This window comes from Leifsonia sp. 1010, assembly GCF_031455295.1.
In the GTDB taxonomy this organism is placed as follows: domain Bacteria; phylum Actinomycetota; class Actinomycetes; order Actinomycetales; family Microbacteriaceae; genus Leifsonia.
Map to the genome: position 1 here is coordinate 1,064,029 of NZ_JAVDSL010000001.1, position 56,037 is coordinate 1,120,065.

Annotated in this window: 55 protein-coding genes (2 of these 55 cut by a window edge); 26 read left to right on the top strand and 29 right to left on the bottom strand. The window is 70.6% G+C overall.

What is annotated here, in order from left to right; all coding sequences use genetic code 11:
- The 4 genes from J2Y42_RS05215 to J2Y42_RS05230 form a co-directional block, all read right to left on the bottom strand.
- On the bottom strand, positions 1-1,030 hold the 5' portion of the coding sequence (locus J2Y42_RS05215; RefSeq protein ID WP_309855637.1) for a PTS mannitol transporter subunit IICB. Its footprint begins 488 nt before the window's first position; the window shows 1,030 of its 1,518 coding nt (coding positions 1-1,030); the start codon lies at positions 1,028-1,030; its stop codon lies beyond the left edge, outside the window.
- Entirely contained in the window at positions 1,027-2,736 is a 1,710-nt protein-coding gene (gene ptsP, locus J2Y42_RS05220; protein ID WP_309855638.1) for a phosphoenolpyruvate--protein phosphotransferase, read from the bottom strand. Before ptsP ends, J2Y42_RS05215 begins: the two co-directional genes overlap by 4 nt.
- A gap of 16 nt (positions 2,737-2,752) precedes the next feature.
- Positions 2,753-3,019 (bottom strand): HPr family phosphocarrier protein, encoded by a 267-nt coding sequence (locus J2Y42_RS05225; RefSeq protein WP_018189132.1) that lies wholly within the window; start codon positions 3,017-3,019, stop codon positions 2,753-2,755.
- A 63-nt stretch (positions 3,020-3,082) separates the two neighbouring features.
- A complete protein-coding gene (locus tag J2Y42_RS05230; RefSeq protein ID WP_020076110.1) occupies positions 3,083-3,391 on the bottom strand; it encodes a PTS sugar transporter subunit IIB in 309 nt (102 codons plus the stop codon).
- A 165-nt stretch (positions 3,392-3,556) separates the two neighbouring features.
- Between J2Y42_RS05230 and J2Y42_RS05235 the strand changes: the two genes are divergently transcribed.
- Complete coding sequence (locus tag J2Y42_RS05235; RefSeq protein WP_309855641.1) at positions 3,557-5,461, top strand: PRD domain-containing protein; 1,905 nt, start codon at positions 3,557-3,559, stop codon at positions 5,459-5,461.
- A 90-nt stretch (positions 5,462-5,551) separates the two neighbouring features.
- Here J2Y42_RS05235 and J2Y42_RS05240 read toward each other — a convergent pair whose 3' ends face one another.
- The 4 genes from J2Y42_RS05240 to nucS form a co-directional block, all read right to left on the bottom strand.
- Complete coding sequence (locus J2Y42_RS05240; protein ID WP_309855643.1) at positions 5,552-5,989, bottom strand: hypothetical protein; 438 nt, start codon at positions 5,987-5,989, stop codon at positions 5,552-5,554.
- Positions 5,990-6,092: 103 nt separating this feature from the next.
- Positions 6,093-6,770, bottom strand: a complete 678-nt coding sequence (locus J2Y42_RS05245) for an HAD hydrolase-like protein (RefSeq protein ID WP_309855645.1) — start codon at positions 6,768-6,770, stop codon at positions 6,093-6,095.
- 37 nt (positions 6,771-6,807) lie between these two features.
- The gene (locus J2Y42_RS05250) at positions 6,808-7,227 is read right to left on the bottom strand and encodes an SseB family protein (protein ID WP_309855647.1); all 420 of its coding nucleotides are present in this window, start codon (positions 7,225-7,227) and stop codon (positions 6,808-6,810) included.
- Positions 7,227-7,922, bottom strand: coding sequence for an endonuclease NucS (gene nucS, locus J2Y42_RS05255; RefSeq protein WP_309855648.1), 696 nt, complete (start codon positions 7,920-7,922; stop codon positions 7,227-7,229). Before nucS ends, J2Y42_RS05250 begins: the two co-directional genes overlap by 1 nt.
- Positions 7,923-7,967: 45 nt before the next feature.
- On the opposite strand from nucS, the gene J2Y42_RS05260 reads away from it, so the two are divergent.
- Positions 7,968-9,014: a lactonase family protein gene (locus tag J2Y42_RS05260; protein WP_309855649.1), complete on the top strand. Its 1,047-nt coding sequence runs from the start codon at positions 7,968-7,970 to the stop codon at positions 9,012-9,014.
- A gap of 24 nt (positions 9,015-9,038) precedes the next feature.
- On the opposite strand, the gene J2Y42_RS05265 is transcribed toward J2Y42_RS05260, so the two are convergent.
- Positions 9,039-10,301, bottom strand: a complete 1,263-nt coding sequence (locus J2Y42_RS05265; protein ID WP_309855650.1) for an MFS transporter — start codon at positions 10,299-10,301, stop codon at positions 9,039-9,041.
- 69 nt (positions 10,302-10,370) lie between these two features.
- Here J2Y42_RS05265 and J2Y42_RS05270 point away from each other — a divergent pair, with 69 nt between their 5' ends.
- Together J2Y42_RS05270 and J2Y42_RS05275 are read left to right on the top strand one after the other, a co-directional pair.
- Positions 10,371-11,462 (top strand): LacI family DNA-binding transcriptional regulator, encoded by a 1,092-nt coding sequence (locus tag J2Y42_RS05270; protein WP_309855651.1) that lies wholly within the window; start codon positions 10,371-10,373, stop codon positions 11,460-11,462.
- Positions 11,463-11,466: 4 nt separating this feature from the next.
- Positions 11,467-12,675, top strand: coding sequence for an amidohydrolase (locus J2Y42_RS05275; protein WP_309855652.1), 1,209 nt, complete (start codon positions 11,467-11,469; stop codon positions 12,673-12,675).
- A gap of 75 nt (positions 12,676-12,750) precedes the next feature.
- Here J2Y42_RS05275 and J2Y42_RS05280 read toward each other — a convergent pair whose 3' ends face one another.
- Complete coding sequence (locus tag J2Y42_RS05280) at positions 12,751-14,091, bottom strand: MATE family efflux transporter (protein WP_309855653.1); 1,341 nt, start codon at positions 14,089-14,091, stop codon at positions 12,751-12,753.
- 69 nt (positions 14,092-14,160) lie between these two features.
- Between J2Y42_RS05280 and J2Y42_RS05285 the strand changes: the two genes are divergently transcribed.
- The 6 genes from J2Y42_RS05285 to J2Y42_RS05310 all read left to right on the top strand — a co-directional run bounded on the left by J2Y42_RS05285 (position 14,161) and on the right by J2Y42_RS05310 (position 19,551).
- Positions 14,161-14,796 carry a hypothetical protein gene (locus J2Y42_RS05285; RefSeq protein WP_309855655.1) on the top strand — a complete coding sequence of 212 codons (636 nt, stop codon included), beginning with the start codon at positions 14,161-14,163 and terminating at the stop codon, positions 14,794-14,796.
- 105 nt (positions 14,797-14,901) lie between these two features.
- The gene (locus J2Y42_RS05290; protein WP_309855657.1) at positions 14,902-15,915 is read left to right on the top strand and encodes a hypothetical protein; all 1,014 of its coding nucleotides are present in this window, start codon (positions 14,902-14,904) and stop codon (positions 15,913-15,915) included.
- 68 nt (positions 15,916-15,983) lie between these two features.
- Positions 15,984-16,919, top strand: coding sequence for an ABC transporter ATP-binding protein (locus J2Y42_RS05295; protein ID WP_309855659.1), 936 nt, complete (start codon positions 15,984-15,986; stop codon positions 16,917-16,919).
- Complete coding sequence (locus J2Y42_RS05300; RefSeq protein WP_309855661.1) at positions 16,916-18,607, top strand: ABC transporter permease subunit; 1,692 nt, start codon at positions 16,916-16,918, stop codon at positions 18,605-18,607. Before J2Y42_RS05295 ends, J2Y42_RS05300 begins: the two co-directional genes overlap by 4 nt.
- A gap of 14 nt (positions 18,608-18,621) precedes the next feature.
- Positions 18,622-19,095, top strand: a complete 474-nt coding sequence (locus J2Y42_RS05305; RefSeq protein ID WP_309855662.1) for a MarR family transcriptional regulator — start codon at positions 18,622-18,624, stop codon at positions 19,093-19,095.
- A 36-nt stretch (positions 19,096-19,131) separates the two neighbouring features.
- A complete protein-coding gene (locus tag J2Y42_RS05310) occupies positions 19,132-19,551 on the top strand; it encodes a hypothetical protein (protein ID WP_309855664.1) in 420 nt (139 codons plus the stop codon).
- A 24-nt stretch (positions 19,552-19,575) separates the two neighbouring features.
- Here J2Y42_RS05310 and J2Y42_RS05315 read toward each other — a convergent pair whose 3' ends face one another.
- The 3 genes from J2Y42_RS05315 to J2Y42_RS05325 all read right to left on the bottom strand — a co-directional run bounded on the left by J2Y42_RS05315 (position 19,576) and on the right by J2Y42_RS05325 (position 23,038).
- Positions 19,576-20,484, bottom strand: coding sequence for a serine hydrolase (locus J2Y42_RS05315; protein WP_309855665.1), 909 nt, complete (start codon positions 20,482-20,484; stop codon positions 19,576-19,578).
- A 159-nt stretch (positions 20,485-20,643) separates the two neighbouring features.
- Positions 20,644-22,620: a M13-type metalloendopeptidase gene (locus J2Y42_RS05320; RefSeq protein ID WP_309855667.1), complete on the bottom strand. Its 1,977-nt coding sequence runs from the start codon at positions 22,618-22,620 to the stop codon at positions 20,644-20,646.
- A 16-nt stretch (positions 22,621-22,636) separates the two neighbouring features.
- Complete coding sequence (locus J2Y42_RS05325; protein WP_309855669.1) at positions 22,637-23,038, bottom strand: hypothetical protein; 402 nt, start codon at positions 23,036-23,038, stop codon at positions 22,637-22,639.
- A gap of 121 nt (positions 23,039-23,159) precedes the next feature.
- On the opposite strand from J2Y42_RS05325, the gene J2Y42_RS05330 reads away from it, so the two are divergent.
- Positions 23,160-24,356 (top strand): PrsW family glutamic-type intramembrane protease, encoded by a 1,197-nt coding sequence (locus J2Y42_RS05330; RefSeq protein WP_309855671.1) that lies wholly within the window; start codon positions 23,160-23,162, stop codon positions 24,354-24,356.
- On the opposite strand, the gene J2Y42_RS05335 is transcribed toward J2Y42_RS05330, so the two are convergent.
- The 5 genes from J2Y42_RS05335 to J2Y42_RS05355 form a co-directional block, all read right to left on the bottom strand.
- Positions 24,320-25,378: an NAD-dependent epimerase/dehydratase family protein gene (locus tag J2Y42_RS05335; RefSeq protein ID WP_309855673.1), complete on the bottom strand. Its 1,059-nt coding sequence runs from the start codon at positions 25,376-25,378 to the stop codon at positions 24,320-24,322. The genes J2Y42_RS05330 and J2Y42_RS05335 overlap by 37 nt on opposite strands.
- A 45-nt stretch (positions 25,379-25,423) precedes the next feature.
- Positions 25,424-28,024, bottom strand: coding sequence for a DUF2156 domain-containing protein (locus J2Y42_RS05340; RefSeq protein ID WP_309855675.1), 2,601 nt, complete (start codon positions 28,022-28,024; stop codon positions 25,424-25,426).
- Positions 28,025-28,088: 64 nt separating this feature from the next.
- The gene (locus J2Y42_RS05345; RefSeq protein WP_018189158.1) at positions 28,089-29,477 is read right to left on the bottom strand and encodes a glycine--tRNA ligase; all 1,389 of its coding nucleotides are present in this window, start codon (positions 29,475-29,477) and stop codon (positions 28,089-28,091) included.
- A 63-nt stretch (positions 29,478-29,540) separates the two neighbouring features.
- The gene (locus tag J2Y42_RS05350) at positions 29,541-30,170 is read right to left on the bottom strand and encodes a GNAT family protein (RefSeq protein ID WP_309855678.1); all 630 of its coding nucleotides are present in this window, start codon (positions 30,168-30,170) and stop codon (positions 29,541-29,543) included.
- A gap of 40 nt (positions 30,171-30,210) precedes the next feature.
- Entirely contained in the window at positions 30,211-31,515 is a 1,305-nt protein-coding gene (locus J2Y42_RS05355; protein ID WP_309855679.1) for a glutamyl-tRNA reductase, read from the bottom strand.
- A 98-nt stretch (positions 31,516-31,613) separates the two neighbouring features.
- Between J2Y42_RS05355 and hemE the strand changes: the two genes are divergently transcribed.
- From hemE to hemL, 11 genes are all read left to right on the top strand, one after another.
- Positions 31,614-32,762, top strand: coding sequence for a uroporphyrinogen decarboxylase (gene hemE / locus J2Y42_RS05360; RefSeq protein WP_309855680.1), 1,149 nt, complete (start codon positions 31,614-31,616; stop codon positions 32,760-32,762).
- On the top strand, positions 32,747-34,408 hold the full coding sequence (gene hemG, locus J2Y42_RS05365; RefSeq protein WP_309855681.1) for a protoporphyrinogen oxidase: 1,662 nt from the start codon (positions 32,747-32,749) through the stop codon (positions 34,406-34,408). The genes hemE and hemG overlap by 16 nt, the downstream gene beginning before the upstream one ends.
- Positions 34,409-34,416: 8 nt before the next feature.
- A complete protein-coding gene (locus J2Y42_RS05370) occupies positions 34,417-34,737 on the top strand; it encodes a hypothetical protein (RefSeq protein WP_309855683.1) in 321 nt (106 codons plus the stop codon).
- 37 nt (positions 34,738-34,774) lie between these two features.
- A complete protein-coding gene (locus J2Y42_RS05375) occupies positions 34,775-35,260 on the top strand; it encodes a phage holin family protein (protein ID WP_309855685.1) in 486 nt (161 codons plus the stop codon).
- Positions 35,250-35,465 (top strand): DUF3618 domain-containing protein, encoded by a 216-nt coding sequence (locus J2Y42_RS05380; RefSeq protein ID WP_309855687.1) that lies wholly within the window; start codon positions 35,250-35,252, stop codon positions 35,463-35,465. The genes J2Y42_RS05375 and J2Y42_RS05380 overlap by 11 nt, the downstream gene beginning before the upstream one ends.
- Positions 35,466-35,514: 49 nt before the next feature.
- A complete protein-coding gene (gene hemQ, locus J2Y42_RS05385; RefSeq protein ID WP_309855689.1) occupies positions 35,515-36,246 on the top strand; it encodes a hydrogen peroxide-dependent heme synthase in 732 nt (243 codons plus the stop codon).
- Positions 36,243-37,424, top strand: a complete 1,182-nt coding sequence (locus J2Y42_RS05390; RefSeq protein ID WP_309855691.1) for a ferrochelatase — start codon at positions 36,243-36,245, stop codon at positions 37,422-37,424. Before hemQ ends, J2Y42_RS05390 begins: the two co-directional genes overlap by 4 nt.
- Positions 37,421-38,422 (top strand): hydroxymethylbilane synthase, encoded by a 1,002-nt coding sequence (hemC, locus tag J2Y42_RS05395; RefSeq protein ID WP_309855693.1) that lies wholly within the window; start codon positions 37,421-37,423, stop codon positions 38,420-38,422. Before J2Y42_RS05390 ends, hemC begins: the two co-directional genes overlap by 4 nt.
- A complete protein-coding gene (locus tag J2Y42_RS05400; RefSeq protein WP_309855695.1) occupies positions 38,419-39,219 on the top strand; it encodes a uroporphyrinogen-III synthase in 801 nt (266 codons plus the stop codon). The genes hemC and J2Y42_RS05400 overlap by 4 nt, the downstream gene beginning before the upstream one ends.
- Positions 39,220-39,364: 145 nt before the next feature.
- Positions 39,365-40,291 (top strand): porphobilinogen synthase, encoded by a 927-nt coding sequence (gene hemB, locus J2Y42_RS05405; protein ID WP_309858029.1) that lies wholly within the window; start codon positions 39,365-39,367, stop codon positions 40,289-40,291.
- On the top strand, positions 40,288-41,595 hold the full coding sequence (gene hemL, locus J2Y42_RS05410) for a glutamate-1-semialdehyde 2,1-aminomutase (protein WP_309858032.1): 1,308 nt from the start codon (positions 40,288-40,290) through the stop codon (positions 41,593-41,595). The genes hemB and hemL overlap by 4 nt, the downstream gene beginning before the upstream one ends.
- Before the next feature lie 124 nt (positions 41,596-41,719).
- On the opposite strand, the gene J2Y42_RS05415 is transcribed toward hemL, so the two are convergent.
- The 5 genes from J2Y42_RS05415 to J2Y42_RS05435 form a co-directional block, all read right to left on the bottom strand.
- The gene (locus J2Y42_RS05415; protein ID WP_309855697.1) at positions 41,720-41,956 is read right to left on the bottom strand and encodes a hypothetical protein; all 237 of its coding nucleotides are present in this window, start codon (positions 41,954-41,956) and stop codon (positions 41,720-41,722) included.
- 44 nt (positions 41,957-42,000) lie between these two features.
- Positions 42,001-43,254, bottom strand: coding sequence for an ABC transporter permease subunit (locus tag J2Y42_RS05420; RefSeq protein WP_309855699.1), 1,254 nt, complete (start codon positions 43,252-43,254; stop codon positions 42,001-42,003).
- Positions 43,251-44,081, bottom strand: coding sequence for an ATP-binding cassette domain-containing protein (locus tag J2Y42_RS05425; RefSeq protein WP_309858034.1), 831 nt, complete (start codon positions 44,079-44,081; stop codon positions 43,251-43,253). The genes J2Y42_RS05420 and J2Y42_RS05425 overlap by 4 nt, the downstream gene beginning before the upstream one ends.
- A 130-nt stretch (positions 44,082-44,211) precedes the next feature.
- Complete coding sequence (locus tag J2Y42_RS05430; protein WP_309855701.1) at positions 44,212-45,330, bottom strand: sugar ABC transporter substrate-binding protein; 1,119 nt, start codon at positions 45,328-45,330, stop codon at positions 44,212-44,214.
- Positions 45,331-45,468: 138 nt separating this feature from the next.
- A complete protein-coding gene (locus J2Y42_RS05435; protein ID WP_309855703.1) occupies positions 45,469-46,650 on the bottom strand; it encodes an ROK family transcriptional regulator in 1,182 nt (393 codons plus the stop codon).
- Positions 46,651-46,757: 107 nt separating this feature from the next.
- Here J2Y42_RS05435 and J2Y42_RS05440 point away from each other — a divergent pair, with 107 nt between their 5' ends.
- Positions 46,758-47,144, top strand: coding sequence for a hypothetical protein (locus J2Y42_RS05440; RefSeq protein ID WP_089879675.1), 387 nt, complete (start codon positions 46,758-46,760; stop codon positions 47,142-47,144).
- Positions 47,145-47,147: 3 nt separating this feature from the next.
- On the opposite strand, the gene J2Y42_RS05445 is transcribed toward J2Y42_RS05440, so the two are convergent.
- On the bottom strand, positions 47,148-47,537 hold the full coding sequence (locus tag J2Y42_RS05445) for a DUF1304 domain-containing protein (RefSeq protein WP_309855706.1): 390 nt from the start codon (positions 47,535-47,537) through the stop codon (positions 47,148-47,150).
- Between the two features lie 23 nt (positions 47,538-47,560).
- Between J2Y42_RS05445 and J2Y42_RS05450 the strand changes: the two genes are divergently transcribed.
- Entirely contained in the window at positions 47,561-48,832 is a 1,272-nt protein-coding gene (locus J2Y42_RS05450) for an FAD-dependent oxidoreductase (RefSeq protein ID WP_309855707.1), read from the top strand.
- Positions 48,833-48,835: 3 nt separating this feature from the next.
- Here the strand turns inward: J2Y42_RS05450 and J2Y42_RS05455 are convergent, their stop codons facing one another.
- The 3 genes from J2Y42_RS05455 to J2Y42_RS05465 all read right to left on the bottom strand — a co-directional run bounded on the left by J2Y42_RS05455 (position 48,836) and on the right by J2Y42_RS05465 (position 51,161).
- Positions 48,836-49,234, bottom strand: a complete 399-nt coding sequence (locus tag J2Y42_RS05455; RefSeq protein ID WP_309855709.1) for a DUF1304 domain-containing protein — start codon at positions 49,232-49,234, stop codon at positions 48,836-48,838.
- A gap of 86 nt (positions 49,235-49,320) precedes the next feature.
- Positions 49,321-50,343: an MDR family oxidoreductase gene (locus tag J2Y42_RS05460; RefSeq protein ID WP_309855710.1), complete on the bottom strand. Its 1,023-nt coding sequence runs from the start codon at positions 50,341-50,343 to the stop codon at positions 49,321-49,323.
- 41 nt (positions 50,344-50,384) lie between these two features.
- A complete protein-coding gene (locus tag J2Y42_RS05465) occupies positions 50,385-51,161 on the bottom strand; it encodes an isocitrate lyase/phosphoenolpyruvate mutase family protein (protein WP_309855712.1) in 777 nt (258 codons plus the stop codon).
- Between the two features lie 45 nt (positions 51,162-51,206).
- On the opposite strand from J2Y42_RS05465, the gene J2Y42_RS05470 reads away from it, so the two are divergent.
- On the top strand, positions 51,207-52,700 hold the full coding sequence (locus tag J2Y42_RS05470) for an LssY C-terminal domain-containing protein (protein ID WP_309855714.1): 1,494 nt from the start codon (positions 51,207-51,209) through the stop codon (positions 52,698-52,700).
- Here J2Y42_RS05470 and J2Y42_RS05475 read toward each other — a convergent pair.
- Both J2Y42_RS05475 and J2Y42_RS05480 read right to left on the bottom strand, forming a co-directional pair.
- Entirely contained in the window at positions 52,693-54,279 is a 1,587-nt protein-coding gene (locus J2Y42_RS05475) for a Na+/H+ antiporter (protein ID WP_309855716.1), read from the bottom strand. The two genes, J2Y42_RS05470 and J2Y42_RS05475, sit on opposite strands and share 8 nt — an antisense overlap.
- A 100-nt stretch (positions 54,280-54,379) precedes the next feature.
- Positions 54,380-55,267: a rhodanese-related sulfurtransferase gene (locus J2Y42_RS05480; protein ID WP_309855718.1), complete on the bottom strand. Its 888-nt coding sequence runs from the start codon at positions 55,265-55,267 to the stop codon at positions 54,380-54,382.
- A 153-nt stretch (positions 55,268-55,420) separates the two neighbouring features.
- Here J2Y42_RS05480 and J2Y42_RS05485 point away from each other — a divergent pair, with 153 nt between their 5' ends.
- A protein-coding gene (locus tag J2Y42_RS05485) for a polyprenol monophosphomannose synthase (protein WP_309858036.1) crosses the window boundary here: on the top strand, positions 55,421-56,037 show its 5' portion. It continues 160 nt past the right edge of the window; only the first 617 of its 777 coding nucleotides appear in the window; the start codon lies at positions 55,421-55,423; its stop codon lies beyond the right edge, outside the window.

Below are 56,037 nucleotides of genomic sequence, written 5' to 3' on the forward strand. Positions count from 1 at the left end.
AGGCGAACGAGACCGCGGCGGCGGAGATGATCGCCAACGCGATGCCGAGCATGTTCGAGACGGGCGCCTGCGCGAAGATCGCGAACACCGATCCTGGCGCCGCGGGCGCTCGAAGGCCGGTCTGGAAGGCCACGTTCACCGCGACACCGGTCATGCCGCCGAGGATCGCGCCGATGATCAGGATGGGCTTCATGAGCACGTACGGGAAGTAGATCTCGTGGATGCCGCCGAAGAACTGGATGATGAACGCGCCCGGAGCCGCCGCGCGGGCTGCACCGAGACCGAAGATCGCCCAGGCGAGCAGGATTCCGGCACCGGGGCCGGGGTTCGTCTCGATGAGGAACAGGATCGACTTGCCGGTCTGCTGCGACTCCAGTGTGCCGATCGGCGTGAACACGCCGTGGTTGATCGCGTTGTTGAGGAACAGCACCTTGCCCGGCTCGACCAGGATGCTGACCAGGGGGAGCAGGTGCACCGACACCAGCCAGTCCACACCGGCTTCGAGCGCCTTGCTCAGGCCCTGCACCAGTGGAGCGATGCCGAAGAACGCGCCGATCGCCAGAAGGAAACCGAGGATTCCGGCGGAGAAGTTGTTGACGAGCATCTCGAAGCCCGCCTTGATCTTGCCCTCCCAGATGCGGTCGACCTGCTTCATGAGGTAGCCGCCGAGCGGACCCATGATCATCGCTCCGATGAACATCGGGATGTCGGTGCCGACGATGACGCCCATGGCCGCGATGGTGCCCACCACGCCGCCGCGCACGCCGTAGACCAGGCGCCCGCCGGTGTTGGCGAGGAGGAGCGGGAGCAGGTAGGTGATCATCGGGCCGACGAGGCTCGCGATGTCCTTGTTGGGGAACGGGCCCTTGTCGATGAAGAGCGCCGTGACGATGCCCCAGGCGATGAATGCGGCGATGTTGGGCATCACCATGTTGGAGAGGAAGGTACCGAACCGCTGCACGTGGACGCGCGCGCTGTTGGGCTTCTTCGGGGCCGACGCCGTCGCCGACGTCTGTGTCGCCGATGTCATTGTGGTGCCTCGTTTCTGTTGTCGGGGGCTGGTGAGGTGAAACGGTCGGCGGCCTCACGGACCGCCGCCCGCGCTTCGGCCGCGCCATCGGCGGCCAGGGCGGTCTCGGCCAGCGAACGCGCCTGGCCGAGGGTGTAGCGCTTGAGCGAGAGCCGCACGTCGGCGATCGCCGCGGGCGACATCGAGAGCGTCGTCGCGCCGAGGCCGACGAGCACGACGGCGAGCAGGGGGTCCGCCGCCGCCTCTCCGCAGATGCCGACGGGCTTGCCCGAAGCCGCGCCTGCCGCGCCGACCTCGCCGATGAGGCGGAGGACAGCGGGATGCCACGGATCCTGGAAGCCGGCGACCGAACCGAGCAGGCGGTCGGCCGCGAGCGTGTACTGCGTGAGGTCGTTGGTGCCGATCGAGGCGAAGTCCGCGTTCTGGAGCACACGGTCGGCGAGAAGCGCCGCCGAGGGAACCTCGACCATGACGCCGACGGTCTTCAGACCGTACTCGCGGCCGAGCTCCGTGAAGTAGCGGGTCTCCTCGACGGTCGAGACCATCGGGGCCATGACCCAGAGGTCCGCGTCGGTCTGCGCATCGGCTTCGGCGAGGGCGGTGAGCTGCTCGCGGAGGATGTCCTCGTTGGCGCGCAGCGAGCGGAGCCCGCGCAGACCGAGTGCCGGATTGTCCTCGTGCGCGTCGTTGAGGAACTCGAGCGGCTTGTCGGCGCCGGCGTCGAGCACCCGAACGACCACCTTGCGGCCGCCGCCGAACGCGCTGAGCAGCTTGACGTACTGCTCGCGCTGCTGGGCGACATCGGGCGCGAGGCGCTGGTCGAGGAAGAGGAACTCCGTGCGGAACAGTCCGACGCCCTCGGCGCCGGCGGCCAGCGCGTCCTCCGCGCCCGCGGCCGAGCCGAGGTTGGCGAGCAGCGGGACGGCGGTGCCGTCCGCGAGCGCGCCCGGCTCGACACCGCCGGCGAGGGCGGCGGCGCGCTCCTCGATGCGACGGAGCGCGTCCGCACGCTGGGCCTCGGTCGGTGAGACGGTGACCGTGCCGGCCGCCGCATCCACCACGACCTCGTCGCCGTCGGCGAGGCTTCCGGCGCCGGCCGCGCCGACGACAGCGACGATGGACTTCTCGCGCGCGAGGATGGCGGTGTGCGAGGTGGGGCCGCCCTCGGTGGTCACGAGCCCGAGCACCTTGGTCAGGTCGAGCAGAGCGGTGTCGGCGGGGGCGAGGTCGTGCGCGACCAGGACGAACGGCGTCTCCGAGTGCGGGACGCCGGGCGCCGGCTTGCCCTCCAGGGCTGCGACGACGCGCTGCGAGACGTCGTCGAGGTCGCCGGCGCGCTCGCCCATGTAGCCGCCCAGCTCCTTGAGCATGTCGCGGAAGACGGCGAAGCCCTCGAACACGGCGCGCTCGGCGGTCTTCCCTCCGTCGATGCGGGAGGCGACGTCGTCGGCGAGGGTCGAGTCCTCCGCCATCATCGACTGCGCCTCGAGCACATCCGCCGCGGTGCCCTGGACGGTGGATGCGCGCTCGCGCAGGTCCGCCGCGACCGTGGCGACGGCCTGCTGCACGCGGGCCTTCTCCTCGTCGGGGGTGCGGGTGCTCGGCTGGTCAGACGGCTCGGGCAGCGGGGCCGACATCCGGAGGACCGGTCCGACCGCGACGCCCTGGCCGATGCCTGCGCCGGTGAGGATGTTCGTGTCGCTCATGATGCGTCCGCCGCGCTCAGGCGTCGTGGTCCGTGGCCAGGATCACCGCGAGGTCGTCGAGGACCGCCTCGCCGTTGTCCGCGTCGGTGGTGAGCACGATCTTGTCGCCGTGGTCGATGCCCAGCGAGATCACGCCGAGGATGCTGCCGGCGTCGACGGTCTTGCCGCCCTCCTTGGTCAGCTTCACCTTCGCGCCCGAGCTGTTGACCGCCTCCACGAAGAGCTTCGCCGGGCGGGCGTGCAGCCCGTGCGTCGATCCGACCGTGATGATCCGTTCAGCCATGGTTGTGGTCTCCTTCGTTCCGTGATGGCCTGGTGGCCGCCGCCATTCCGTATGCGGCTCTGCTCATAGTGCCGCCGCCTTGGCGTTGAGAGCCAGGTCCAGGGCGCGCTCGCCGTCGAGGGCGGCCGGGGAGACGGGGGGAAGCACGGCGACGGCGGTGCCGGTGGCGGCGGCCCGCTCACGGATCGCCGGGACGGCCGACTCGAGGTGTGCGCCGACGAGGACGACATCCACTCCGGCGAGGGACTCCAGCTGGCTCGCACTCCCCGGCTGGACCTCGATGATCGCCCCGCGCTCACGGGCGGCACTGCGCAGCTTGACGGCCACGAAGGTGCTGGACGCACCGGCGCCGCAGACGACCACGATCTTCATCGATCCTTGCCTTTCGTGCTGGGTGGAGCTCATGGAACGTCAGCAATGCTCGCTCGCTGTGCGCCCGCGCTCCAGCAGCGTTTCTTCCGGGGGTGCGGAAAATTGGCCGGAAGCGCACGGCGGCACCCTACGGGGTGGTTGACTCGTCGGGAAAGGTGGTCGCTGGTGGCGCTCTCGGCGAAGCAGACGAGGATGCTCGACATCCTCGCGCGTCGTGCTGCCTGGGTGACGGCTGCCGAGCTCGCGCACGACATCGGGGTGACGACCCGGAGCATCCGCAGCTACGCGGCAGCGCTCGGCGATGTCGTCGAGTCCGGATCGAACGGCTACCGCGTCAAGCCCGATGCGTACGCCGCCTACCTGGCGGGCGACGGCAGCTCGGAGACGGGAACGGCCGGCTCGCCGCAGGAACGGCTGGTCTTCCTCGCGCGGCGGCTGCTCGACGAGCCGGACGGAATCGATGTCTACGAGACGGCCGAGAGCCTGTTCGTCAGCGACTCCACGATCGAGTCGGACCTGACGAGGATGCGCGGGCTGCTCTCCGGCACGGAACTCGCCCTTGAACGTCACGGCGCCGTCGTGCAGCTCCTCGGGCCGGAGATCGCGCGGCGGAAGCTGCTCAGCCGGCTGTTCCGCGACGAGATGCGGCAGAGCGTCGTCGATGTGGCCCGCATCCAGGAGGCGTTCGGGTCGAGCGGTCTGGTCGACTTCAAGTCCGACCTCGTCGCGATGCTCGACGCGCGCGGCTTCTTCGTCAACGAGTACGGCATCAACGACGTCCTCCTGCACATGGCCGTCGCTCTCGACCGCGTCGCGAAGGATCGCGTGCTCCCCGCTGTCGAGGAGCCGGAGGCGAGCGAGACCATCCGCTCACTCGCGCACGACCTGGGCCAACTGATCGAGCGGCACTTCGGCACCGCGCTCGACACGACCGAGCTGCGCTACCTCGCCATCCTCATGCGCACGCGCGTGATCGCACCGGGCGCCGGGCGCGACACGGTCGAGGAGTTCGTCAGCCCGACCGACCTGGCGGTGGTCCGCGGCATCGTGGACCGCGCATCCACCGAGTACCTCGTCGACCTCCACGACGAGAACTTCATCGTCCGCCTCACCCTTCACGTGCAGAACCTGGTGGCCCGGGCGCACGAGAACACCTACTCGCGCAACCCGCTCACCCGGTCGATCAAGAGCTCGTACCCGATGATCTACGAGCTCGCGGTCTACATCGCCAGCCGGCTGCAGGCGGCCGAGGGCATCGAGGTCAACGACGACGAGATCGCCTACATCGCGATGCACGTCGGCGCCTACCTCGAGCAGCAGTCACGGCGGCGGGATGCGGTCACCTGCGCGGTGGTGTGCCCCAACTACTACGACATGCACATCCTGCTGCGCGACCGGCTGGAGAGCACGCTCGGCGACGAGCTCGACATCACCAGCGTCATCACGTCGACAGACGCCGACTGGGACGCCATCGACGCCGACCTGGTGCTGACCACCATCGACCCGCGGGGGCGGCGCGAGAACACGGTCATCGTGCAGCCGTTCCTCACCGAGACCGACGTCGAGCACATCCGTCAGGCCGCGTCCCGCATCCGCCGCCAGCGCCATCGCGCGCGGATCAAGAGCGAGCTGCTGGAGTACTTCGACGAGAGCCTGTTCCTGCGGAACTTCTACGCCCGCGACCCGATCACGATGATCCGCGCCCTCGGCGACCGGATGATCGCCGCCGGCGCGATCGACCAGGAGTACGTCGACCAGACGGTCGAGCGCGAGCAGATGTCGTCCACGGCGTTCACCGACTCCCTCGCGGTGCCGCACGCCATGACGATGAGCGCACACCGCACCGCGATCGCGATCGTCGTCAACGACACGGCGATCGACTGGGGCGACGCCCGGGTCAACGTGATCGCGTTCATCGCCTTCTCGGCGGCGGGTCGCGCATCCTTCCAGACGGTTTTCGACCAGTTCGTCGAGGTGTTCTCCGACCGCGAGACCGTGCTCGGTCTCATCCGCCGCTCGGACACGTTCACCGCCTTCATCGACGAGCTCGTCCGCATCATCGACGCCTGACCCCGACCCAAGCCAAGAGCTCCGGAGTTTTTCGGGTCGAATCGGTCGATTCGAGAGAAAAACTCCGGAGCTCTTCGATGGTGTGCGGTGTTACTGGTTGGCGGTGACGTTGTACGTCACGGAGACGCCAGGAGTCTTCACCGAGACCGTGTAGGTGGCGTTGGTGTAGACGGCGGACGTGTCGGTGGCGCCGGGCTGCTGCGTGAAGCCCTTGCCCTCGAGCGCGGACTTCGCGTCGGCGAAGCCGTTCTTGCCCGACGGCTGGACGGTGATCGACCAGCCGTTCTCCTTGTCGCCGCGGGCGACCACCACGGTGCCGTCGACGACGGGCACTTCGTCCTTCGGGAAGTCGGAGGGCAGTTCCTCGGACTTCGCGTCCTCGGACGAACCGGCGGCCGACGAGGACGACGACGCGGGCGTGTGCGAGGAGACGTAGTTGGTGTTGCCGCCGCTGGAGCAGGCCGCAAGCGAGCCGATGGTGAGGGCCGCCACGATGGCAGCCGGAACGAACGGATTACGTGTGCGCATATGGATTCCTAGTGCTGTATGAGGTGCGGTTTCGCAACACATCAGCCTACCCGTGAGCACACGGCGCCGCCTAGTCCGTGTCGGTGAACAGTGCCGGAAGCGGTCAGCCGAGCAGCAGGGCGCTCAGCTGGTCGGCGGAGTGGACGACCGCGATGGCCCCGGAGGCCTCGGCGGGCGAACCGTAGCCCCACTCGACGAGGATGGTCGGCAGGCCGTGCGCGCCGGCGCCCTCCACGTCGTACTGGCGGTCGCCCACCATGACGGTGTGCTCGAGGTCGACGCCGCGCTCGCCGAGACGGCGCAGGGCCTCTGCCACGACATCCGCCTTGGCGCTGCGGCTCTCGTCGTCGGTCGCGCCGGTGATGACGTCGAAGTACTCGGCCAGCCCGAAGTGCTCGAGGATGCGGGTCGCCTGCGCCTCCGGCTTGCTGGTCGCGATGGCCAGGGGGATCCCGGCCGCGTGCAAACGCTGCAGCAGGCCGCGCACTCCCGGGAAGACCGCGGAGTCGAACGCGCCGTGGGCGGCGTAGTCCTCGCGGTAGACGGCGAGGGCGTGCCGCGCGGCCGGCTCGGTCATGCCGCCCAGGCTCTGCAGCGAGTCGAGCAGCGGCGGACCGACGTACTCGAGGAGCTGGGCGGGGGAGGGCACCGGCTGACCGATCGTCGCGAACATGCGGGCGAGCGACGAGGTGATGCCGGGTGCGGAGTCGGTGAGGGTGCCGTCGAGGTCGAAGAGGACGCAGGTCCAGGTTCGGGTGACGGTGGGGGTCGGGTTGGTCATAGCGGTCCTATGGTATGTGACGTATCTGAGGCCCAGGTCAGCGCTCGCCGAGGGCGGATTCGATGTGAGAACGTGCGACGACCATGGTGTGCGCCGCTCCGGGGTCGAACTGGACGGCCACGAACTCGGCGGTGCGGATGAATCCCAGCGCCTCGAGCGCCGGCACGATGACCGCCTGCACGCGCGCTCCCTCGCCCTCCGCCGACTGGGCGACGGCCGCCCGGAGCGCATTCATCGACGTGAAGAGCGGCAGCACCGCCTCGCCGGTGGTGGAGCTGATGGTGCGCAGCCGGGTGTCCTGCGGAGTGGAGCCGGTCACATCCACGACCAGGCCGCCCTTCACCGCGGCGGCGAGCAGCGAATCCAGGTTCTCGAGGGTCGGCTCGGCGGCGAGGGTCGTCAGGGCCGTGCGGACCGGGACGTTCTCGTAGCTCTGGGGGAACCGCGGCTGCGCCATCAGAAGAGCCTGCTGTCGCTGTCGTCGAGGCCGCGCATGGCGTCGTAGTCGAGCACCAGGCAGCGGATGCCGCGGTCTTCCGCCAGCGTGCGCGCCTGCGGCTTGATCTCCTGGGCGGCGAAGACGCCGGTGACCGGGGCCAGGTGGGGGTCGCGGTTCATCAGCTCCAGGTAGCGCGTCAGCTGCTCGACGCCGTCGATGTCGCCCCGCCGCTTGAGTTCGACGGCGACCGCCGCCCCCGCGGAGTCGCGGGCGAGGATGTCGACAGGGCCGATCGCGGTCATGTACTCCCGGCGGACCAGCACGTGGCCGTCTCCGAGAAGGTGGATCTGCTCGGCGAGGAGCTTCTGGAGGTGCGCTTCCACGCCATCCTTCTGCAGCCCCGGGTCGATGCCGAGGTCGTGCGCGGTGTCGCTGACGATCTCGTGGATGGACACCACGAGCATGTCCGCGGTCTTCGCCTGGGTGACGCGCCAGACCTCGCTGATGCCGGCCGCGCGCTGCAGTTCGTCGGGCTCGTCGACGGTCAGCGTGCACGGCGGGCTCATCCAGTTGAGCGGCTTGTACGACCCGCCGTCGGAGTGGACGAGGAGGCTGCCGTCGGCCTTCAGCATCAGCAGCCGCGTCGCCAGCGGCAGGTGCGCGCTGAGCCGTCCTGCATAGTCGACGGAGCAGTTGGCAATGACGAGGCGCACCGCAACATCCTAAGTGCAGCGGGCGACGGTGGTTGGATGGTCGGCATGGCCCACGAGCTCCTCATCGGCACCTACACCGAACGCCTCCCGCATGTCGACGGTCACGCCGAGGGGGTGCTCAGCGCCCGGTTCGACGGGTCGGACGTGACCGATGTGACGGTCGCGGCGCGGGTGGCGAACCCGTCGTGGGTGACAGCCGCGCCCGGCGGTCAGCACGTGTACGCGGTGAGCGAGACGGAGCCCGACGGTGGCCTCGTCGCCTTCGCGCGCGCGGCCGACGGCTCGCTGACGGAGCTGGGCTCGGCGTCGAGCGGCGGGCCGTCCCCGGCCCACGCGGTCGTGCACCCGAGTGGGCGCTTCCTCATCGCGGGAACGTACGGCGGCGGCACCGTGTCGGTGTTCGCGCTCGCCGCCGACGGATCGCTCGGAGAGCGCACCGCGTTCGTGCGGCACGAGGGCCGCGGACCCGACCCGGAGCGGCAGGATGCGCCGCACGTGCACCAGCTGAGCGTCGACCCGGTGAGCGGCGATGTCGTCGTCGTCGATCTCGGCATCGGCGAGGTGCGCTGGTACGCGTTCTCGGATGACGGCGCGCTGACCCTCCGTCCGGAGGCGACCGTCGTACTCGGCTCGGCCGGCCCGCGGCACCTGGCGTTCCATCCCGACGGCCGTCACGTGGTGCTGGTGAACGAGCTCGATTCCAGCGCCGACGTGCTGCGGTGGGAGGGCGACCGCTTCGTGCGGGTGCAGAGCACGACGACCCGAGCAGACGGGGCCGACGGCGACAACCTGCCCGCCGCGGTGTGCATCAGCGACTCCGGGCGCACGGTGCTGGTGAGCAACCGAGGGGATGACACAGTCGCGGTCTTCGCCTTCGACGCCGAGGCGTCGCAGTTGCGGCTGGTCGACTCGGTCGCGGTCGGCGGACGCACGCCGCGCGACCTCGTCATCGCGCCAGGCGGCGATCGGGTGCTGGCGGCCTGCCAGGACAGCGACGAGGTCGCGGTGTTCGCTTTCGACGACGACGAGCGCACCCTCCGGCTGCTCGGCACATCGCCCGTCCCGACGCCGGTCAGCCTCCGCTTCGTCTAGCGGGGCGTCAGGTCTGGCGGCGGGTCAGGCCGGGTCGGGGGAGGCGGCGCGACGCTCGGCGGGCGCGTCGACGGGGCGCACGGCCGGTGCGGCCAGGAACGCGGCGATCAGCAGCGCGAGCACGAGGAACAGCGCGTTCAGGAGGCCGAAGTGCTGACCGAGGAAGCCGATCAGCGGGGGACCGGCCAGGAAGGCGCAGTACCCGATGATCGCGACCGCGGAGACGCGTGCGGCGGGGTTCGCGGCGCCGTCGGCGGCGGCCGACATGCCGAGCGGGAAGCCGAGCGAGACGCCGAAGCCCCAGAGCACGGTTCCGATGACGACGAGCCACATCGGGCCGCCCACGATGAACAGCACCAGGCCGACGGCGCCCATCCCGGCCGTGATCCGGATGGCGTTGACGCGGCCGATGCGGTCCACGATCGGGCCGCCGACCACCCGGCCGACGGTCATCGCGACCACGAAGAAGCCGAAGACGAGGGCGCCGACGGAGTTGGCCTGGCCGTGCCCATCGACGACGGCCAGCGAGATCCAGTCGTTCGCCGAGCCTTCGCCGAACGCCATGCCGAGCATGACGACGCCGATCAGGATGAGCCGCCAGTCGGCCCAGACGGCCAGCGACGTGCGCATGCGCTCGCCGAAGGGGATGCGCTCCTTCTCGGCCGCCTCGTCGCCCAGTTCGGCCTCGCGCGGGATGTAGCGGACAGCGACGATGGCGATCGCGACGATCACGACGGCCGTGCCGAGCAGGTGCCAGACGACCGCGACCCCGAGCGCGGCGGCCGCTGCGCCGATGCCGGCCCCGAGCACCGTTCCCAGGCTGAAGCAGGCGTGCATGAGCGGGAGCAGCGTCTTGCCGATCTCGCGCTCGACGGCGGTGGCCTCGACGTTCATCATCACGTCGACCATGCCGTTGCCGAAGCCGAGCAGGATGAGCCCGATGGCGACCGAGGGGATGGAATGGAACGTCGTCGCTCCGAAGCCGATGAACAGGATGCCGACGGCGACGATCACGAGTCCGCCGACCATCCCGCGGTGCGGACCGAAGCGGACCAGGATCGGGGAGGAGACGGTGAGGCCGAGGATGGCGCCCACCGACATCCCGAGGATGAGGAGGCCGACCGCCGACGGGTCCTTGCCGAGCCCCAGATCGTCGCGGATGCCCGGGATGCGGGCCACCCAGGTCGCGAGGGCGAGGCCGGAGAGGATGAAGATGACGAAGACCGCGTTGCGCCAGGCGGTGAGCTCCCGACGGGAGCGCGTGGTGGTCGAGATCGGCTGTGACATCGGGCGAATTCCTGTGGGTTCGTCTGCTCGAATCGTTTCGATCGAAACGATTCGACTAAGCTACCACACGTGAACGAACCCAGCACAGCCCCCGCGAGCGTCCGGCCCACCCTGGCCGCGGTCGCCCGCCTGGCCGGTGTCTCGAACTCCACCGCCTCGCTCGCCTTCTCCGGAACAGGCCCGGTCTCCGACGCCACGCGCGAGCGCGTGCTCGCCGCAGCGAAGCGCCTCAACTACGCCGGCCCCGACCCTCGGGCGCGCTCGCTGCGCCGCGGACGCTCCGGCATCGTCGGCGTCGTGATGGAGGAGCGCGTGCGCGACGCCTTCCGCGACCCCATCAAGATCGCCCTCCTCGACGGCATCACGGAGGAGATCGGAGCGATCGACGCGGGCCTGCTCATCCTCACCGACGCCGGCGAGGCCGCGCAGCGCATCGAGGACGCTCCGATGGATGCGGTGGTCCTGATCGGCTGCAGCCCGCGTCTCGACGAGTCGGTCGCCACGCTCCGCCAGCGCGGCATCCCGCTGGTGGCGATCGAGGGCGACCCGGCCGATGGCGTCCCGACCATCGGCCAGGACAACCGGGAGGCCACCCGGGTCGCCGCACAGCACCTCTACGACCTCGGCCACCGCGATGTCTCCGTGGTGACCCTGTCGCTCACCCGCGATCGAGCCCGCGGGCCGCTGACCGCGGACCGCCTGGCGGCGGCGAGTTCCACGACCGCCCTCGACCGGCTGGCCGGTGCCCGGGACGTCTTCCCGGACGCGCCCGGCTGGGTCACCCGCGGATCGTTCGTGGAAGAGGGCCGCGCGGCCGGCCGCGCCATCCTCGCCGACGCTCGACACCGGCCGACCGCCATCATCGCCCAGAGCGACCTGCTGGCCGCGGGCGTCATCCGGGCGGCGGAGGAGCTGGGCCTGGAGGTGCCGTGGGATGTCAGCGTCGTCGGTTTCGACGGCGTCCGCGTCGACGGCCTCTGGCCCTACGACCTCACGACCCTCGTTCAGCCCGCCGTGGACAAGGGCCGGGCGGCCGGACGCGCGGTCGTCGAGATGCTGGAGGGCGCAGAGCCGATTCCCTCCACATTCACCAGCGTTTTCCACCAGGGGAACACAACGGCGGCTCCGCGGGTCTCCTCGGGAGCGCCGGTCGTAGGCTGACGGCATGGATCTCGAAGCCCTCTACCGCGACCTTCACGCCCACCCCGAACTCGCCTTCACCGAGCATCGCACCGCCGGCATCGTCGCCGAGCGGCTGACCGAGCTGGGGCTCGAGGTGCACACCGGCATCGCCACGACCGGTGTCGTGGGAGTCCTGCGCAACGGCGACGGCCCGACCGTACTACTGCGGGCCGACATGGATGCGCTCCCCGTTCGCGAGCAGACCGGGCTCCCGTGGGCCTCGACCCAGACGGTGACCGACGAGGCCGGCAACGCCGTGCCGCTGATGCACGCGTGCGGCCACGATATCCACATCACGTGTCTCCTCGGTGCGGTCGAGGCGCTGAACGACGCGCGGAGCGAGTGGTCCGGAACCCTCGTCGCCCTCTTCCAGCCGGCGGAGGAGCACGGCGGCGGGGCCCAGGTGATGGTCGACGACGGGCTGTACGAGAAGGTGCCGGTTCCGGATGTGGTGCTCGGGCAGCACGTGCTGCCGTACCCGGCCGGGATGGTCGGCGCGCACCCCGGCGCGGCCATGGCGGCGGTCGACACGATGGAGGTGACGCTCCACGGGCGAGGCGGTCACGGTTCACGGCCCGAGACGACGATCGATCCGGTGGTGATGGCGGCGGCGACGGTCATGCGGCTGCAGACGGTCGTGTCGCGCGAGATCGCACCGCAGGACACCGCCGTGGTGACGGTCGGCAGCCTCCACGCCGGCACGAAGAACAACATCATCGCGGCCGAAGCCACGCTCGGGATCAGCGTGCGCAGCTTCAACGAAGAGGTCCGGCAGCGCGTGCTGGACGGCGTGCACCGCGTCATCGCGGCGGAATCGCAGGCGTCCGGCGCCCCGAAGGCTCCGGATATGGAGTGGGGGGAGCGCTACCCCGTCACCGTGAACGACCCGGAGTCGACCGAGCGGGTCAACGCGGCCTTCGCGGCCGAGTTCGGCGCCGACCGCGTGCTGCACCCCGGCGCGCTCTCCGGCAGCGAAGACGTCGGAAACCTCGCCACCGCCGCCGGCGCTCCGCTGGTGTACTGGATGCTCGGAGGGGCCGACCCGGAGACCGTGCTCACGGCGATGGCGGCGGGGACGGTCGACACCGACATCCCGACCAACCACTCGCCCTTCTTCGCGCCGCTTCCGCAGCCGACGATCAATACCGGGGTCCGGGCGCTCGTGGTCGCTGCGCGGGAGTGGCTGGCGTAGGGGCTCGCGGGGAGCATCGGCGCGGCCGTGCCGCCTGCGCCGGCGGGGGGAGGCGTAGCGGCCGAAGCGTGAGGGTCAGATCGTCGCGCCCGCACGCATCCACGTGCGGCCGCGAGCGCGCAGACCGAGCGTGAGCGCGCGGGCGCCGAGGTAGCCGAAGGCGAACGCCGCCGTCAGCCAGGCGAGGCCGCTCGCATCGTGCCCGCCCCAGAGGGCGGCGGCGACCGCGAGCGGGACGAACACGGCGACGTTCGCGAGGCCGGTGAGGGCGAGATAGCGCGCGTCTCCGGCGCCGATGAGCACCCCGTCGAGCACGAACACGTACCCGCCCAGCGGGGCGCCTGCGCCCACGATGGCCAGCGAGAGGGGCAGCAGCGCGGCGACCGACAGATCGCTCGTGAAGACGCCCGCCGCGAGCGGGCTCAGCGCGATCGTCACCAGACCGAGAACCGCGCCCGCACCGATTCCCCACTGAACGCACCGGCGCAGCACCGCACGGACGTTCTCGAGGTCGCCGGCCCCCAGCCCCTTCCCGATGAGTGCCTGGGCGGCGATGGCGAGGGCGTCGAGGGCGAAGGCGAGGGTCGCGAACACGGTCATCGTGACCTGGAAGGCGGCGAGTTCGTCCGGTCCGAGACGGGTTGCGGCGAAGACCGCCAACAGCATGGCCGCACGCAGGCTCGCCGTGCGGAGGAACAGCCAGCCGCCGGCACGCGCCGTCCGGCCGATGCCGGTGTGATGGGGCAGGAGGGAGGCCTGGACCCGGCGGGCGTGACGGGCAACGATGATCGCGTACACCAGCACCATCGCCCACTGCGCCGCGACGGTTCCAAGCGCCGACCCGCGGATGCCCAGTCCCGCGACATAGATGAACAGGTAGTTGAGCACGATGTTCGCAGCGAAGCCCGCGACGGCGACGGCGAGCGGAGTGCGGGTGTCCTGGAGTCCGCGCAGCAGCCCGGTCGCGGCATAGACGAGCAACATGGCCGGGAGCCCGAGCATGGAGAGGCTCAGATACTGGGTCGCCTGCTCGCTGACCTCGGACGACGCGCCGAAGAGGCTCACCAGGAACGGCGAGGCCGCCCACCCGGCGCCCGTGAGCACCACCCCGAGCACGAGCGCGAGCCAGCAGCCGTCCACCCCCGCCGCGACCGCACCGCGCTCGTCGCCCGCCCCCAGCCGCCGCGCGACAGCGGGAGTCGTGCTGTAGGCGAGGAACACCATCAGCCCCACGATCGTCTGCAGCACCGCACTCGCGATGCCGAGACCCGCGAGGGGCGCAACCCCGAGGTGCCCGACCATCGCCGAGTCGGCCAGCAGGAAGACCGGCTCCGCCACCAAGGCCCCGAGAGCGGGAACGGCGAGGCGGAGGATCTCGCGGTCGACCGGGCGGCGGAGAAGGGTGCTCACGACCATCCACGCTAGCCCGGGCCGCCGACGTCGTGTCGTCGGACCGATGTCGGTGGCCATTCCTACAGTGGAGCCATGAGCCACCTGATGCCGGAACCCCTCGCGACCTGGACCTGGCGGCTCGAGCGCGTGCGCAACGGTCGCACGGTGCTCACCCGGGCGCAGGCGGCTACCGCGCGCACCGACCTCGTCAACGACCGCGCCGCGCATCCGGCCGACTACGCCGACTACGAGGAGGAGTACGCGACGGCTCTCGACGAGCTCGAGGTGCTGTCGCGGCAGGCCAACCGGCACGACGACCTCCTGTCGGTCATGGCAGCGGACCGGCGAGCGGCCGAGCGCGAGGCCGCCGCGAGCGGGACAGCGTCGGCCGGTGGGTCGACGAGCACGTCGGCAGCTCGCTCCCTCACGTCCCTCGCCACCGAGCACGACCGGGTGCCGAAGGGGCTGCCGGAGGCGCTCGACCAGTGGGTGCACCGGCTGATCCGGTACCGCGCCGGCGTCAAGATCATCACGCCCATCGAGGCGGCACGGGCCGAGATCCGCCTGCGCAACGAGGCAGACCTGCAGCCCGCCGCGTACCGCACGGGCGTTGCTGCGGCGTACTACAACCGGGTGATCCGTGAGCTCGGCGAGATCGCCACGGCAGAGCGTCCGGGCCGACGGGATGCTCCCGGGCTGACGCGCGGGCTCGGCGCGGCGCTCGTCTGATCGGTTTCCGGCTGAGGTCGCGCCGGTCTGTCCTCAATGGCGGGGCGCAGTTGGGCGATCCGCCACTACGATCAACCCATACGCGTGAGCTGAACGGGGGGCGCGGTGAGTCCGAACGAGGCGGCAGAACTGCTGGGGGTGTCGCCCGCGGCGACACGCGACGAGGTGGAGCGCACCTACCAGGCGCGGCTCGCGGAGGCCGGTGCCGATGCGCAGCGCCGAGACGCCCTGACGGCGGCACGGGATGCGCTGGTCGCGGCATCCGCCTGGCAGCCGCCGTACCCGCAGAACGCGCCGGCGCCTTACCCGCCGCAGAACGCGCCGACGCAGCCGTACCCGCCGCAGAACGCGCCGACCCAGCCGTACCCGCCGCAGAGCGCGCCCGCTCAGCCGGCGCAGCCGTATCCGCCGCAGAACGCGCCCACCCAGCCGCAGCCTCCCTTCGCCCCGCAGCAGCCGTACGGCGCTCCGACCCAGGCGCCGAGCGGGGGGTCGTACCCCGGCCCAGCGCAGGGCGGCTACCCGCCGCAGGGATACGCCCAGCCCGGGCAACCCGCGCCGGGCTACGGCCCCGGTGCCTTCGGTGCGTACCAGGGCTACCCGCCTCCGCCGCCCCGCAAGCGGATGTCGACCGGCGCCATCGTGGGCATCACGGTGGGCGGAATCGTGGGCGGGCTCGCCATCCTGCTGGTCGCGGTCCTCGTCATCGCCTCGATCGGGGCCAGCGCCAGCCGGATCGCACAGGCCGAGAGCAGCTCGAGCGCCTCGCCGTACGACAGCGATCCGGGCGACGGCTCGTCCGGCGACCCGTCGGAGGAGCCCTCGGACCCCGGCTCCGGCGACCCCGGCTCCGGCGATTCCGAGGTCGAGGACTACGACGTCGACGGCGTGCACGTCCACTACGTCGACGGCTGGACCTTCGAACTGACACCCGGCCAGACCTGCGCCGGCGCGACCGTCACCGCCACGTTCGCGGACACCCCCGAGGGCGAGACGCTCGACTCGTGGACCACCACCGTCGACTTCGAGGCGGGCGTCCCGTACGACCTGACGATCCCCGACGATGCCTCCGAGTACGACTACGTCGGCATCGAATCGGTGCAGTGCGGTCAGGCCTGAGACGGCGAGAACCGGCACGCCAAAACACAACTTTCACAAATTACTGAAAAAGGCGTAGCATCCCGCCCATGGATGCAGTGATCGACGTCGCCGGACTCGAGAAGAGATTCGGCCGCGTGCGCGCTCTCGATGGCCTCGACCTGACGGTGTCGCCGGGCGAGGTTCACGGCTTCCTCGGTCCGAACGGGGCGGGGAAGTCGACCACGATCAGAATCCTGCTGGGCCTCGCCCGGGCCGACGGCGGTCGCGCGACCGTCTTCGGGGGCGACCCGTGGAAGGATGCGGTCGCCCTGCACCGCCGCCTCGCCTACGTGCCGGGCGACGTCAGCCTGTGGCCGAACCTCTCCGGTGGAGAGGCGATCGACCTCCTCGCGCGCCTGCGCGGCGGCACCGCCGACCACGCGCAGTATGCCGCGCGCAAGAAGCGACTCATCGATGTCTTCCAGCTCGATCCGACGAAGAAGGGCCGCGCCTATTCGAAGGGCAACCGGCAGAAGGTCGCCCTGGTCGCCGCGTTCGCGACACCGGCCGACCTGTACATCCTCGACGAGCCGACCAGCGGACTCGACCCGCTCATGGAGGCGGTGTTCGACGCCGAGATCCAGCGCGTCGCCGCGGAGGGTGCGACGGTCCTGCTGTCGAGCCACATCCTGTCGGAGGTGGAGCAGCTCTGCGACCGGGTCAGCATCATCCGCGCCGGTCGGACGGTCGAGACCGGCACTCTCGACGAGCTGCGACACCTCACCCGCACCGAGTTCTCGTTCATTGCAGAGGGCGTCGGACAGGATGCGCTGACGGCCCTTCCCGCGACGCACGACCTGAATGTGGTCAACGGCCGGGTGCGGTTCACGGCCGACAGCGACGCGGTCCCGTCCCTGCTGGGCGCGCTTTCGCGGTTGGAGGTGCGCGGCCTCACCGTCGCGCCGCCGTCGCTGGAGGAGCTGTTCCTCCGCCACTACGGCGACGACGTCACCGCCGATGAACGCGTCGGGGCGTCACGATGAGCACCATCGCGCCGGACCGTCCGCCGCGCACCGACGAGGCCGTCCCACGGGCGAGCGCGGGCTCCGTCCTCTGGTCACTGATGCGCCAGCGGCTGCGGCGCGACCGGTGGCAGCTCGTCATCTGGATCGTGTGCATCGCCCTGCTCGCGACGTTCTCGGCGTCCGCCATCGATCAGACGTACGGCGACGCGAACGCACGCGCTCAGCTGATCCGGCTCGCGATCGCCGACCCGACCATCATCGTCCTCCGCGGGCTGCCGCAGGGCACGTCGCTACCGGCGGTCGCCTTCTTCGAGATCTACACGTTCCTCGCGCTCCTCGCGGGGCTCATGAACACCTTCCTGGCCGTCCGCCATTCGCGAGCAGAGGAGGAGACCGGCCGCGCGGAGCTGATCGGCGCAACGCCGGCGGCACGGCTCCTGCCGACGACCGCGACCGTGCTGCACGCGCTCGCGGTCGACGTCGTCCTCGCCGCCGCCACCGCGCTCGGCTTCATCGCCGGAGGCCTCCCGGTGTACGGCTCCATCGTCGCCGGCGCCGCGACCGCGGGTGCCGGGTTCGCCTTCTTCGCGGTCGGCCTGCTGCTCGCCCAGCTGTTCAGCACCTCCCGCGCCGCGAACGGCTTCGCGGCCGCGGTCGTGGTCCTGGCCTACCTCGTGCGAGGGATCGGCGACGCGATGGGCACGCCTTTCGGCGACGGGACGCACCTGCGTTCCGCGTGGCCCACCTGGCTCAGCCCGATCGGATGGGGCGAGCAGTTCGCGCCGTACACCGGCGACGACTGGCGACCGCTGCTGCTGCAACTCGGCCTCGCCGCCCTGCTGATCGCCGCGGTGTTCGGGCTGCAAGCGGTGCGCGACTCCGGCGCCGGGGTCATCCCCGAACGAGCCGGTCGTGCGAACGCGCGCCCGACCCTCGGAGGCGTCTTCGGCCTCGCGTGGCGGCTCCAGTGGCCGACTGTGCTCGGCTGGACGATCGGCGGGGCGCTCGGCGGTCTGCTCGCGGGCGCACTGGGCACCGTCATCAACGGCTCGATCGCCGACAATCCCGCCCTGTCGGGCATCCGTGAGGCGATCGGCCGCATCGGCGGCGGCGGTTCCGGTCCGCTCACGCAGCTGTTCATCTCCGCGATCTTCTCCATCGTCGGAGTGCTCGCGGCGGCGTGCGCGGTGCAGGCGGTCATCCGGCTCCGGCAGGAGGAGTCCGCCGGCACGGCGGAATTGGTGATGTCGGCCCCGGTCACCCGAACGCGGTGGCTGTTCTCGTACGTCGCCGTCGGCGTCATCGCCGTGCTGGCGGTGCTGCTCGCGGGGGCCATCGCCTCGGGACTGTCGGCGATCGCCGCGGGAGAGGACGCATCCACCTTCGGCGACTCGTTCGCCGCCGCCGCGGCGCAGGTGCCCGTCGCGCTCGTCTACCTGGGTGTGCTCACGCTGGTGTTCGTGCTCGTGCCGAGCTGGACGGCCCCGGTCGGCTGGGCCACACTCGGACTGGGTGCGTTCGTCGGCATCTTCGGCGGGCTGGTCAAGCTGCCGGAGGGAGTGCGGCACCTCTCGCCGTTCGCCGATGCACCGGTCGTGGTCGGCGACGTCGACTGGAGCGGTGGATACTGGATGCTCGGCATCACGGTCGTCGCGCTCGTCGGCGCCGCGGCCCTGATCCGCCGCCGGGATTTCGCGATCGGATAGACGGGACGGTGCCCATGGCCCAGGACGAGGCGGCGCTCGCTGAGGTGATGGAGCACTCCGCTGCCGTGCTGACGGCCGCCGGGTTCCCGAAGATGCCGGCGCGCGTGCTGATGGCGCTCACCGTGACGGAGACGCCGGGGCTGACAGCCGCCGAGCTCGCCGAGCGTCTCGAGGTGAGCCCGGCGGCCATCTCGGGAGCCGTCCGCTACCTGCAGACGCTGGGCATCATCCGTCGTCTGTCGCAGACCGGCAGCCGGCGCGATCGGTACGAGATCCCGAGCGACTGGTACGCCCTCATGGTGCGCAACAGCCCCATCTACGGAGTGCTCGCGGACCAGGCGGAGGCGGGGCTCGCCGCGGTCGGAGACCCGGATTCGCCGGCGACCGAGCGGCTGCGCGACATGGCGGGGTTCTACCGCTTCGTGCAGGGCCGGCTCCCGCAGATGATCGCCGAGTGGGAGCAGGTCCGCAGCGCCCGCCAGCAGTGACCACGCCGGCCGGAGCCGCGCCGTTATGCTGTTCGCGTGCCACCGGTAGCCGACCTCGGGATGGCGACGGTGGGCCTGTGCGCCGCAGCCGTCGCTGCCTTCGTCGTCGTCGTCGCTCGGCGCCGCCGCTCAACCGCCGAGGCGGCCGACACCGTGGCGCGGGCGACCGCACGCATCGATGCCCTGACCGGCACGACCTTCGAGACGGTCCGCTACCGCGGCGAGACCCCGCAGCTGGTCTTCGAGGGCGACCTGACGCAGGTGATGACCGTGGATCGACTGCCCACCGTCGTCCGTGGCGCCTCCATCCTGCGGGCGGGGCAGCCGGGCCACCGTCAGGCTCTGGCCGATCTGCGCGGGGAAACGGTCTTCGTCGCGCGCTTCTCGGCGGAGGGCGAGCTGGTGCTCGAGTTCGGTATGGGATCGCTCGTCATCGAACCGTCGACGCCGGCGTGACCCGTCCCGCGACCAAGCGCGGACTCAGAACACGTACTCCAGCAGGTCGAGGCCGACGGCACGCATCCCCTCGATGACCGCGAGCCGCTCGGGCAGGCTGGTGTCGTCGAAGTAGGTCGAGACGGCGTAGGTGACGCCTGCGCGCGGGCCGCGGAGCACGCCGACCTCGCTGCGCACGCCCTCATCCGTCCCCGTCTTGTTGACCAGCAGGATGCCGTGTTCCGGGTGGCGGTGCGAGTGCGGGTCGAGGCCGAACGCACTGGAGACGAGCGAGAAGTCGCTGTTCAGCGACAGCCACGAGATGACGCGCTGGCTGGTGGCCGGGTTGACGATCTCGCCGCGGGCCAGCGCCGAGAACAGCCAGGTGAGCTCGTTCGCACTGCCGACGGAGAGCTGCGGGGCGTCGTCCGGGCCGCGGTGGTCGCGCACCAGGTCGAGCAGTGCCGTGCGGGTCAGCCCGAGCGACTCTGTGCGGGCGCTGACGGCCTCGAGGCCCACCCGGCGCAGGAGCACGTTCGTCGCGAGGTTGTCGCTGGTCGCGCCGACGAGCGCGGCCAGGTCGGCGACCGGGAGGGAGGGGACGTGAAGGTGCTGCCAGATGCCGGACTCGCCGGCGATGTCGCGGGTGTCGCGGTCGAGGTGCGCCAGCGGACTGAGCTGACCCGACTGCAAACGCGCCGCCACCTCCACCAGCAGCAGCACCTTGCCGATACTCGCGGTCGGCATGACGACGTGATCGTCGACCGAGAACAGCACGGCGCCTGTGGAGAGGTCCGTCGCCCGCGCCGAGACCTGCACGCCTGACACGGCGAGCCGGCCGAGAGCATCGAATCCGCGGCTGAAGGTCTCGGTCGATCCCGGCGCGCGGTGGCGGCCGCGGCGGGTGGCCGCCTGCCGGGCCCGCCGTGCGGACTCTTGCGCCTGGATCGTCACTGTGTCGCTGGGTCTTTCTTCCGAGTGCGGTGTACCGGAACTGCGGCGACCGTGCACCGGCCCCGCGGTCGGGGCCGCAGGGGTGCCCGCGGCGACGACAGGGACGATGTTACCCCGTGATCGGGGGTCATGGAGCGCCAAGAATCGATGCTCGCCGGCTCACCAGATGGTGACGCGCTCCGCCGGCGGAAGCCAGAGCCGGTCGCCGTCGCCGACCTGGAAGGTGTCGTAGAAGGCGTCGATGTTGCGGACGATCTGGTTGCAGCGGAACTCGTTCGGCGCGTGCGGGTCGATCGCCAGGAGGCGGATGACCTCCTCGTCGCGGCCCTTCTGCTGCCAGGCCTGGGCCCAGGACAGGAAGAAGCGCTCGGCGCCGGTGAGGCCATCGATCACGGGCGGCTCCTCGCCGTTCAGCGAGAGCAGGTACGCCTTCCAGGCGATGCCCAGACCGCCGAGGTCGCCGATGTTCTCGCCGATGGTGAGGGCGCCGTTCACATGGTGTTCGGGTACCTGCGCGGGGGCGAGCGCGTTGTACTGCTCGATCAGGCTGGCGGTGCGCTCCTCGAAGGCGGCGCGGTCGGCCTCCGTCCACCAGTCCTCGAGGCGGCCGTCACCGTCGAACTTGGAGCCCTGGTCGTCGAAGCCGTGACCGATCTCGTGCCCGATGACCGCTCCGATGGCGCCGTAGTTGGCCGCCGCATCCCGGTTGGCGTCGAAGAACGGGAACTGCAGGATCGCCGCGGGGAACACGATCTCGTTGAAGCCGGGGTTGTAGTACGCGTTGATCGTCTGCGGGGTCATGAACCACTCGTCGCGATCGATCGGCGAGCCGATCTTGCCCAGCTCGCGCTCGAACTCGAAGAGCGCCGCGGCGCGCACGTTGCCGACGAGGTTCGTCGGGTCGATCTCGAGGCGTGAGTAGTCACGCCACTTCACGGGGTAGCCGATCTTCGGCGTGAACTTCTCGAGCTTGTCGAGGGCGCGCTCCTTGGTCTCCTCGCCCATCCAGTCGAGGGTGCGGATGCTCTGGCGGTATGCCTCGATCAGATTGGCGACCAGCTCGTCCATCTGCTGCTTGGCGGCCGGCGGGAAGTGGTTCTCGACGTAGATGCGGCCGACCGCTTCGCCCATCGCGCCCTCGACCAGCGATACGCCGCGCTTCCAGCGCACGCGCATCTGCGGGGTTCCGGTCAGGGTGCGGCCATAGAAGTCGAAGTTCGCCTCGACGAAGTCGCCCGAGAGGTACGGAGCGGCGCCGTGGATGACCTGCCAGGTCAGCCAGTCGCGCCACGACTCGAGGCGGTCGTCGGTGAGGAGCTCCGCCAGCCCGGCGGTGAACGACGGCTGGCGGAGGACCACCTCGGCCAGCGCTCCCTGCGGGGCGTCCAGCGCCTCCGCCCAGACGTCGAGGTCGGCGCTCTGACCCTCGGCGGCGCCACCGGTGAACACGGTCTTCGCGTCGGCCCAGTCGTAGAGGTTGTACGTCTTCTCCGAGTCGCGGGAGGCGACGTTGTCCCAGTGCTTCCCGGCGATCTCGGTCTCGAGGTCGAAGACGCGCTGGGCGCGCTCGGGGGCGTCGTCGTAGCCGGCGAGCTCGAACATCTTCTGGATGTGGGCGACGAACGCCTCGCGGACGGGCGCGAAGCGCTCCTCCCGGAAGTACGACTCGTCCGGAAGCGAGATGCCCGCCTGCTCGAGGAAGACGAGGTAGCGCTCCGGGTCGCCCGGATCGTTGTCGACGAACAGCTGGTAGAAGCCGCCGAGGCCGCGACGCTCCAGCTTCGCCACGGTCTGAAGCAGGCTCGGGATGCTGTCGACACCCTCCGCGAAGGTCAGTTCGTCGCGGATCGCCTCCACGCCGAGAGCGTCGATGCGCTCCTCGTCCATGAAGCTCGTGTACAGGTCGCCGAACTTGCGCTCTTCGGTGCCTTCGGCGGCGGTCTGCGCCTTCTCGACGATCTCGTGGACGGCGGTCTCCGACTCCTCGGCGAGGATCATGAACGAGCCCCAGCGCGCCTTGTCGGCGGGAATCTCGGTGGCCTCGAGCCACTTGCCGTTCACGTGCCGGAAGAGGTCGTCCTGCGGACGGACGGCCGGGTCGAGTTCGTCGGTGCGGATGCCGGAGTCGAGCGTCATGCGCCCAGCCTACGGGTCAGGCGGTGGCGCGGGCCACCGAGCTCAGCCGCAGGTACGAGAGCGCGAAGAGCGAGCCGAGTGCGAGCTCGGCGAGGATCGACACTGTTCCGGACAGGCTGCCGAATCCGGCGAACGACAGCACGATGTTGACGACGGCGAGCAACCCGTAGCCGGCAGCCAGTACACCGCTCAGCAGCGGCCGGTTGGTCATGCGCCACCAGGGTCGCGCGGCGGCGACCGGTTCACCCGGGCCGCGGAACACTCGTGTGACGAGATACCAGCCGAGCGTCTGCAGCACGGTGAGGACGATGGATGCGGCCTCCGAGTGGAGCGCGTCGAACAGGAGCACGAGCACCAGGGTCACCGCGAGGAGGACGACGATCACGATCGTCTTCTCGCGCGGAGTGGTGAAGCGCATGGTGTTTCCTCCTGGTGTTCAGCATCCAGGATGTCAGGGCGGCTCGGCGCGTCGCCGCAGGCTCGCCGTGTCGCCCGGACGGGGAGGCGAGGCGGGCGCGCGGAATTCGTATGCTTGCCCGGTGACCATCGCACCGTCCGACAGCTCCGCCGGCCAGTCCGACGCAGGCCAGTCCGCCGCCGGCCAGAATGAGGCCGGCTGGACCCCGCCTCCCGGCTGGACCCCGCCTCCCGGCTGGTACGGCGACCCGTACGACGCGCGCTCGCTGCGCTGGTGGAGCGGGGCGGAGTGGACCGCGTACACGTACCCCGTCCAGATCCAGCCCGTCCAACCGGAGAAGAAGGCGAGGCCGCCGCGCAAGTGGATCGGCCGGTTCGGCGGGTGGATCTTCGCGGCCTCCAGCGTTTTCATCTGGCTCTGGATCTTCGGGTTCAGCCTCCTCTTCACCGCGATCGCGCCGCACGCGCACGACGACGGCCCGGCGGTGCTCTCCCCGTTCCTCCTGGTGACCGGGGCGGCGACCGTGGCCGCCGCCATCCTCTACACGATGGCCTACCGTCTGAAGCCTGCCGACGGACTGTCCGCCTCGCGGCTCGTCATCATCGCGGGGGTCGGCGGCCTGGCGGCGACACTCGTCGCCGCCCCCATCAACACGGCGATCAACCTGCTCGGCGGCGGGACGTCGTCGCACCCGAGCGGAGCGGCCCTCGTGCTCGCCGGCGTGGTGGAGGAGCTGGTCAAGGTGGCCGCGGCCATCCTTCTGGCCCTGCGGCTGCCGGTCAAGAACGCGCGGATCGGCCTGTTCGTCGGCGGCGCGGTCGGACTCGGGTTCAGCGTCATCGAGAACCTCAGCTATCTGCAGGAGGCGTTCGCCCGCGGGCAGGATTCCCCGCTGGGCTTCGGCGTCTTCGTGGGCACGGCGATCGGCAGGGAGCTCACGGGTCCGTTCCTGCACCCGGTGTTCACGGCTCTGCTCACCGCGGCCGTGTTCGGTGCGACGCGCAACGGCCGCTATCGGGTGACGCTCGGGGTCGTCCTGGCGTACCTCGGCGTCGCGGCGGCCCACGGGATGTTCAACGGAGCGGCCTGGCTGGCGCAGAACCTGCCGTGGCCGGCAGCGGCGCGTGGTGGCGCCATCCTGCTGTTCGACCTGGTGTTCGTGGTGGCCAGCGGTGTCACCTGGCTGCTGATCGCCCGGAGGATCCGGCGCAGGTCGGACGAAGAAGCCGCGCAGCAGGAGGCAGCCGCGCAGCAGGAGGCCGCCGACCAGCAGGCGGCGGATCAGCGCGCGGCGACGAACGCATCCTCTCCGGCGTAGTCGAACCAGCGATCGGTGCGCGCCCGGTCGACGAGGTTCGGGAAGACCGCCTCCCACGTCTCCTCGCGGCGCTCGGCGGCGTGCACCTCGCGCACGGCCCAGTCGATCGTCGACGCCACGGCATCGGCGTACGTCACCGGCTGCCGGTAGCCGAGCTCGACGGTCGCCGCCGTCATGCTCAGCAGCAGCGGGTGCGCGACCGTCCACGGGGTGCTGCCGACCGCATCGATCGGGGGCCCGGGGAACGCGACGATCTCGACGTCGTGATCGAGCGCACGGAACACGATCCGCGCGATCTCGGCGACGCTGAGGTCGTCGCGGTCCACCGCGTTCAGCACCCGCTTGCCGGGCTGCGACGCGCACAGGGCCACCAGTTCCGCGATGTTCACGGTCGATGAGGTGCTGAACCGGTTGGTCCCGTTGTCGGAGAGCACGATGCGCCGCCGGCCGTCGAAGGCGCGCTTGATGAAGTACCACTCGCGGAGCGCGGGGCTGAACGGCCCCTGGATGGCGCCAGGGCGCAGGATGCTGACCGGCAGGTCGTCGACCGCGAGCAGCCGACGCTCCATCGCGGCTTTGAGCGGCGAGTACGTCCGTTTGTCGTTGTCGACGGTCGGGTCGCTCTCCCGCAGCGGGATGGGATAGCGCGGGAAGTCGTCCGGCCCGGTCACCACATCCAGGTACCCGCCGTCTGCTCCGACGTACACCGAGCCCGTCGAGATCACGACGAGCGACCCGACGTCTCCGGCCAACTGGGCGAGCTGGTCGGCGTGGCGCGGCTCGTAGGCGACGGTGTCGAGCACGAGGTCGTGGCCGCGCGCCCGGTCGAGCAGCGCGTCGGTGTCGTCGCGGTCCAGCCGGATGCTGGTCACGTCCAGGTCGGCGAGCTCAGTGTCTCCGGTGTGGCTGCCGCGGTGCGCAAGCAGCACCGACCACCCGTCGACCGCGAGGCGCCGGGCGACAGCGGAACCGATCTGGCCGGTGCCGCCGATGATCATGGCGGTGCGCGTCGTGTCGGTCATGCGGTCACCGTACCCCGGGGAGCGGTCCCGGACGGAGTGGCGACGCTAGCGGATGAGCGTGCGCGCGAGCGCGACGTACTCGCGCGCATTCGCGTCCGGCAGGTACGCCTTGCCGATCGCGTTGCCGATCGCCGGGAGCGCGACCGGGTCCGGGTAGGCCATGTAGATGGTCTCGTAGGTCGGGTTGAACTTGCTCTTGAACGAGAACAGGGAGGCGAACCCGTAGGCCGGCTCGAGGGTGCGTGCGAGGAACGCGAGGAGCCGGTCCATCGTCGTCGGCTCGTCCGCATCGGTATCGTCGACAGGCTTCGTGGCGAGCGGTGCGCCCGACAGGCTCAGCACCTCGATGCCCTCGTCGCGCATGTGCTGCGCGGCCGAGGCGATGATGAACTCCATGATTCCGGACATCGAGCCGTCCGCGCGTCGCATGAAGTCGATCGTGTAGCCGACCACACGACCGTCCCGCCAGCTCGGCAGCCAGCTGGTGACGGCTTGGAGACCGCCCTCCGGGTCGAAGGCGAGGTACAGCCGGACATCCGGATCCTTGAGCTCGTCGACGCCGCCGAGCGTGAATCCCATCTCGGGCAGCTCCTTCTCAGAGACCCACTGCTCGCTGACGGCCGTGATCTGCGTCTGGATGAGCGGCGACAGGTCGTCCCAGGTCGTCCAGAGCGTCGAGATGCGCGCCTTGACGCCGCGGTTGTGCGCCTGCCGCACCTTCTGCCAGGGCTTGCCCACCAGGTCGAAGGTCTGCGGATGCATCAGCGTCTCCTCGCCGACGGACATCGTCGGCCAGCCGAGCGCGTCGAAGACCGGGAGGTACTCGCCGTGGATGCTGTAGAAGACCGGCGTCCAGCTGTTCGCGTCGCAGAACTGGACGAACTCGGCGATGGTCCGCTCCGCCCTCTCCGGCCGACACACCGGGTCGGAGAGGGTGATCGCGATCCCGTTGATGACCCGGTAGGCGATCGCGGACTCGCCGTCGGAGCTGAACCAGTAGACGTTGCCCGGCCAGGTGCCCATGAAGCCGAGCGTCCCGCCGCCGCCCTGGCGCAGCAGCGACCGGAAGTGCTCCTCGTCGGCCACGGTGCGGCCGGTGAACGTCGCGCGGTACAGCTGCAGCGTGGCGAAGATGAACACGATCCAGAACATCGGACCGACCCAGTGGTAGAGCACGAGCACGATCGGTGACGTCGGCACGATCGGGGTGCCGAGCAGCGACAGGAAGCCCGCCGGGACGAAGCGACGCAGCGCCGAGGAGAACACGTCGGCGACGGTGGCGTCCGGCACGAACTCGGTGAGGGAGGCGAGCCCGGCGATCAGGTAGGCCAGGGCGAGCAGCGCGAAGGTGCAGAAGACGATGATCGCGAAGCGGACGGCGGCCTCGCGGGGCGACCGGATCTGAAACTGCCGGCGGGTGGCGATCAGCAGCGCGATCGACGCGATCGGAACGATCAGGGCGGCCAGCAGCCACAGCAGCACCTCGAGGGCGGGGGCGAGAGCCTCGATGCTCTGCACATCCAGGTCGATGTCGCCGCCGAGCGCGGTGAACGGCAGCAGCAGCATCGCCGCGTTGACCGCGATGCCGAGGATCAGGGCGAACCGGCGGCCGCGGCGCAGGCCGATGGCGGTGAGGAGCAGCAGGGCCAGCGGAAGGATCGAGAGGAGCAGCGGTCCGGGTCCCTGCACCGACACCATGAGCAGCTGACTGCGGCAGTTGCTCGTGTACGAGACGTCGCAGCGCGCCATGACGGCGGCGACATCCACCTCGGGGCGCTCGAACAGCGCGGCGACGAACGAGAGCGGACCGAACCCGCCGGGAGGGAGGAGGGCGAGCAGCGGGCCGAACGCCGTGATGGCGATGACGGCGGCGACCAGGGTGCGCGTCTCCGCGTGCGAGCTGCGGTGCAGTCGACGGAGGCCGCCGCGGCGGAGCACAACGCCCAGGCCGAGACCGAGAAGAGCTGCGATGAGCCGGTAGACGTTGTTCTGGTCGCCGTTGTAGAGCACGAAGACGAGCACGACCGCGAAGGTGAGCAGCCGGATGCGCCTGCGCCACAGCGCGCTGGCGAACGCGCTCGCCGTGATCAGCGTCCCGACGATGCCGACCGTCGGGTCGAGCGTGAAGTCGAACTCGGTGGCGGTCGCCCACAGCTCGCCGACATTCGCGGCGCCCCACTGCAGCAGCACACCGAGCGCGATGCCGAGCACCCCGGTCACCAGGAAGGCGAGGACGGTGCGGGCCGTGCCGATCAGTCGTTCCGCCGCGGCCATCACCGTGAGGGCGAGCACGACCGCGATGATCGTCTGCGCGAGGTCCTCCGGCACGAAGAGCGCTGTGAACGGGGTCCACCAGAAGCCGGCCCGGATGGTCGTGGTGACGCCGGCCGCCCAGACGAGCGCGTCACCGCCGACGGTCGCGGCGCTCCACAGCGTCCCCGTGACGATGGATGTGGCGAGCGCCACCACCGCCAGCGCGATGCTGGCCGGTGCGATGCGCCCGTAGCGGGTCAGCATCCGCTCGAAGCCGTCGCCGCGCTGCTCGGAGGACTCGTGCGCCGTCCCCTCGGACGTGGCGGCGCTCGGGTCGGACGTGGCGGCGCTCGGGGGCGTCGACGTCGTCCGGTCGGTGTCTGCGTCGCTCATTCGGGCCTCCGTCACACTGGGCTCGGTCCGAGGACAGGCTAGAGGATGTCGGAGCCCGCGCGGGTCAGATCTCGCGGAGTCGTTCGGCCAGGTAGCGGTCGAGTCCCTCGAGCGGGATGCGCTCCTGCTGCATCGTGTCGCGGTCACGGACGGTCACGGCGTCGTCCTCGAGCGAGTCGAAGTCGACCGTCACCGCGAGCGGGGTTCCGATCTCGTCCTGCCGACGGTACCGGCGTCCGATCGCGCCCGAGTCGTCGAAGTCGACGTTGCGGCGCTTGCGGAGCCGGTCTGCGAGACCGCGGGCGAGCGGGGACAAGGCCTCGTTGCGCGAGAGCGGCAGAACGGCGACCTTGACCGGCGCGAGGCGCGGGTCGAGGCGCAGCACCGTGCGCTTGTCGGTGCCGCCCTTGGCGTTCGGCACCTGCTCCTCGTCGTACGCGTCGACGAGGAACGCCATGAGCGCGCGCGTCAGACCGAACGACGGCTCGATCACGAAGGGCACGTAGCGCTCGTTCTTGTTCTGGTCGAAGTAGCTCAGGTCTTTGCCCGAGTGCTCGATGTGCGTCTTCAGGTCGAAGTCGGTGCGGTTGGCGACGCCCATGAGCTCGCCCCACTCGCTGCCGACGAACTCGAACCGGTACTCGATGTCGATGGTCCGCTTCGAGTAGTGCGCCAGCGACTCCTTGGGGTGCTCGAACCGGCGGATGTTGTCCGGCTTGATGCCCAGATCGGTGAACCACTCCCAGGCGAGGTCGATCCAGGTCTCGAACCACTCCTCGTCCGTGCCCGGTTCGACGAAGTACTCGATCTCCATCTGCTCGAACTCGCGGGTGCGGAAGATGAAGTTGCCCGGCGTGATCTCGTTGCGGAACGCCTTGCCGATCTGGCCGATGCCGAACGGCGGCTTCTTGCGCGAGGTCTGCAGCACCGAGGCGAAGTCGGTGAAGATGCCCTGCGCCGTCTCCGGGCGCATGTAGTGCAGGCCGGACTCGTCGTCGACGACGCCGAGGTAGGTCTTCATGAGGCCCGAGAACTGCCGGATCGGCGTCCACTGGCCGACCTTGTCCGGGTGATCCGGGTCCGGGATGTCGTCGAGGCCGTTCGCCGGCGGGTGGCCGTGCTCGGCCTCGTACGCCTCGAACAGGTGGTCGGCACGGTAGCGCTTGTGGGTGATGAGCGACTCGGTCAGCGGGTCGCTGAACACCTGAACGTGACCGGACGCCTCCCACACGGCGGTCGGCAGGATGATGGCCGAGTCGAGGCCCACCATGTCGCCGCGGCCGCGCACGAAGGAGTTCCACCACTCGCGCTTGATGTTCTCCTTCAGCTCCACGCCGAGGGGACCGTAGTCCCACGCCGACCGGGTTCCGCCGTAGATCTCTCCGGAGGGGAAGACGAATCCACGGTGCTGAGCCAGCGTGATGACGGAATCCAGTCTCGACGGTGCGGCCATGGTGCTCCCTGTGCGGTGCGGGTGTGTGGGGGACCCGTCCATCCTACTGAGGAAGCCGCACCGTCACCGCGCCGAGCGGAACTCCTGCTCGAGGATCGCGTAGACGGCGGTGTCGGACCACTCGCCCTTGAAGATCTCGGTCTCGCGCAGGAGGGCCTCCTGGCGCATCCCGAGACGCTCGCACAGGCGGGCGGATGCGTCGTTGCGGGCGTCGAGCTGGGCGAAGACGCGGTGGGCGCCGAGGGTGTCGAAGCAGAGCTCGAGCACCCGCTGGGCCGCCTCGGTCGCGTAGCCGGCGCCGTGGACGGCGGGGTGGAAGACCCAGCCCATCTCGAACTTGCCCCAGGTCGCGTTCTTCAGGAAGAGGCTGATGTCGCCGATCACGCGGCCACGGCCGCCCTCAGCGTCGGCCAGCTCGACGGCGAAGACGATGCCGTCGCCGTTCTCGGCCAGGCGGTTCATGGCGATCCGCTTGCGCAGGTGCTCCGCCGACTCGTCGTGGTCGTGCACCTCCCAGTAGAGGTAGCGGACGACGTCCTTCAGCTTCTGGTAGGCGTGCACGTCCTCCAGGTCGCCCGTGTTCAGCGGGCGGAGCAGCAGGCGTTCGGTGCGCAGCTGCTCGGCGGCGTAGGGCAGGCCGGTCGCGCCGTGCGGCGGGATGACGGCGGTCGTGGTGGCTTCTTCGTCGCTCACGGTCGCTCCTCGTGCTGTGTGGTGCGGGATGGTGCGTGGTTCAGGATGCCGCTGACTCGTCCTCGACGGCGGTGAGGCGCGGGCGGGCGCGCTCGGCGTCCACATCCACGCCGAAGACGGCGGCGGCGCCGTCGATGAAGGACTGGGCGTCGCCCTGCCGGGCGAGCTCGCGCGCGCGGACCGACGGGGTGTGGAGCAGGACTCCGGCCAGGTGGCGCAGAGCCGCCTCGGTCTGCTCGCTGCCGTCCCCGCGGCTCCTGGCGCGCTCGATCTCGGCGTCCAGGACGTCGAAGACGTGCTTGCGCAAGGCGACGAGGGCCGGAGTGACCTCCTGCTCGGCGGTCTGCGCCCGGTATTCGGCGGCGGCCGCGTCCACGATGCTGCGGGCGTCATCCGCGGCCTGCAGCTCGGTCAGCGGCGCGTGGATGCTGATGGTCTCGAGGTCGAGCAGCTCGACGCCCAGCAGCTCGGCGACCGCCGGGTCGACGTTGCGGGGGAGCCCGAGGTCGATCACCAGGCGGCGCTCGACCGCGCCCGGCAGGGCGACGGCCTGGGCGAGGAGCGGCCGGGTCAGGACGTAGTCGGTGACGGCCGAGCAGGTGACGACGAGGTCGCTCTCCGCCAGCGCGTCGACGAGCCCGTCGGCGGCGACGGGCGCGATGTCGTGCGAGAGGGCGAACTTCGCCGCGCGACCCGACGGCGAGTACACCCGCACGTCGGTCACGCCGCGGTCACGGAGGGCGGCGAGGCTGGCGCCCGCGTACTTGCCGGTGCCGACGAGCAGCACGCGGGTCTGCGCCCAGTCGCTGACCCGGCTCTCGGCGAGGTCGAGGGCGAGGCGGACGAGGGAGCGGCCGGCCGTCATGATGCCGGTGCGGTTCTTCACGCCGCGGGAGGTGCGCGATGCGACCTGGAACAGGCGCTCCAGCTCGCTCGTCACCGATCCGTCGCGGCGGGCCGACTCCAGTGCGCGTCGCACCTGGCCGGCGATCTCGCCCTCTCCGACGACGACCGATTCGAGGCCGCTGGTCACGGCGAACAGGTGCTCGGCGACAGCGTGGTCGCTGTAGACGGCGCTGGCGCCGCGAAGCCGGTCGGGGTTGATGCCCGCCGCGCTGCTCACCGCATCCAGCACCGCCTCGGTGGACACGGCACGGGCGGCAGGGAGCGGCTCGTCGATGTCGAGGTAGGCCTCGAAGCGGTTGCAGGTCGCCAGGACGACCGAGCCCGAGACGATGTCGCTGTGCTCCGAGAGTGCGGCGGTGATGGCCGGAGCGTGACGCTCGAGCCGTTCCAGGAGGTCGAAGTCCGCCGTCCGGTGACTCGACGAGAAGCACAGAAGCACGGAGGAAAGCCTACGCTCGCGTCGGAGCAACCTCGAATCGGGGCCCAGGTTCCCTTCAGCCGGGCGTTCTCGCGGCAGAGCCCTGGCACAATCGTGTAGTGACCACCCTCGCCTCCGAGCATCCCCTCTCCTCCGGCCTCACCGCCTCCAGCTCCCTCGTCCGGGCGTACCAGGGCAAACGCCAGGAGGTGACACCGGTATGGTTCATGCGACAGGCGGGGCGCTCCCTGCCCGAGTACCGCGAGCTGCGGGACGGGACGCGCATGCTCGACGCCTGCCTCGACCCGGCGATGGCGAGCGAGATCACCCTGCAGCCCGTCCGGCGCCACGGTGTCGACGCGGGCATCTTCTTCAGCGACATCGTCGTCCCGCTGAAGCTCGCAGGAGTGGATGTGGAGATCGTTCCGGGCAAGGGGCCGGTCTTCGCGCAGGCCGTTCGCACGGCGGCGGACGTCGAGCGCCTGACCGCGATCGACCCGGCGTCGCTCGACGAGAGTGTCTTCGCGCCCATCCAGGAGGCCGTCCGCCTCACGGTGGCCGAGCTCGGCAGCACGCCGCTGATCGGCTTCGCCGGCGCTCCGTTCACCCTGGCTGCGTACCTCGTCGAGGGCGGTCCGTCGAAAGACCACATCCGCGCCCGGACCCTCATGCACGCCGATCCGGAAGCATGGGCTCGCCTGATGGAGTGGACCGCAGACGTCTCCGGTGCGTTCCTCCGGGCCCAGGTGCTCGCCGGCGCGAGCGCCGCCCAACTCTTCGACTCCTGGGCCGGTTCGCTGTCGCTCCACGACTATGTGACGCACGTGGCTCCCGCTTCGGCGCGCGCGCTGTCGCACGTCCGCGACCTGGCGTACGAGCTTCCCCGCACCGCGGCAGCCGGCGACGCCGAGCCCGCGCTCGACGACGTCGTGCGCAACGTCCCGCTCGTGCACTTCGGTGTCGGAACCGGCGAACTGCTCAAGGCGATGCACGAGGCGGGGGCGGATGCGGTGGGTGTCGACTACCGCATCCCGCTCGACGAGGCCAGCCGCCGTCTCGGGCACGTCGTGCCGGTGCAGGGGAACGTCGACCCGGCGATGCTGGACGCGCCGTGGCCGGTGCTCGAAGCCCACGTCCGCGATGTGCTCGACCGCGGCCGCGAGGCGCCCGCGCATATCCTCAACCTGGGTCACGGCGTCCCGCCGGAGACCGACCCCACTGTTCTGACGCGCGTCGTCGAGCTGGTGCACGGGTGGCGACCGGAGTGAGCGGCGAGGGCGACGACATCGGCGAGGAGATCCGCCATGCTGTCGAAGCGCCGCCCACGCGGATCGTCGTCGTCGGCGGAGGAATGGCCGGGCTCGTGGTCGCCCGCGAGTGCGCCCGTCCAGGGTTCGAGGTCACCCTCCTCGAGGCCTCCGACCGCGTCGGCGGCAGTGTCGCGCCGCTTCCCCTCGGCGGGATGACGCTGGATGCGGGTGCCGAGAGCTTCGCGACCCGAGGCGGCCACGTCGCCGAGCTCCTCAGCGACCTGGGTCTCGACGACGACGTGGTGCAGCCCAACCCCTCCGGTGCCTGGGTGCGCCACGGGAGCCGCTCGGTTCCCCTCCCGAAGGCCGGGCTGCTCGGCATCCCGAGCTCGCCGCTGGCCAAGGATGTCGTAGCGGCGATCGGCTGGCCCGGAGCTCTGCGCGCGTACCTCGACCGCCTGATGCCGGTGCTGAAGATCGGCAAGGAGCGTCGCCTCGGCACGCTCGTCCGCAAGCGCATGGGAAGCAGAGTGCTCGACCTCCTCGTGGCCCCGGTCGCGACCGGCGTGTACTCGGCCGCACCCGACGAGCTGGATGTCGAAGTGGTCGCCCCGGGGCTCAACTCCGCGCTCACCCGGCTGGGCTCGCTGTCCGGCGCGGTCGGCGAACTGCGATCGGCGTCGAAGGCGGGAAGCGCGGTCGGCGGGATCCGCGGCGGGATGTGGCGGCTGCCGGAGGCGCTCGCCGCAGACGTCGAGGCGCGCGGCGGGACGGTTCGCACGGGCGCCGCGGTCGCGGCCATCGACCGGTGGAGCGCGCCGGACGCCGAGGAGACGGCGCGCGCTGTCGTCGAGTCGGTGCTGGCCGAGTCGCTCGCGGGTGACGAGGCGACGGCGACCGTCCCGGAAGCGGAGGCGCCCCGCCCGGCCCGTTGGGTCGTGCGCACGGCCGACGGCCACGAACTCCCGGCCGATGTCGTGGTGCTCGCCGCTCCGGCCGACGCCTCGCTGCGGCTCCTCCCCGCACTCGAGACGGCGCCGGGCGACACAGGCGATCTCGCCGACCTCGCGGGCCTGGACTGGCCCGCCGCCTCCAGCGTCGAGCTGGTGACCCTCGTGATCGACGACGACCGCCTCTCGACCACGCCGGTCGGGACGGGTGTGCTCGTCGCTGATGTTCCCGGCACGGATGTGCGCGCCAAGGCGATGACCCACTCCAGCGCGAAGTGGGCTTGGGTCGCGCAGGCCGCCGGACCCGGCCGCCATGTGGTCCGGCTCTCCTACGGACGCGCCGGTCGCGCGGCGGAGACGCGGGACCTGGACGACGCCGGACTGCGCGCTCTGGCGGTCGCCGACGCGTCCCGGCTTCTCAATATTCCGATCGCGGAATCCGCCGTGGCCGCATTCGCCCGAACCCCCTGGACGAACGCCCTCCCGTATGCGACAGTGGGGCAGCGGGAACGCATCCAGCGGGTCCGCACCGAGGTCGACGGCGTCGAGGGTCTCGAGGTCACCGGGTCCTGGCTGACCGGTACGGGCCTCACCTCCGTCATCCCGGATGCGCGCCGGACTGCCGAGCGCGCGAGAGGTCTACGCTGGAGGGCCCTGACGGCCGCACTCCACGCGGACAGCTCAGGAACCACCGAACAGGGACTCGAGACTTAGGAGACGGAATGCGCGGCAAACTCCTCTTCATCGCCGGAGCGGCGGTGGGCTACGTGCTCGGCGCCCGCGCCGGACGGGAACGCTACGACCAGATCAAGGCCGCGGCCGCCCAGGCCTGGCAGTCGCCGAGCGTGCAGAAGCAGGTGCACGCGGTGGAGGACTTCGTGTCCGAGAAGGTCGGCGAGTTCCCCGAGACCGCGTACATCACGGTGAAGAAGCTCGTCGTGCAGGCGAACCGCCGCCGCCGAGAGGCCCGGGCGCCGTATCCGTCGCCCGCCGCCGAGGCCGCCATCCGCGCGGGAGACGGCCGCAGCGACACGTCGTCCTGACGGGAGTACTGTACGGAAGCGACGAGGGGAGACGCCGATGACCGACCGTGAGCGGGGAGCCGCAGGCGCTGCCGGCGCGACCGGACCGCAGCAGGTGCGGACGCCCGGGCAGCGCGCCCGAGCGGAACAGGCGAAGTCCCGGCCTCTCGTCCAGCTGATCTCCGATCTGCCCCGGCTGATCGTCGAGCTGCTCAAGGCCGAACTGAACCACCTCAAAGCCGAGTTCGCCGAGAAGGCGAAGTATGCCGGCGTCGGCATGGGGCTCCTCGCAGGGGCCGCCTTCTTCCTGTTCTTCGCGTTCGCGACCCTGGTCGCCGCGGCGATCCTCGGCATCGCGGTCGCGCTGCCCGCCTGGGCGGCCGCGCTCATCGTCTTCGGCGCGCTCGTCGTGATCGCCGTGATCCTGGCGCTGGTCGGCATCCGCTCGTTCAAGAAGATGGACGGCGTCGCCCCCTCGCAGACCATCGACAGCATCAAGGAAGACGCGGACGCGCTGAAGGGACTGGGGAAGTATGACAACTGACCGCAGCGACGTCGACCGGGCGCGGGCCGAGCTCGCCGCAACGGTGGAGGCGATCGAGTACAAGCTGAACGTGCCGAAGCGCGCGGCCGAGACCGTCGAGCGGCTGCGCCGGGACAACCCGCTGGCCCTCGCCGGGATCGCGGCCGCGGCGGTCGCGGCGACCGCCCTCGCCGTGTGGGGCGTCGTCCGTCTCGTCCGACGGTGAGCGCCTCCGCGTTTTTGGCCTTCTCAGGTTTGGGAGGGAGACTGTGGGTATGAGTACCCCGGCTGCCGTTCCGGCAGAGTCGACCACCCCCGACACCCCCACCGACGCCCCGACCGGATTCACGCTCTGGGCTGTGCTGCGCCGCGATCCCGCCCGACCGGACGACCTCGACGGCACGGACGTTCCGACCGCCGTCTCCGAGCTCGAAGGCGTGATCGCCGACATGGAGCTCCAGAACGTCACGACGCGCGGACTCTACGACGTCTCCGGCCTCCGCGCCGACGCCGACGTGATGATCTGGCTGCACGGCCCCGAGGCCGAGGCGCTGCAGTGGGGACTCCGCCAGCTGCGTCGCACGCGACTGCTGAAGGCGCTCCTCCCGACCTGGAACGCCATGGGCGTTCACCGCGACGCCGAGTTCAACAAGTCCCACGTCCCCGGCTTCCTCCGGGGCAAGGACCCGAAGGAGTGGCTCTGCGTCTACCCGTTCGTGCGCAGCTACGAGTGGTACCTGCTTCCGGATGAGGAGCGGTCCAAGATGCTCGCCGAGCACGGACGAAAGGGTGCCGCCTTCCGGTCGGTGCTCGCGAACACCGTCGCCTCGTTCGCCCTCGGCGACTACGAGTGGATCCTTCCCCTCGAGGCGGACGAGCTCACCGACCTCGTCGACATGATGCGCGAGCTCCGCTATACGGAAGCGCGTCGCCACGTGCGCGAAGAGGTCCCGTTCTTCACCGGGCGCCGCATCCAGCCGGCCGAGGTCGTGGAGGTCCTGCAGTGACGGATGCGCAGACCACCCAGCGCGTGCTGGGTGCGACCCCGGCTGCGGCCGCGGGCCCCGAGCACGTGACGGAGCCGACCGCGTACGACGCCATCCTGCTCGCAGGATTCGGCGGCCCGGAGGGGCAGGACGACGTCATCCCCTTCCTCCGCAACGTCACGCGCGGCCGCGGCATCCCGGAGGAGCGGCTCGAAGAGGTCGCCCACCACTACCGTCACTTCGGCGGGGTCAGCCCCATCAACGACCAGAACCGCGAGCTCAAGGCGGCCCTGGAGGCGGAGCTCGCCGAGCGCGGCATCGACCTGCCGGTGCTGTGGGGAAACCGCAACTGGGACCCGTACCTCGCCGACGCGCTCCGCGAGGCCGACGAGCGCGGCTTCACGAAGCTGATCGCGATCGCGACGAGCGCGTACTCCTCGTACTCGAGCTGCCGGCAGTACCGCGAGGACTTCGCGGGCGCGCTGGAGGCCACGGGACTTGAGGGGCGCATCCAGATCGACAAGGTGCGCCAGTTCTTCGACCATCCGGGCTTCGTCGAGCCGTTCATCGAGGGCGTCAAGAACGCCATCGACGAGCTGCAGCAGAAGCTGCCGGGCATCAACCCGGCGACCGAGGTGCGCATCCTGTTCTCGACGCACTCCATCCCGTCGACCGACGCGGCCAAGTCCGGGCCGGCCGAGCGCGGCTTCGGCGAGGGCGGCGCCTATGCGGCGCAGCACCTCGCGGTCGCCGAGGTCGTCTCGCACGCCGCGACCGGGGGCACCGTGGGCTGGGATCTGGTCTACCAGTCCCGCTCGGGCCCGCCGTCGATGCCGTGGCTGGAGCCCGACATCAACGACCGCATCGCCGAGCTCCCCGCGCTCGGGATCAAGGCTGTCGTCATCGTGCCGCTCGGCTTCGTCAGCGACCACATGGAGGTCCTCTGGGATCTCGACAACGAGGCGATGGAGACCAGCGACGAGAACGGCCTGGTCGCCGTCCGCGTGCCCACTCCCGGCACCCACGCGGCGTATGTGAAGGGACTGGTGGACCTCGTCCTCGAGCGTCGCGACGCCGTCCCGGTCGACCAGCGTCCGGCGATGACGTCGCTCGGCCCCTGGTATGACGTGTGCCGGCCCGGCTGCTGCGAGAACGTCCGGCTCGGCTTCAAGCCCGCCGCTGCGGGGCTGGCGCCGTGACCGGGACCGTGACGAGGGTCGACGGCGCCGCGGAGCGTCGCGAGGGAGTGCTGCGCATCGGCACCCGCGGCAGCGCGCTGGCGGTCGCGCAGACGACGGCCGTCGCCGAGTCCATCGCTCGCGCGACCGGGCTGGATGTCGAACTCGTCACGGTGACCACCCACGGCGACACGTCGCGCGAGTCGCTGGCTCAACTCGGCGGCACGGGCGTGTTCGCGACCGCCCTGCGCGACGCCCTGCACGCCGGCGAGGTCGACCTCGTCGTGCACTCGCTCAAGGACCTCCCGACCGCGCCGGCACCCGGGCTCGTCATCGGTGCCGTCCCCAAGCGGGCCGATGCCCGCGACACGCTCGCCGCGCGCGAGGGTCTGACGCTCGAGACACTCCCCGGGGGCGCCCGCGTGGGCACGGGGTCTCCCCGCCGCGTCGCCCAGCTGAAGTCCCAGCGCCCCGACCTCGACGTCGTCGACCTGCGCGGCAACGTCGACACGCGCCTCCGCATGGTGGCCGACGGTGAGCTGGATGCGGTGGTGCTCGCCGCCGCGGGCCTCAGCCGTCTCGGCCGTCTCGACGCCGTGACCGACTACTTCCCGCTGTCGCTCGTCCCGACCGCTCCCGGCCAGGGAGCGCTCGCGCTCGAAGTCCGCGCCGGAGACGAGAAGGGCCGCGGTCCGATCGCCCGGGCGCTCTCTGCGGTCGACCACGTCACCACGCATGCGTCGGTGACCGCCGAACGGCACGTGCTCGCCGGTCTCGAGGCCGGATGCGCCGCTCCCATCGGCGCGACTGCGCTGGTCGACGACGGCCTGCTCTTCCTCACGGCGACCGTGTACCGGCCCGACGGCACGGAGAAGCTCACCGCATCCCACGCCGCCACCCCCGACTCGCTGAGCGCCGCCCATCTCGACGAGGCCGCACAGGATGTGGGCGCCCGCGTCGTCGCAGAGCTGCTGGAGGCCGGGGCCGCGTCGCTTGCTCCACTCGGGAGCGATCGATGACCAATACCGCTCCGACCCCGAAGCCGCTCGCCGGCTGGCGCGTGCTCGTGCCGCGCGGCGGTCCGTGGGGCGACTCGGTCGCCGCCGACCTGCGGGCGAAGGGCGCATCGCCGGTCGTCGCCGCGATGATCAACTTCGCGCCGACGGCGGACGCCTCAGCACTCGAGGCGGCCCTCGCCCGGCTGGCGAAGGGCGAGTTCGACTGGATGACGGTCACGAGCGCCACGACGGTGGATGTGCTCAGCGCCCAGCGCGCCGTCGTCCCGCCCACGACACGGGTCGCCGCGGTGGGCGAGACCACCGCCGCCGCACTCGCCGCCGCCGGCTATCACGTCGACCTGGTGCCGTCGGAGGACAACTCCGCCCGCGGCCTGCTCGCCGAATGGGAGGCGGCCACCCAGGGCGCGTTCCCCTTGCGCATCCTCACCCTCCGCTCCGAGATCGCGAAGCCCCTCCTCACCGAGGGGCTGCGTCGCATCGGGCACGATGTCGAATCGGTCGTCGCTTATCGGACCGTCGGGGTGCCTGTTCCCGAGAACGTCATCACCGACGTGCGCGACGGGCTCGTGCAGGCGATCCTGGTCACCAGCGGCTCGGTCGCCGAGCAGGTGCAGAAACAGCTTGGCCCCGTCCCGGAGTCGACGCTGATCGCGGCCATCGGTCCGCAGACCGCGCGCGATGCCCGCTCCTTCGGCCTCCGGGTCGATGTCATCGCGGCCGAGCGCACCGCCGCATCCCTCATCGACGCGGTCGTGCAGGTCGCGCAGGCGCGCGCCCGCGACGCCGACGACTCCTGAGTTTTTCGGCTTCCCGCAACGCATTCGCGCGAAAAAGTCCGGAGCTGTTAGCTGGGAGGACGCTCAGTTCGCCGGGCGTAGGCTGATGTGAGTGAGTGAACTGCATCCCGTCATCCGGCCGCGACGGCTGCGGCAGTCCCCGGCGATGCGCCGGCTGACCGCCGAGACCCGCCTCCACCCCGCCGAGCTGATCCTCCCGCTCTTCGTCCGCGAGGGCGCCACCGAGGCCGTTCCGATCGCCTCGATGCCCGGCGTCTCCCAGCACAGCCTCGACTCGCTGAAGCGCGTCGCGAACGAGGCGGCGGAGGCCGGCGTCGGCGGTCTGATGCTCTTCGGAGTTCCGGAGGAGCGCGACGCCATCGGCTCCGGAGCGACCGATCCCGACGGCATCCTCAACATCGCGACGCGGGTGCTCGCCGACGAGGTGGGCGACGCGCTCGTGGTCCAGACCGACCTGTGCCTCGACGAGTTCACCGACCACGGCCACTGCGGGGTCCTGGATGCGCGCGGCCACGTCGACAACGACGCCACCCTCGTCCGCTACCGCGACATGGCGGTCGCGCAGGCGGAGGCCGGGTCGCAGCTCCTCGGCCTCAGCGGGATGATGGACGGCCAGGTCGCCGCCGTCCGCGAGGCCCTCGACGAGACCGGGCACACGGATGTCGTCATCCTGGCCTACGCGGCCAAGTACGCGTCCGGCTTCTACGGGCCGTTCCGCGAGGCCGTCGACTCGCAGCTCTCCGGCGACCGCCGCGCCTACCAGCAGGACCCGGCGAACCGTCGGGAGGGCCTGCGCGAAGCGCGGCTCGACCTGGAGGAGGGCGCCGACATCCTCATGGTGAAGCCCGCGCTCAGCTACCTCGACGTTCTCAGCGATGTCGCCGCGATCAGCGACGTCCCGGTCTGGGCGTACCAGGTGTCGGGGGAGTACGCGATGGTGGAGGCCGCGGCGGCCAACGGCTGGATCGACCGCGACCGGATCATCGAAGAGACGCTGATCGGTGCACGCCGCGCCGGCGCCGACGCGATCATGACCTACTGGGCGACGGAGGTGGCCGGGTGGCTGCGATGAACGACGAGAACGAGCAGCAGTTCGAGCGGGCGCAGCGCGTCATCCCGGGCGGTGTGAACTCGCCGGTTCGCGCCTTCCGCTCGGTCGGCGGAACCCCGCGCTTCCTGGTGTCGGCCTCCGGGCCGTACGTCACCGACGCGGACGGCCGCGAGTACGTCGACCTGGTCGCGTCGTGGGGTCCGGCGATCCTCGGCCACGCCCATCCTGCCGTCGTGGATGCGGTACAGCAGGCGGCCGCGCGCGGCCTGTCCTTCGGCGCGTCGACCCCCGCCGAGACCGAGCTCGCCGAGGCCGTGATCGGCCGTGTCCCGTTCATCGAGAAGCTGCGGCTGGTGTCCACCGGCACCGAGGCGACGATGAGCGCCATCCGCCTCGCCCGCGGGTTCACGGGCCGGCCGCTGCTCATCAAGTTCGCCGGGCACTATCACGGCCATTCGGACAGCCTGCTGGCCGAGGCCGGTTCGGGTCTTGCCACCCTCGCCCTCCCCGGCTCTGCGGGCGTGACCGAGGCGACGGCCGCCCAGACGATCGTGCTCCCGTACAACGATCTGGATGCGGTGCGCGCGGTCTTCGAGGCGCAGGGCCCCGACATCGCCGCCGTCATCACCGAGGCCGCCGCCGCCAACATGGGCGTCGTCCCGCCGGACGCGGGCTTCAACGCCGCGCTGACCGACCTCGCCCACGAGTTCGGCGCTCTGCTCATCCTCGACGAGGTGCTGACCGGTTTCCGCGTCAGCGACGCCGGCTTCTGGGGGCTCGACCGCGGCTACACGCCCGACCTGGTGACGTTCGGCAAGGTCATCGGCGGCGGGATGCCGCTGGCGGCCCTCGGCGGACGCGCGGAGCTCATGGACTTCCTCGCGCCGGCCGGTCCGGTGTACCAGGCGGGCACCCTCTCCGGGAACCCGGTCGCGGTCGCCGCCGGTCTCGCCACGCTGGCGAACGCCGACGAGGCCGTCTACGACCGCCTCGATACTGTCGCGGAGACGGTGTCGTCGGGGGTCTCGGATGCGCTCTCGGACGCCGGAGTCGCCCACCGGGTGCAGCACGCGGGCAACCTGTTCAGCGTCGTCTTCGGCGACTTCGACCGGGCCCCACGCACGTACGCGGAAGTGCAGCGGCAGGAGGCGTACCGCTACCGTGCGTTCTTCCACGCGATGCTCGACCAGGGCGTCTCGCTGCCGCCGAGCGTCTTCGAGGCGTGGTTCGTCACCGCTGCGCACGACGCGGCAGCCGTCGACCGCATCCTGAACGCCCTCCCGGCCGCCGCCCGCGCCGCGGCCGCCGCCACGCCCGCCGTCTAACCCGCCCCGCCACCTCCGCAACCCCCTTCGCCGAGGTGCACCTTGTTGCGCTCTCCCACGGCGTGTCGACCGCAACAACGTGCACCTCGACGCCGGAGAGGCGAGGGAGGGGGGGAGGGGGGGCTCAGGCGTCGGGGGCGGCGGGTTCGCGCGAGAGGGATTCCACGTAGGTGTAGGTCGCGGACGCGGGCCAGCCGTCCGCATCCAGCAGGGCGTAGACGTCGAAGTTGAGCGTCCCGCCGCCGCCGGCCGCACGCCGGAGCGTGCGAGGAGGGGCGTCCGACGAGGAGCGGACGGTCACCGTCTGCGGCTCCGCGCCCAAACGCAGAAGGCGGGCGCGGAAGGTGGTGGTCCGGGTCATCCCACCACTCTCCCACGCCCGCCCGGAGGACGGGACCGGAGTCCCTAGGCTTGGCCGTGCGACGCCCTCGAGCGCCGCGACAGCGAGTCGATGATCACGGCGAGCAGCAGCACGGCGCCGGTGATCATGAAGCGGTACGACGAGTCCAGGTTGAGGAGCGTCAGACCGTTCGAGATCGACTGGATGACCAGGATGCCGAGCAGCGCCGACCACGCGGAGCCGCGTCCACCGAACAGGCTCGTCCCGCCGATCACCGCCGCCGCGATCGCGTTCAGATTGGTGTCGGTTCCGCCCGACCCCGCTCCTACCGACGCCAGGCGCGCGGCGGCGAGCAGGCCGCCGACGGCCGCGAACGTCGAACACAGGATGAACACGCTGATGAAGACGCGGTTGACGCGGATACCGGCTCGACGTGCCGCCTCCACCGAGCCGCCGACCGCGAAGACCGAGCGGCCCCAGCGGGTGCGCGTGAGCAGGAAGTTCATCACGATCACGAGCACGACGAAGAACAGGAACATCGCGCCCGTGCCGCGGTCGGTGGACAGGTACCAAACACTGATGCACAGCCCGACGAGCAGCAGCGCCGCCTTGAGGGCGACGACCGTCATCGACCCCTCCGACAGACCGGCGTTGCGGCGCCGGACGTTGCGCCGGAAATCGGAGAAGAACATCCCGCCCGCCGCGATCACCGCCAGGGCGTACGCCGCCCATGGCGGGAGGAACCACTGCTGCGCGAACTTCACGATCCACGAGTCGTAGGGGATGTTGATCGAGCTGTTCGCGCCGAGGATCCACAGCTGGAGGCCGAGGAAGCCGAGGAGACCGGCCAGCGTGATCACGAAGCTCGGGACGCCGAACCGGGTGAACAGGAAGCCGTAGAGCAGACCGATCGCCGAACCGGCGAGGATCGCGACGATCACGGTGAGCCACAGCGGCCAGTGCAGCTGGGTGAAGCCGACGCCGAGGATGGCCGCGGCGACACCGCTCACCGACCCGACCGACAGGTCGATCTGGCCGAGCAGCAGCACCAGCACGATGCCGATCGAGATCGTGCCGATCGCGGCGCACTGCAGGGTCAGGTTGACCAGGTTGTTCGCGCTGAGGAAGTTGGGGTTGAGGATCTGGAACACGACCCAGATCACGACGAGTCCGATGACGACCGGCAGCGATCCGAGGTCGCCGCCGCGCACCCGGCGTCCGAAGGCGCGGACCGCTCCGCCGAGCCCTTCGTCGCGGATGATCCGCTCGTCCTGGAGGTCCGCCGCCAGTTCGGCCGGCGTCTCTGGTGCCTTTGTCATGCTTCCGGGCTCCGTTCGGGGGATTCTTCGGCCTCCATGAGCCGTTCGGCGCGACGCACCACGACGTTGTCGGTCGCGCCGGTGATGGCGGAGATGATCTCCTCGTAGCTGACCTCCGGCACGCGGAAGTCGCCGTTGTTGCGGCCGAGGCGCAGCACCGCGACGCGGTCGGCGACGGCCTGCACGTCGGCCATGTTGTGGCTGATCAGGATGACGCCGAGCCCGCGCTCGCGCAGCCGCTCGATGAGGTTGAGCACCTCGGCGGTCTGCGCGACGCCGAGGGCGGCGGTCGGCTCGTCGAGGATGACGACGCGGGGGTCGCCGATCAGCGATCGGGCGATCGCGACGGTCTGCCGCTGTCCGCCGGAGAGCGAAGCGACCGCGATGCGGACCGAGGGGATGCGGGCCGACAGCTGCCGGAGCAGGCTCCACGACCGCTTCTCCATCTCCTCCTCGTCGAGCGTTCCCTTGCTGATCTCGCGACCGAGGAAGAGGTTGGAGACCACGTCGAGGTTGTCGCACAGGGCGAGGTCCTGGAAGACGGTGGCGATGCCGAGCTGCCGGGAGGCGGCGGGCGAGGGGATGTTCACCTCCTGGCCGTCGAACTCGATCGTCCCCGCGTCCTGCGGGTGGACGCCGGCGAGGATCTTGACGAGCGTCGACTTGCCGGCGCCGTTGTCGCCGACCAGGGCGACGACCTCTCCGGGGTAGACGTCGAGGTGGATGCCGGTGAGCGCTTGGACGGCGCCGAACCCTTTCGAGACCCCCCGCAGGGAGAGGACGGGACGGCGGGAGGACCGCTCCTCGTCCACGATCGCGGATTCCATGGTCACGGCGTTCTCCTTCGAGCTGTGCGCTGCATGCTTCCTGTTCTCAGGGTAGAGCGGAACCCGGCCCGGGGCGCCTCCTCCGTTGCTGCGGAGGAGGCGCTTTCCGGGCCGGGCATCCGTTGATCGGTTACTTGATGCCGTACTTGTCGCACGCGGCCTTGTAGTCGGCGGTGCAGATCTTGGCCGCCGAGTCCGAGCCGTAGAACTCGTCCTTGACGACCGTGCTCTCGATGTTGTCCGTCGTCACCGACACCGGGGTCAGCAGGAAGGACTGGATGCCTGCGCCGCCCGCGGTCTTCACCGTGGTGTCGCCCTTGGGCTTGTCACCCTTGGTGAGACCGACCGCGAGTTCCGCGGCCTTCTCGGCCTCCGGCTTGATGGCCTTGTACACGGTCATGTACTGGTCGCCGGCGAGGATGCGCTGGATGCCCGCGAGCTCGGCGTCCTGCCCGGTGACGGGCGGGAACGGGCTCAGGTTGGCAGCCTTCATAGCCGCGATGGCGCCGCCACCGGTGCCGTCGTTGGCCGCGTAGACGCCCTTGATCTGGTCCTTGAACTGCGAGACCTGACCGGACACCCAGTCCTGGGCCTTTGCGGGGTCCCATCCGGGGGTGTCGTACTCGGCCAGCACCTTGTAGCCGCTGGAGTCGATGACGCTGTGCGCGCCCTTCTTGAAGAGGGTGGCGTTGTTGTCGGTCGGGGATCCGTTGACCATGAGGATGCCGCTGCCCGAGGGGACGCCATCCTTCTTGAGCTTGTCGACGAGGGCCTGTCCCTGCAGCTGGCCGACCTTCTCGTTGTCGAACGAGATGTAGTAGTCGCTGTCGGGGCTGTTGATCAGGCGGTCGTAGGAAATGACAGGGACGTTCTTGGCCTTGGCCTCACCCACGATGGATGCGGCGGCCTCGCCGTCGAACGGGTCGAGGACGAGGACCTTGACGCCCTGGGTGAGCATCGACTCCGCCTGCTGCTGCTGCTTGCTGGCGTCTCCGTCGGCGTTCGCGTAGAGGACCTTGCAGCCGGAGCAGAGCTCCTTGACCTTCGCCTCGAAGAAGGGCTTGTCGGCCGCCTCGTAGCGGGCGGTGACCGAGTCCGGAAGGAGCAGACCGATCTGGGCGTTGGCGGCGTCGCCGGTGCTTCCTCCGCCGGACCCGTTTCCGGATCCGTTCGAACACGCTGTGAGGGTGACGGCTGTGAGCAGGATCGCGGCCGACGCGATGACCGCTCTCTTGGTGGCGATCTTCATTGAAAAACCTCCGATTCGGCACCGCCTTCGTTGGCGGCTGCGTTGAGTGTGCCAGTCGGGGGGTTTGGCGTCAAGAGTTGAAGCCAAGGGTTTCGATAACGGTTCGGACCGTCTTCGGGGGACAGCGCGTGCCGATGGTCAGAACGTGACGCCGTCCGGCGAGATCGAGACGCAGTCGACGGCGTACGCGACCGCCCCGAGGGCGGCGGCGCGCATCCCGAGCTGAGCCTGGACGATGTCCGGCATGAGGTCGGGATTGACGATGATCGAGCGCTCCACCGCGTGCCGCATCGGGCCGAGCAGAAGCTCTCCCGCTCGGGACAGCTCCCCTCCGACGATCACGCGCTCCGGGTCGATCAGGTTGCAGAGGTTGGCCGTCGCGACGCCGATGTGGCGTCCGGCGTCGCCGATTGCGCGGATGCAGCGCGCATCGCCCGCCATCGCCTGCAGCACGACGTCGCCGAGCTTGAGGCTCCCGAGGTGGTCGCGCAGCTCGTCCAGGATGGCGGGGCCGCCCGCCAGCGCTTCGAGGCACCCGCGGTTCCCGCAGCGGCAGAGCGGTCCGTTCTCGCGGATCGTGGTGTGGCCGAACTCGCCGGCGACGCCGTGGTTCCCGCGGAACAGCTGGCCGTTGAGCAGCAGGCCGGCCCCGATCCCGTCGCCGACGTCGATCGTGATCGTGTTGCGCTTGCCGCGCCCCGCACCGAACCGCGACTCGCCGAGCGCCGCGAGGTTGGCGGCGTTGTCCACGAAGACCGGACGCTTGATCCGGCGTTCCATCGACTCGGCGATCACGACGCCGTCCCAGCCGCGCATGATGCCGCTGCGGGCGATCGTCCCGGTCGCCCGATCGATCGGAGCGGGGACCGCGATCCCGACGGCGAGCAGGTCGTCGCGGGACGCATCCACCGATTCGAGCATGTCGTTCAGGAGCAGCGAGACCTTGTCGAGCTCGTTGTCGGCGCGGTGGTCACGGGCGAGCGGCATGTGGTTCTCGGCCACGACGGTGTGGGCGACGTCCGCCAGCGCGACGCGCAGGTGCCGTGTCGAGAAGTGCACGCCGACGACAAGGCCGAGCGCGTGCGCCAGCGTGACGTGCTGCGCGCGCCGGCCCGAGCGGATGCTCTGCGTCGTATGCAGGACGCCGGAGGTCGAGAGCTCTTTGACGATGTTCGACACGGTCGCGGGCGAGAGCCCCGTCGCCCCTGCCAGTTCGACCTGCGTGAGGCCTCCGTGCTTCTTGATGGCGTCGACGATGCGGGCTCGGTTGGCTTCACGAAGTGAAGTCTGCGAACCCGGAGTTCGTCGCTGCGTTGCCACGACGAGAAGGATACATGGCCGGGGAAGGGGCCCGATCAAAAGTGAAAGTAATGGCTTTGTGAGATTCCTATGACCATCTGGACGGCCCGGCTTGGCAGGATAGAGCTATGGCCGACCTGCACGTTCACCCCGACCGCTTGGAGATCCACCTCACGCGGGCCGAGAAGGTGCTGGCCATGAAGCGGGAGGATCTGGTGGTGCCGCGGGACAGCATCCGCTCGGTCGCCATCACGGAGGACCCGTGGATCTGGATCCGCGGCATCCGGGCACCCGGCGCCGCCGTCCCGCTGACGCTGTCGATCGGGACCTGGAAGTTCCATGGCGGCAAGGACTTCCTCCTCATCAAGGGCAAGCAGCGCGCCGCGGTCGTGATCGACCTCGACGGCGAGGAGTACTCGCGCATCATCGTGTCGACCCCGCACGCCGCCCGGCTGGTGGAGGCGCTGCGCGTCGACGGGAGCGAGCTCGCCGCCGACGGCGGCATCATCGACTGAGCGTCAGCTGTTCTCGGCGACCACGAAGAGGATCAGCCCGACCAGCGGGATCCCGCCCTGCAGCAGCGCGGCCACCCAGAACGTCCGGCCGATGGTGAGCAGCACCAGCGACGCGAGCACCATGCAGACGCCGCAGAAGAAGATGAGGCCGAACCCGACGTCGTGGAGCGTCGTCCAGTAGAGCACGAGCCCGACGAGCGCTCCTCCGGCGAGGAACAGGTTGTAGAAGCCCTGGCTGTAGGCGACCGGTCGCACGACGTCCGCGTCGTGCTGGGAGCCGACACCGAACCGGCTCCACACGCCGGGCGCCGACCAGAGCACGCTCTGCATCGCGAAGAACACGAGGTGCACGAGCGCCGCCGCGGCGATGAGGACGCTCCCGATGATCGCCATGCCGGGAGGATACGCTGCCGACCATGGAGACGTTGAACACGACGTGCGTCATCGCCGGGGGCGGTCCGGCCGGGATGATGCTGGGCCTGATCCTGGCGCGCAACGGAGTCGACGTGGTGGTGCTCGAGAAGCATGCCGACTTCTTCCGGGACTTCCGCGGCGACACCATCCACCCGTCGACCATCGGCGTGCTGGGTGAACTGGGGCTGCGCGAGCGGTTCCTCGGGCTCCCGCACACCAGCATCACGGCGTTGGACGTCGTGGTGAACGGCAACCGCCTCCACCCGATCGACTTCAGCCGGCTCGCTCCGCCGGACGACTTCCTCGTGCTCGCGCCGCAGTGGGACTTCCTGAACTTCCTGGCGGAGGACGCCCGGCGTCACTCGAACTTCCGGCTGCTGATGCAGACGGAGGCGACGGAGCTGATCTGGGAGGAGGATGCGGTCCGCGGCGTCGTGGCGCACGGGCCCGGCGGCGACCTCGAGGTCCGTGCGCGGTTGACCGTCTCGGCGGACGGCCGGGCCTCCGAGCTGCGGGCGCAGGCCGGTCTGCGGCCCCGGCGCTTCGGGGTGCCGATCGACGTGCTGTGGTTCCGCATCCCGAAGCCCGACGACCTCCCCGCCCACACGCTCGCGTACGTCGGCGGAGGCGGGATGGTGGTCACGATCGAGCGCCACGACTACGTCCAGGTGGGGCTGATCATCCCGAAGGGCGGGTACGGCGAGCTCCAGGCAGGCGGCCTCGGCGCCTTCCGGCGGGCGGTGGTGGACGCGGCGCCGCATCTGCGCCAGGCGCTCGAGACGATCACCGACTGGGATCAGGTGAAGCTGCTGAGCGTGCAGATCGACCGGCTTCCGCGCTGGTACCGGCGTGGGTTCCTGGCGATCGGGGATGCGGCCCACGCGATGTCGCCGGCGTTCGGTGTCGGCGTCAACTACGCGGTGCAGGATGCGGTCGCCACGGCCAATGCGCTGACGGCGCGGCTGCGGGAGCTGGGACCCGCGGGTATCGCGGGCGGCTCCGCGTCAGCGGGCGACGCCACGGGCGAGGTCGACCTGCGGCTGCTCGACGGCATCCAGCGGCGGCGGATGCCGGCGGTCGCGGCGATGCAGCGCATCCAGCTCGGCGCCCACCGGACCATCTCGCGTCCGGAGGGCGTGCGACTGCTGCCGGAGCCGATGCCCGCGGCGCTGCGCGCGGCGCTTGCCGTGGTGACGCCCGGCATGCAGGCGGTCAGCTCCCGTCTGATCGGGCGTGGACTCCGGCCGGAATCGGTGTCGCCGGAGCTGCGCTGACCGTCAGCTCTGGCCGGTCGCGACCCCGATGAGCAGGAGTGCGAGCCCGATCAGCGGGAGCGTCCCCTGGATGAGCGCGGGGCGCAGGTAGCCGCGGCCCGTCGTGACGAGCACCACGGCCGCCGCGACCATGCACGCCGTCGTGAAGATGATGAGCGCGAGCCCGGCCGCGTGCTGGCCGACGCCGTAGAGGATCAGGCCGACGACCGCGCCGATCGCGAGGAAGAGGTTGTAGAACCCCTGGTTGTACGCCATCGGCCGGACGGTGTCCGCCGCCTCCTGGCTGGCCACGCCGAAGCGGCGCCAGACCGTCGGACGGGTCCAGGCGACGCTCTCCATGAAGAAGATCGCGATGTGGAGGGCGGCGGCGAGGGTGACCACGACGGTGGCGACGACGATCATGGCGCCAGCATACCGAGCGTTCTGCGGGTCAGGCGTTCTGCGGGTCAGGCGCTCGGGCGGGGCCGGGCTGAGCGGTGAGACGTGGGTCAGGCGCGCACGTCGACGACGGTCCGCCCGCGCAGGCGCCCCGCCAGGATGTCCTCGGCCGCCGGAATCGCCTCCGCGAGCGGCACGAAACGCGTCATCGCGGCGAGCGCTTCCTCGTCGAGGTCGGTGGCGAGCCGCCGCCACGCGGTCTCGCGCAGAGCGGCAGGCGCATCCACCGAGTTGATCCCGACCAGCGAGACGGCGCGCAGGATGAAGGGGAGCACCGTCGCCGGAAGGTCCGGACCCTGCGCCAGGCCGCACGCCGCCACCGTGCCGCCATAGCGGGTCTGGGCGAGCACCGTTGCCAGCGTCTGGCTGCCGACCGAGTCGATCGCGCCCGCCCAGCGCTGCGACTGCAGGGGCTTGCCCGGGGCGTCGAGTTCCGACCGGTCGATGATCGTCGTGGCGCCGAGGTCGGTCAGGTAGTCGCTCGCCTCTTCCACCCGGCCGGTGGATGCGGTGACCGGGTAACCCAGTTTCGCCAGGAGGGCGATGGCGACCGAGCCGACGCCTCCCGCAGCTCCCGTGACGAGGACGCTGTCACCGCGGTCGGTCACCTCTTGCGGGTCCACACCGTTCCGCTCCAGCGCGAGCACGGCCAGCATCGCCGTGAAACCTGCCGTGCCGATGGCGGCCGCCTGCTCGGAGGTGATGGAGTCGGGGATGCGGACCAGGGCGTCGCCGTTCACGCGCGCTCTTTCCGCCATCCCGCCGTGGTGGTTCTCGCCGAGTCCGGCGCCGTTGAGGACGACCCGGTCGCCTGGATGCCACCGCGGGTCGTCGGAGAGCCGGACCGTGCCCACCACGTCGATCCCGGGGATGAGAGGCGAGACGCGGGCGACACCGGGCCGCCCGCCGATGGCCAGTCCGTCCTTGTAGTTGAGGTCCGTGAACTCGACGTCGATCGTCACATCCCCGGGCATGAGGAAGTCGTCGGTGACCCGCCGGACCTCGGCGGTGTGGGCGGTGATCCGTCCGCCGTCGACCTGCTGCTCGATCACGATGGCCCGGAAATCGCTCATGGCCTCACCCTACGCCGGGCGGTTCGGCCGCCCCGGTCGTCTCAGTTGAGCTGCTCCGTCCCGAGGGGCAGCGCCCCGCCCGCGTACAGGTCGAGCGCCGTGTTCTTGAGTGCCGTGAGGGCGACCCGTTGTGTCCACGGTCCGTAGGAGACGCGGGCCACGCCCAGTTCCTGCAGCCGCGTCGGGGCGACCGATCCCGGCACGGCGATGACGCTGAGCTTGCGCTCGCCGAGGCCCGCGACGAGCTGTTCGACCGTCCGCTCGTCCAGCTTGCCGGGAACGAACACGCACGTGGCACCCTCGTCGAGGAGGGCCCGGCCGCGGCGGATCGCCTCCTCGACCTTCTCGTGGTCGGTCGGGAACGTGTCGCGGAGGAAGACGTCGGTGCGCGCGTTCAGCGCGAACGGCACCCCTTCGGCCTCCGCCGCCCGGATTGCGGCCCGCACGGCGGCTACGGCGTCGTCGAATGGACGCAGCTGGTCTTCGAGGTTGGCGCCGACCGCGCCGACGCCGATCGCGCGCCGGATCGTCTCGCCGGCGTCGCCGTAGCCCGCCTCCAGGTCGGCGCTCACGGGCAGGTCGGTGGCGGCGACGATGCGTCCGACCATGTCGAGCATCTGGTCGAGCGGGATCTTCTCTCCGTCCTCGTACCCGAGGGTCGCCGCGATGGAGTGGCTCGCGGTGGCGAGCGCGCGGGTGTCGGGGAGGTCGGCGATGACACGGGCGCTGATCGCATCCCAGACGTTGACGACCTGGAGCAGTTCGGGTGCGTCGTGAAGCCGCCGGAGTTCGGCGCCGCGCGCCTGGATGTCAGTCATGGGCTCACCCTACGTCGCGGCGGGTCCTCGCTCTAGGATGGCGGCATGGCCCGCACGGGGGAGCCGATGGAGGTGCCGAAGAGCCGATCGGCGCCGGGTCGGCGCGCCTCGGCGAGTTCGGTCGTCGACTACGCGTTCTTCGTCTTCGGCGGTGTCGCCGCGGTCTGGCTGGCCGTGCTCCTGCTCACGGACAGCTTCGAGTGGGGCTGGTACCTGATCCTGTTCTTCGTGGTGTTCTGGGTGGTCCTCGCCTACCTGGTGCTCCCGCGGCTGCATCGCATCCTGACCGAGATCTACGTCCCCGACTATTTCATCGGCCGCGCCCGCACCAGCGACGGTCTGCTCGGCGACCCGATCAATCTGGCGCTGCTCGGGTCGGAGGCGCAGCTGGACGACGCGATGCGTGAGGCCGGCTGGACCCGCGCGGACGACATCACGCTGCGTTCGAGCCGTCGGATCATCACCTCGACGCTGTTGCGGCGCAGCTACGACGAGGCGCCGGTGAGCCCCCTGTTCCTGTTCGGCCGTCAGCAGGATGTGGCGTACCAGCAGGAGGTGAAGGGCAACCCGGCGAAGCGGCATCACGTTCGGTTCTGGCGGTGTCCCGACGGTTGGCTGCTCCCCGGGGGGTACGGGGTGGACTGGCTGGCGGCCGGGACGTTCGACCGCTCGGTCGGCTTCTCGCTGTTCACCCTGCAGATCACCCACAAGATCGACGCGAACACCGACATCGAGCGCGATCACATCGTCTCGACGCTGCTCGCGGCGGAGGTGGGCGCGGAGGTCTCGGTGATCCGGGACTTCTCGACCGGGTACCACTCCAGGAACGGTGGCGGTGACACGATCGAGACGGACGGCGACCTGCCGATCGTGGACCTGCGCGGGGTCCCGGTGGATGCGCAGGCCACGAGCGTCGCGGCCGACGCGGGTGCCCGCCGGGAGGCTCTGGCGGAACGCCGCCCCGTGCCGACCGCCCTCGGCGCGATGTTGATGGCGTTGCGCGTGCTGGCCGGCGTGGGCTTCGTCGTGCTGAACCTGCTCGATTGGCAGCGGTTCGTGATGTCGGAGCTGGGCGGCGAGGTGGTGACGGCGAGCGAGCGGGACACGGTGAGCCTGGTGCTCGGCATCACGATGGGCGCCTTCGGTGCCGGACTGGTGCTGTACTTCCTGCTTGCTCTGCTCGTGTTCTTCGGGAGCAACTGGGCTCGTATCGCCGCGATGTCGTACAGCTCGCTGATCATCATCGTTTCGGCGATCGACTACTTCAACGGTGGCCCGCAGATCTCGCTGCGCAACAACCTGCTGGGTCTGGCCCTGGACATCCTGGTGGTGCTGGCCCTGTCCTCGAAGCGCTCGCGCCTGTGGGCGCGGCGCCCGCGCGGCCGCCGCGGTCGCGGACGTCCCGCCGAAGTGCCGCCCGTGACCGCAGGGCCGACGCCCGCGGGCTCTGCGCCTGCCGGCTCTGCGCCTGCCCGCCCTGCGCCCTCCGGCCCTGCACCCGCCGCTTCAGCACCCGCTGACTCGACCACGCTCACATGAGCGGCTTCTTCCCGTCGGCTCCGCCCGCCTTGAGCGCGGACTCCTCAGCGTCCAGGAAGGCGAGCACGGACCGCACCGCCGGCTCCTGGTAGCGCCCTTCCGCCCGCGCCTCCAGCACCGCCTGACGTTCGGCGGTGATCATGGTCCGGCGCAGGCGCCGGTACTCGAGCGGCAGGTCGGTGCGATCGTCCGGCGACGGGTTCTCCAGGGCGTCGGACAGGAACAGCGCATTGATCCGCAGCCGCTGGATGACCCGTTCGTCCTCGTCGCCCGTCACCTGCGACTCCAGGTGCTCGAGCCCCGCGGACTGCGCCTCGGCCAGCAGCCGTTGCATCTCGCTGGCCTCCTGGGCGAAGTCCGGCGGCGGCAGCTTGAGACGTCTGATGACCCAGGGCAGCGCGAGCCCTTCGAGCAGGGTTCCGACCACGACGACGAACGCGAGGAACTGCAGGAACTCCCGGTGCGGTGTCTCCTCCGGAAGGAGGAACACCGCGGCCAAGGTCACCACACCGCGGATACCCGCGAACGAGACGGCGATGCCCGTCGGCCACGACCAGCCACGTTCCCGCAGTCGCTGCGGACCGTACCGGTAGAGCGTGGTGGTCCCGATCATCCACAGGAAGCGCGCGAGGAAGATGGCCAGCAGCACGACGATGCTGATGACGATCGTCTGGGGGATCGTGATGCCCGACGTGAAAGCAGCTGTGAGGATCGACCGCAGTTCGAGCCCGATGAAGAGGAAGACGGCGTTCTCGAGCAGGAAGCTCACCGTCCGCCAGTTGATCGTCTCCGCGATTCGCGCCTCGGCGGTCTGGATGGTGGGGGAGCGGTAGCCCAGGTAGAGCCCCGCAACGACCACGGCCAGAACGCCGGAACCATGGAGAAGCTGAGACGGGATGAAGGCGAGGTACGGCGTCACCAGCGCGAGCGACGTGTCGAGCACCGGCGACCGCAGTTGCTTGCGGATCGCGGCGAGGACAAGCCCGACGAGCAGTCCGACGCCGATGCCGACCACCACGGCGAGCACGAAGTCGACGCCGACGGCCACCGGGTTCACCACGCTGACGATCGCGGCGATGCTGGCATTGAGCGCGACGAGTGCGGTGGCGTCGTTGAGCAGGCTCTCGCCCTCGAGCACCGTCACGAGTCGCCTCGGGAGCTTGACCCGGCCGGCGACCGCCTGCACGGCCACCGTGTCGGTCGGCGCGACCACGGCACCGAAGGCGAACGCGGCGGCGAGCGTGATGGCCGGGACCACCAGGTAGGTCGCGAATCCGACCACGACGACCGTGAACGCCACGAGCCCGACGGATAGCAGGAGGATGCCGTCACGCCTGGCCCGGACATCCACGATCGAAGTCTGGATCGCCGCCGCGAAGAGCAGCGGCGGAAGAAGGCCGAACAGGACGACCTCGGGTTCCAGCGTCACTTCCGGCACGCCCGGTACGAAGGACGCAGCCGCTCCGACGAAGACGAGCACGACAGGGGCCGACCAGCCGACCCGTCGGGACAGGCCGGTGACCGTGACCGTGACGACGACGAACGACACGATCCAGACGATGGTGGAGACCGGATCCATGCTGTTCATGATGGCGGCAACACGGAGAGGCCGCCAAGGTTTCCCGCCAGTCGGTGGATAACGCGTTCGCCCTCGGCGATGTGGACGGTTTCGCCGTCGGCTAGGTGGCGTGAGCCTCGCAGCTCGCGATCCCGCAACCGTCGCAGACCACGAGCTGCTCGCGACAGGCCGGGTCGGAGCAGTTCCGCATCCGGCTCGTCGCCTCGCCGCAGGTGACGCACCGCCCGAGGACGGCGGCGTGGTCGCTGAAGGTGAGCGAGCCGCGCCCGTCGAAGACGTAGAGGGCACCCTCCCAGAGGCCATCGTCGCCGTAGGTCTCGCCGTAGCGAGCGATCCCGCCCTCCAGCTGGTAGACCTCCTGGAAGCCGCGCGAGCGCATCAGCGACGAGAGCACCTCGCAGCGGATGCCACCGGTGCAGTAGGTGACGACCGGCTTGTCCTTGAGGTGGTCGTAGGCCCCGCTCTCGAGCGTCGCGACGAACTCGCGGGTGTTCGCGACATCGGGCACGACGGCGTCCCTGAAGCGGCCGATCCCGGCTTCGAAGCGGTTCCGTCCGTCGAAGAAGACGAGGTCGTCGCGTTCTGCGGCGAGCGCGTGCAGTTGGTCGGGGCTCAGGCGCTCGCCGCCGCCCAGCACGCCGTTCTCGTCGACCGCCAACTCGTCGGGAGCCCCGAAGGAGACGATCTCGTCGCGCACCTTCACGGAGAGCCGCGGGAAGTCGACGCTCGCGCCGTCCGCATCAAGGCCGGATCCCTCGCTCCATTTGGCGTCGATGCGTCGGAACGGCTCGTACTCCTTGGTGACGCGGAGGTAGCGCTTGAGAGCGTCGAGCTCGCCGCCCAGTGTCCCGTTGATCCCGTGCGGCGACAGCAGGATGCGGCCACGCAGTCCGAGACGTTCGCACAGTTCGCGCTGCCAGAGCCGGACGGCATCGGGGTCGGCGAGCGGCGCGAAGACGTAGAAGAGGAGGATCTTGGGTACGGCCACCGCCTCATCGTAGGCGAGCGGTTCCGGGGTGGACCGGATCGTAGGATCGTGGAGGCTGTGAACGCCCGCAGTCTCGTTCGCCTGCCGTTCAGACTGGTAGGACAGGGTCGAATGCGTTCCTCCGGGGCGTGCCCCTGACAGAAAGGCGGGTTGTTGCGAACCCTGGTCATCATCCCGACCTATGACGAGCGAGAGAACGTCGGCTCGATCGTCGGACGGGTGCGCGCGTCCGCGCCGGACGCCGACGTGCTCGTCGTCGACGACAACTCCCCGGACGGCACGGGCGAGCTGGCGGACGCGCTCGCCGCGACCGACGCCAGCGTGCACGTCCTGCACCGCACCGGGAAGGATGGCCTGGGGGCCGCCTACCGGGCGGGGATGCAGTGGGCACTCGACGCCGGCTACGAAGTCGTGGTGGAGATGGATGCCGACGGCTCGCACCAGCCGGAGCAGCTCCCGCGACTTCTGGAGGCCGTCCGCTCACCGGAGCTGCCGGAAGGCGCCGACGTCGTCTTGGGCTCGCGCTGGGTCGACGGCGGCGGCGTGGTGAACTGGCCTGCCCGTCGCCGGCTGATCTCTCGCGGCGGGAGCACGTACTCCCGCCTGGCTCTCGGGCTACCGATTCGGGATGTCACCGGCGGCTACCGTGCGTTTACGGCGGACGCGTTGCGGCGACTGCACTTCGAACGGACGGAGAGCCAGGGCTACTGCTTCCAGATCGACATGACGCGCCGCGCCTACGACGCGGGCCTGCGGATCGTCGAGGTGCC

Coding starts and splice junctions, on each gene's coding strand:
- J2Y42_RS05370 (WP_309855683.1), top strand. CDS start 34,417: ATGCGCGGCAAACTCCTCTTCATCGCCGGAGCGGCGGTGGGCTACGTG.
- J2Y42_RS05340 (WP_309855675.1), bottom strand. CDS start 28,024: ATGAGCGACGCAGACACCGACCGGACGACGTCGACGCCCCCGAGCGCC.
- J2Y42_RS05470 (WP_309855714.1), top strand. CDS start 51,207: ATGGCCCGCACGGGGGAGCCGATGGAGGTGCCGAAGAGCCGATCGGCG.
- hemB (WP_309858029.1), top strand. CDS start 39,365: ATGCGCCGGCTGACCGCCGAGACCCGCCTCCACCCCGCCGAGCTGATC.
- J2Y42_RS05285 (WP_309855655.1), top strand. CDS start 14,161: ATGAGCCACCTGATGCCGGAACCCCTCGCGACCTGGACCTGGCGGCTC.
- J2Y42_RS05465 (WP_309855712.1), bottom strand. CDS start 51,161: ATGACTGACATCCAGGCGCGCGGCGCCGAACTCCGGCGGCTTCACGAC.
- J2Y42_RS05225 (WP_018189132.1), bottom strand. CDS start 3,019: ATGGCTGAACGGATCATCACGGTCGGATCGACGCACGGGCTGCACGCC.
- J2Y42_RS05345 (WP_018189158.1), bottom strand. CDS start 29,477: ATGGCCGCACCGTCGAGACTGGATTCCGTCATCACGCTGGCTCAGCAC.
- J2Y42_RS05260 (WP_309855649.1), top strand. CDS start 7,968: ATGGCCCACGAGCTCCTCATCGGCACCTACACCGAACGCCTCCCGCAT.
- J2Y42_RS05280 (WP_309855653.1), bottom strand. CDS start 14,091: ATGGTCGTGAGCACCCTTCTCCGCCGCCCGGTCGACCGCGAGATCCTC.
- J2Y42_RS05265 (WP_309855650.1), bottom strand. CDS start 10,301: ATGTCACAGCCGATCTCGACCACCACGCGCTCCCGTCGGGAGCTCACC.
- J2Y42_RS05425 (WP_309858034.1), bottom strand. CDS start 44,081: ATGGAATCCGCGATCGTGGACGAGGAGCGGTCCTCCCGCCGTCCCGTC.
- J2Y42_RS05245 (WP_309855645.1), bottom strand. CDS start 6,770: ATGACCAACCCGACCCCCACCGTCACCCGAACCTGGACCTGCGTCCTC.
- J2Y42_RS05440 (WP_089879675.1), top strand. CDS start 46,758: ATGGCCGACCTGCACGTTCACCCCGACCGCTTGGAGATCCACCTCACG.
- J2Y42_RS05335 (WP_309855673.1), bottom strand. CDS start 25,378: ATGACCGACACGACGCGCACCGCCATGATCATCGGCGGCACCGGCCAG.
- J2Y42_RS05420 (WP_309855699.1), bottom strand. CDS start 43,254: ATGACAAAGGCACCAGAGACGCCGGCCGAACTGGCGGCGGACCTCCAG.
- ptsP (WP_309855638.1), bottom strand. CDS start 2,736: ATGAGCGACACGAACATCCTCACCGGCGCAGGCATCGGCCAGGGCGTC.
- J2Y42_RS05375 (WP_309855685.1), top strand. CDS start 34,775: ATGACCGACCGTGAGCGGGGAGCCGCAGGCGCTGCCGGCGCGACCGGA.
- J2Y42_RS05320 (WP_309855667.1), bottom strand. CDS start 22,620: ATGACGCTCGACTCCGGCATCCGCACCGACGAACTCGACCCGGCCGTC.
- J2Y42_RS05275 (WP_309855652.1), top strand. CDS start 11,467: ATGGATCTCGAAGCCCTCTACCGCGACCTTCACGCCCACCCCGAACTC.
- J2Y42_RS05430 (WP_309855701.1), bottom strand. CDS start 45,330: ATGAAGATCGCCACCAAGAGAGCGGTCATCGCGTCGGCCGCGATCCTG.
- hemL (WP_309858032.1), top strand. CDS start 40,288: ATGAACGACGAGAACGAGCAGCAGTTCGAGCGGGCGCAGCGCGTCATC.
- J2Y42_RS05250 (WP_309855647.1), bottom strand. CDS start 7,227: ATGGCGCAGCCGCGGTTCCCCCAGAGCTACGAGAACGTCCCGGTCCGC.
- J2Y42_RS05475 (WP_309855716.1), bottom strand. CDS start 54,279: ATGGATCCGGTCTCCACCATCGTCTGGATCGTGTCGTTCGTCGTCGTC.
- J2Y42_RS05460 (WP_309855710.1), bottom strand. CDS start 50,343: ATGAGCGATTTCCGGGCCATCGTGATCGAGCAGCAGGTCGACGGCGGA.
- J2Y42_RS05305 (WP_309855662.1), top strand. CDS start 18,622: ATGGCCCAGGACGAGGCGGCGCTCGCTGAGGTGATGGAGCACTCCGCT.
- J2Y42_RS05325 (WP_309855669.1), bottom strand. CDS start 23,038: ATGCGCTTCACCACTCCGCGCGAGAAGACGATCGTGATCGTCGTCCTC.
- hemQ (WP_309855689.1), top strand. CDS start 35,515: ATGAGTACCCCGGCTGCCGTTCCGGCAGAGTCGACCACCCCCGACACC.
- J2Y42_RS05445 (WP_309855706.1), bottom strand. CDS start 47,537: ATGGCGATCATCGGGAGCGTCCTCATCGCCGCGGCGGCGCTCGTGCAC.
- J2Y42_RS05380 (WP_309855687.1), top strand. CDS start 35,250: ATGACAACTGACCGCAGCGACGTCGACCGGGCGCGGGCCGAGCTCGCC.
- J2Y42_RS05450 (WP_309855707.1), top strand. CDS start 47,561: ATGGAGACGTTGAACACGACGTGCGTCATCGCCGGGGGCGGTCCGGCC.
- J2Y42_RS05295 (WP_309855659.1), top strand. CDS start 15,984: ATGGATGCAGTGATCGACGTCGCCGGACTCGAGAAGAGATTCGGCCGC.
- J2Y42_RS05300 (WP_309855661.1), top strand. CDS start 16,916: ATGAGCACCATCGCGCCGGACCGTCCGCCGCGCACCGACGAGGCCGTC.
- J2Y42_RS05230 (WP_020076110.1), bottom strand. CDS start 3,391: ATGAAGATCGTGGTCGTCTGCGGCGCCGGTGCGTCCAGCACCTTCGTG.
- J2Y42_RS05400 (WP_309855695.1), top strand. CDS start 38,419: ATGACCAATACCGCTCCGACCCCGAAGCCGCTCGCCGGCTGGCGCGTG.
- J2Y42_RS05240 (WP_309855643.1), bottom strand. CDS start 5,989: ATGCGCACACGTAATCCGTTCGTTCCGGCTGCCATCGTGGCGGCCCTC.
- J2Y42_RS05415 (WP_309855697.1), bottom strand. CDS start 41,956: ATGACCCGGACCACCACCTTCCGCGCCCGCCTTCTGCGTTTGGGCGCG.
- J2Y42_RS05455 (WP_309855709.1), bottom strand. CDS start 49,234: ATGATCGTCGTCGCCACCGTCGTGGTCACCCTCGCCGCCGCCCTCCAC.